This is a genomic window from Variovorax sp. Soil_C_39 (assembly GCF_057656815.1).
This window is the reverse complement of the sequence record NZ_JBDGJQ010000003.1, coordinates 1-56,303: the sequence shown is the minus strand read 5'-3', so window position 1 is coordinate 56,303 and position 56,303 is coordinate 1. Positions and strand designations below refer to the sequence as shown.

The window sequence follows — 56,303 nt, the reverse complement described above, 5'->3', positions numbered from 1 at the left end:
GACATCGATTCGGCCGTGCTGCGCACGCTGCAGACCCAGCCCCTTCCGTCTCCCGCCGCCAAAGCCGCCGAGATCGTGCGGCCTTCGGTGGTGCGCGTGGTCGGCTACGGCCCCGAAAAAGCTACGCCCGAAGCCAAGACGCAGAAGCGCGGCCGCAATCTCGCAAAGGGCAAGCCGCCCGAGGCCGACCCGCCTCCGGGCGAGGTCGAGCGCGGTGTGGGCACCGGCGTGGTGATCGTCGACAAGGGCGTGATCCTCACCAACCTGCATGTGGTCGCAGGCTCCGAGACGATCAAGGTCACCTTCGCCGATGGCTTCGAAGCCACGGCCACCATCACCGGCGTGCAGCCCGAGAACGACCTCGCTGTGCTGCAGGCGCAGAAGATTCCCGACGACCTGATTCCCGCCGTGATGCGCTCGACCGCCGACCTGCAGCCCGGCGATCAGGTGGCCGCGGTGGGCTTTCCGTTCGGCATCGGCCCCTCGGTATCGGCCGGCGTGGTCTCGGGCCTGAAGCGCTCGTTCCGCTCGCCCGAGGGCAAGCAGGAACTCGGCAACCTGATCCAGTTCGATGCCGCCGCCAACCCCGGCAACTCGGGCGGCCCGCTCGTCAACATGGAAGGCGAGGTGCTCGGCATCGTCACCGCCATCCTCAACCCGACACAGCAGCGCACCTTCATCGGCATCGGTTTTGCCGTGCCGATCGAGAACGCCGCTTCGGCCGCGGGCTCGCCGCCGTTCTAGCCGGCCCGAAGCCCATCCGCCCCTTCGAACTTTCGACCGTCCATCCAGCAAGAGGCCACCGCATGAGCACCGAGACCCCTTATTCCACGTCCACCGGCACGGCCGAGCTGATGGAGCAGATCCTCTACGAGGTCAAGCGCGTGGTGGTGGGCCAGGACCGCTTTCTCGAGCGCGTGATGGTCGCGATGCTTGCGGGCGGGCACCTGCTGGTCGAGGGCGTTCCGGGCCTCGCGAAGACACTCACCATCAAGACGCTGTCCGACACGGTGCGCGGCCAGTTCAAGCGCATCCAGTTCACGCCCGACCTCGTGCCGGCCGACCTCGTCGGCACCCGCATCTACAACCAGAAGACCGGCGAGTTCAGCACCTCGCTCGGCCCGGTGTTCGCCAACCTGCTGCTGGCCGACGAGATCAACCGCGCGCCCGCCAAGGTGCAGAGCGCGCTGCTCGAGGTGATGCAGGAGCGCCAGGTCACGATCGCGGGCGAGACGCACCGCGTGCCGCGCCCGTTCCTGGTCATGGCCACGCAGAATCCGATCGAGACCGAAGGCACCTATCCGCTGCCCGAAGCGCAGGTCGACCGCTTCATGATGAAGGTGCTGGTCGACTACCCCACCGACGAGGAAGAGTTCGTCATCGTCCAGCGCGTGATCGGCGCACCGCTCGAGGCCAACCCGGTCGCCACCACCGAGCAGCTCGCGGCGCTGCAGGCCGAGGCGCGGCGGGTCTACGTCGACCCTTCGCTCATCCAGTACGCGGTGAAGCTGGTCTCGGCCACGCGCACGCCCGACAAGCACGGCCTCAAGGACATGCGCCGCTTCATCACCTTCGGCGCCAGCCCGCGCGCGAGCATCAGCCTCACCGAAGGCGCCCGCGCGCTCGCGCTGCTGCGCGGCCGAAGCTATGCGCTGCCCGAGGACATGACCGCGCTGGTGCCCGACGTACTGCGCCACCGCGTGACGCTTTCCTACGAAGGATTGTCGGAAGGCCTCACACCCGACAGCCTGATCGAGAAGATCATGAAGGCCGTCCCTGCTCCCCCAAAGCCCCTCGAACATGAAAAGCTGGTGGCGTAAGGCCCCCGCGGCCGTCAACGACGAACGCCTCATCGCGCAGGCTGGCGGGGCGGAGCGGGTGCTGCGCCGGCTCGAATGGACGGTGATCCGCCGGCTCGACGGGCTGCTGCAGGGCGACTACCGCACGCTGATGCGCGGCGCCGGCCTCGACCTGGCCGACCTGCGCGAATACCAGCACCACGACGACGTGCGCCATATCGACTGGAACGTCACGGCGCGCCTGCAGACGCCCTACGTGCGCGTGTTCACCGAAGACCGAGAGATGGCGGCCTGGTTCGTGCTCGACCTGAGCCGCTCGGTCGATTTCGGTTCGGGCCTGAAGGCCAAGCGCGAGATCTCGGCCGGCTTCGTCAGCGTGCTCGCGCGCCTGCTCACGCGCCACGGCAACCGTGTCGGCGCGCTGGTCTACGGCAGCGACCTGGAGGCAGTGATCCCGCCACGCAGCGGCCGCCGCCATGTGCTGCACCTGCTGCACGCCATGGAGCGCCGCGCCGACAAGGCCGAGGCCGCGCCCACCCAGAAAGGCATGACACGGCTGGACGACCTGCTCAAGTCGGCCGCCATGCTGATGCCGCGCCGCTCCATGGTGTTCGTGGTGTCCGACTTCCTCAGCGAACCGGGCTGGGAGCGCCCGCTCGGCCAGCTGGTGCAGCGGCACGAGGTGGTGGCGGTGCGACTGTTCGACCCGCTCGAACTCGAGCTGCCCGACCTCGGACTGGTGCCGCTGCGCGACGCCGAGACCGGCGAGCAGCTCTGGGTCGACACGCACGACGCCGGTTTCCGCAAGCGCTTCGCGCGGCTCGCCGCCGAGCGCGAGAACGCACTGCGCGCGGCGCTCGCCAAGGCGGGCGTCGACGCGCTCGAGCTTTCGACCAGCGACGACCTGGTGGAAGCCATCGTTCGTTTCGCCGACCTGCGCAAGCGCCGCACGCGCATCGGCCCGGGCAGCATGAAGGCGGTGGCAGCATGACGTTTCTCTGGCCTCAATTCCTCTGGTTGCTGGCGGCGCTGCCGCTCTTGGTGCTGCTCTACATCTGGCTGATCCGGCGCAAGAAGAAGATGGCGGTGCGCTATGCGAGCCTGTCGATCGTGCGCGAGGCGATGGGCACGGGCCAGAGCCTGCGGCGGCACATCCCGCCCCTGCTCTTCCTGCTCGCCATGGCCGCCATGCTCGTGGCGGCGGCACGGCCCATGGCCGTGGTGATGCTGCCGTCGAACCAGCAGACGATCATCCTCGCGATGGACGTGTCGGGCAGCATGCGCGCCGCCGACGTGCAACCCAACCGGCTCGTGGCGGCGCAGGAGGCCGCCAAGAGCTTCATCAAGGACCTGCCGCGCCATGTGAAGGTCGGCATCGTGGCCTTCGCGGGCAGCGCGCAGGTGGCGCAGCTGCCCACCACGAGCCACGACGACCTGATGACCGCGATCGACAGTTTCCAGCTGCAGCGCGCCACGGCCACCGGCAATGCCATCGTGGTCTCGCTCGCCACGCTGTTCCCCGACGCGGGCATCGACGTGTCGCAGTTCAGCACGCCGAGCCGGCAGCGCGGCACGCCGATCGACCAGCCCGAGAAGCAGGCCAAGGAGTTCACGCCGGTGGCGCCGGGCTCGTACACCTCGGCCGCGATCATCATGCTCACCGATGGCCAGCGCACCACCGGCGTCGACCCGCTCGATGCCGCCAAGGCGGCGGCCGACCGCGGCGTTCGCATCTACACCGTGGGCGTGGGCACGGTCGACGGCGAGACCATCGGTTTCGAGGGCTGGTCGATGCGGGTGCGGCTCGACGAGGAAACGCTCAAGGCCGTGGCCAACAAGACCCAGGCCGACTACTTCTACGCCGGCACGGCCACCGACCTCAAGAAGGTCTACGAGACCCTGAGCTCGCGGCTCACGGTCGAGAAGAAGGAGACCGAGATCTCGGCGCTCTTCGCGCTCGGCGCGGCGATCCTCACGCTGCTGTCGGCCGGGCTGTCGCTGCTCTGGTTCAACCGGATTCTTTAGCTTCAGCCGCCGCCAGCGCGCGCGGCGGCGGCGCCTTCACCGCGCCGATGCCGCCGAGGAACAGGTCGGCCACGATCGGCGCGATCGATGCGTGGTCGAGCCGGCCATCGGGCTTCATCCAGGTGAACATCCAGTTGATCATGCCGAACAGCAGCATCGTGAGCGGCTTGGCAAGGTCGTCGCTCGGCGCGCCCGGGCGCAGCGCCGACACTGCCCGCGCGAAGGCGGCCACCACCTCGCGCTCCTGGTCGAGCACGCGCTCGCGGTCTTCTTGCTCGAGAAAGCGCACGTCGTCGGTCAGCACGCGGTGCGCGTTCTGCGCGCCCGCATATTCCTCGACGATGCGGTAGATGAAGCGGCGCAGCCGCTCCTCGTCGGTGTGCGTGGAGGCCTCTTCCTCGGCCACCAGCGCGGCCAGGCGCGAGACATGCGTCTCGGCGATGCTGATCAGCAGGCTGCTCTTGTCCTTGTAGTAGTGATAGAGCGTGGCCTTCGAGAGCTTGCAGGCTTCTGCCACCTGGTTCATCGAGGTCGCGGGATAGCCGCGGCGCGCGAACAGCTCGGCCGCGCGCGCGAGGATGAGTTCGCGCTGGTCGTCGTAGGTGGCGGATCTTCCACGCGGCATCGGGTCTTCTTTCTTCCTGGGGGCAAGTGGCTGCGGACAACCCGCGATCTTGCACGATCGAACGCGGCGCCCTAGCCGCGCCGCATCGCGATCAGCGATTGCACGTCGAAGTCGGGCAGCCGCGGCCGGTCAGCCTCGGGGCGCGCGAGCGGTGCCACTTCGCGCAGGCTCGCGAGGCTGCGATCGGTCAGCGCGTGGTAGGTGTGCGTGCCTTCCAGCTTCCAGGCGATCTCCTCGTCGCTGAGCACCTTCTTCACCTTGGCCGGAATGCCCGCCACCAGTGTGCGCGGGGGCACCTTCATGCCGGCCGGCACGAAGGCGCAGGCGGCCACGATCGCCTGCTCGCCGATCTCGGCCTCGTCCATCACTACCGCGTTCATGCCGACCAGCGCATCGCGGCGCACCACGCAGCTGTGCAGGATCGCGCCGTGGCCGATGTGGCCGTTGACCTCCACCACCGTGTCCTGGTCGGGAAAGCCGTGCACGCAGCAGTGGTCCTGCACGTTCGAGCCCTCCTCGAGCACGATGCGGCCGAAGTCGCCGCGCAGGCTCGCGCACGGGCCCACGTAGCAGCGCGGGCCGACGATCACATCGCCGATCAACACGGCGCTCGGATGCACGTAGGCGGTGGGGTCGACCACGGGAATCACGCCGTCGATGGAATAGCTGGGCATTCGGAACGTCTCCTCGGGGTGGAACGGCCGGCTCAGGGTTTGCCCGAGGCCCCGGCGCTTGTGCGGATACCGGGGACGATCCTAAAATCAACCGAACGGTCGGTCAATAGTGTTTGCGCTGCTGGCCGCCCTTCTTGAACAACGGGAGACAAAGCCCATGGCAGAACCTTTGGTTCTCATCGACGATGCCGGCGCCGTCCGCACGCTGCGCCTCAACCGGCCCGCGGCGCTCAACAGCTTCACGACCGAACTGCATGCCGCGCTGATGGCCGCACTCGAAGAGGCGGCCGAGGACACGACGGTGCGCTGCCTCGTGCTCACGGGCGCGGGCCGCGCCTTCTGCGCCGGCCAGGACCTCGCCGATTCCTCGGTGGCGCCCGACCCCGCCCCCGGTGCCGCGCCCAAGGACCTGGGCCATGTCATCGCCACCTTCTATGCCCCGCTGGTCTCGCGCCTCCGCTCGATGCCGGTGCCGGTGGTCGCCGCGGTCAACGGCGTGGCCGCGGGCGCGGGCGCGAACCTCGCGCTGTGCTGCGACCTCGTGGTGGCCGGCCGTTCGGCGAGCTTCATCCAGGCCTTCGCGAAGATCGGCCTCGTGCCCGACACGGGCGGCACCTGGCTGTTGCCGCGGCTCGTCGGTCCGGCGCGCGCGCTGGGCCTCGCGATGCTCGGCGACAAGCTCCCCGCGGAAGAAGCGGCGCGCATCGGGCTGATCTGGCAATGCGTGGACGACGCGGTGCTCGCCGAGACGGCCGCCGCCCTCGCCGCCCGGCTCGCGGCCATGCCGACGCGCGCGCTCGTCGCCACGCGCGAGGCCATGGCCGCCGCCGACGGCCTGCGCCTCGACGAAGCGCTCACCGAGGAAGCCCGCATCCAGCGCGACCTCGGCCATGCCGGCGACTACCGCGAAGGCGTCGAAGCCTTCCGTGCCAAGCGCCTCCCTGTCTTCAAGGACCGCTGAGCCATGAGTGAACCCACACGCACCCCGCAGCAGACCGCCGAGCATGTGCGCGACGGCATGTTCGCCAACGACAACGCGAGCAAGGGCCTGGGCATGCGCATCGTCGAGGTCGGCCCCGGCCAGGCCACGATCGAGATGCGCGTGCGCGCCGACATGCTCAACGGCCACGCCATCTGCCACGGCGGCTTCATGGCCACGCTGGCCGATTCGACCTTTGCCTTCGCCTGCAACTCGTACAACGAACTGACCGTCGCCTCGGGCTTCTCGATCGACTTCATCGCACCGGCACGCGAAGGCGACCTGCTGACCGCGCGCTGCTTCGAAGTCTCGAAGGCCGGCCGCACCGGCGTCTACGACACCGAGATCACCAACCAGCGCGGCGAGCGCATCGCGATGTTCCGCGGCCGTTCGTACACGGCCAAGGGCCGCCCCGCCGTGCCCGCCGCAGCCTGAGGAGAGACGCCCGCCATGACCGCCAGACACCCCGCCCCCGGCGAACTCGAACCGATCGAGACCGCGAGCCGCGACGAGATCACCGCGTTGCAGGTGCAGCGCCTGCGCGCCACGCTGCAGCGCGCCTACGACCACGTGCCGCACTACCGCCGCGCCTTCGATGCCAAGGGCGTGCACCCCGATGACCTGAAAACGCTCGCCGACCTGTCGAAGTTCCCGTTCACGGTGAAGAGCGACCTGCGCGACAACTACCCCTTCGGCATGTTCGCAGTGCCGCGCGAGCAGGTCGCGCGCATCCATGCCTCGTCGGGCACCACCGGCAAGCCGACGGTGGTCGGCTACACGAAGAACGACATCGAGACCTGGGCCGACCTGGTGGCGCGCTCGATCCGCGCCGCGGGCGGGCGGGCCGGCGACATGGTCCACGTGGCCTACGGCTACGGCCTCTTCACCGGCGGCCTCGGCGCGCACTACGGCGCCGAGCGCGCGGGCTGCACCGTCATCCCGATGTCGGGCGGCCAGACCGAGAAGCAGGTGCAGCTGATCCAGGACTTCAAACCCGACATCATCATGGTCACCCCGAGCTACATGCAGGTGATCATCGAGCAGTTCGAGCGCCAGGGCCTGGACGCGAAGGACAGTTCGCTGCGCATCGGCATCTTCGGTGCCGAGCCATGGACCGAGGCGATGCGCCGCGACATCGAGGCCAAGGCCGGCATCGACGCGGTCGACATCTACGGACTCTCGGAGGTGATGGGCCCCGGCGTGGCGAGCGAATGCGTCGAAAGCAAGGACGGCCCGGTGATCTGGGAAGACCACTTCTACCCCGAGATCATCGACCCCGACACCGGCGAACTCAAGGCCGACGGCGAGGAAGGCGAGCTGGTCTTCACCTCGCTCAGCAAGGAGGCGATGCCGATCGTGCGCTACCGCACGCGCGACCTCACGCGCCTTTTGCCGCCCACCTCGCGCGCCTTCCGCCGCATGGGCAAGATCGTCGGGCGCAGCGACGACATGATGATCATCCGCGGCGTCAACGTCTTTCCCACGCAGGTGGAGGAGATCGTGCTGGCGCAAGGCCGGCTCTCCGGCCTCTACCAGGTGCACGTGCGCCGCGAGGGGCTGCTCGACGAGGTCGAGGTGCACTGCGAGCTCGAGCACCGCAACGCGAGCGTGGCGCAAGCCGAACGCGACGCCATCGCCAGCTGGGTGCAGGACCGCGTGAAGACGCTGGTCGGCATCTCGACGACGGTGCGCGTCTTCGACCCCGATTCGATCGAACGCACGCAGACCGGCAAGGCCCGGCGGGTGGTCGACACCCGTCCCCGGGGCTGATTTCCACCACACCGTTTCAAAGGACACGCACATGTACACCCAGGCCATGGACACCATGGGCAAGGACGCGGCAGACGGCAAGAAGAAAGCCGTGCGTTCCGCCCAGGAGATGCAGCGCGAAGAAGGCTTCGAGGCGCGCATCGATGCCGGCGAATTCATCGAGGCGAAAGACTGGATGCCCGAGCATTACCGCAAGACGTTGGTGCGCCAGATCAGCCAGCATGCCCACTCCGAGATCGTCGGCATGCTGCCCGAAGGCAACTGGATCAGCCGCGCGCCCACGCTCAAGCGCAAGGCCATCCTGCTCGCCAAGGTGCAGGACGAAGGCGGTCATGGCCTTTACCTGTATGCCGCGGCCGAGACGCTCGGCACCTCGCGCGACCAGATGTTCGACGCGCTGCACAGCGGCCGCGCCAAGTACAGCTCGATCTTCAACTACCCCACGCTGAGCTGGGCCGACATGGGCACCATCGGCTGGCTGGTCGATGGCGCGGCCATCATGAACCAGGTGCCGATCTGCCGCTGCTCCTATGCGCCCTATGCGCGCGCCATGGTCCGCATCTGCCGAGAGGAGAGCTTCCACCAGCGCCAGGGCTTCGAGTCGCTGCTGACGATGATGACGCACGGCACCGACGCGCAGAAGGCGATGGTGCAGGACGCCGTCAACCGCTGGTGGTGGCCCTCGATCATGATGTTCGGTCCGCCCGACGACCAGTCGCCCAACAGCGCGCAGTCGATGCGCTGGGGCATCAAGCGCGTCAGCAACGACGAGCTGCGCCAGAAGTTCATCGACGCCGCGGTCGAGCAAGCGCGCATCCTCGGCGTGACGCTGCCCGACCCCGACCTGAAGTGGAACGAAGAACGCCAGGCGCACGACTTCGGCGCCATCGACTGGAGCGAGTTCTGGCGCGTGGTGGGCGGCGACGGCCCGTGCAACCGCGAGCGCCTGCAGGCCCGCGTCGACGCCTGGGAAGACGGCGCATGGGTGCGCGAAGCCGCGCTGGCCCACGCCGCCAAGCAACCGATGAAGGAAGCCGCATGAACGCCGACGCCAAGCAAGAGTGGCCGCTGTGGGAAGTCTTCGTGCGCAGCAAGGCCGGCCTCGACCACAAGCACTGCGGCAGCCTGCACGCCGCCGACCCGAAGATGGCGATCCAGATGGCGCGCGATGTCTACACGCGCCGCCAGGAAGGCAGCAGCATCTGGGTGGTGCGCTCCGACCAGATCGTGGCGAGCGATCCGGGCGAGAAGGACATGTACTTCGACCCCGCCGAAGACAAGGTGTACCGGCATCCGACCTTCTACGCGCTGCCCAAGTCGGTCGACCACATGTGAGCGCCGCCATGCAAGCATCGATCGAACTGAACCGGACACCCGCCGTGCAGTACCTGCTGCGCATCGGCGACACCTGCCTTGTGCTCGCGCAGCGGCTCGGCGAATGGTGCGGCCACGCGCCCGTGCTGGAGGAAGACATCGCGATGGCCAACATCGCGCTCGACCTCGTGGGCCAGGCGCGCGCGCTGCTCACGCACGCGGGCACCCTCGAGGCTTCCGGTGGAGAAGAGGGCCGCGCGCATGACGAGGACCAGCTCGCCTACCTTCGCGACGAGCGCGACTACTTCAACCTCACGCTCGTCGAGCTGCCGCGCGGCGACTTCGCCTTCACCGTGGTGCGCAACACCATGGTCGCCACCTTGCTCAAGCTGCTGTGGCAGCGCCTCGCAACATCGAACGATGCCGAGGTGGCCGCCATCGCCGGCAAGGCGCTGAAAGAGGCGCGCTACCACCAGCAGCACTCGGCCGACTGGGTGGTCCGCCTCGGCGGCGGCACCGACGAATCGCGCCGCCGCACCGAAAAGGCCTTGAAGCAGCTCTGGCTCTACATGCCCGAACTGTTCGAAAGCGACGAGGTCGATGCCGCAGCCAGCGCGAGCGGCCTCGGCCCCGCATGGAGCGAACTGCGCGCGCCCTGGCTCGCGGAGATGCAGCAGGTGCTCGACGGCGCAGGCCTCGCGATGCCGGCCGAAGCCGCCTTCCGCAGCACCGGCAAGCGGGGGGTGCACAGCGAGCACATGGGCTACCTTCTGGCCGAGATGCAGCACCTGCAGCGCGCCTATCCCGGAGGCGTGTGGTGACGGCGAACGCACTGGCCGCCTCGCGCGTGGACGCGGCCTGGGCCGTGCTGCACGGCGTGCCCGATCCGGAGGTGCCGGCGGTCTCGGTCTGCGACCTCGGCATCGTGCGCGAGGTCATCGAGCATGACGACGGCCTCGAGATCGTGCTGACGCCGACCTACTCCGGCTGCCCCGCCACCGAGGCCATCGAACACGACGTGCTGGCCGCCATCGCCGGGGCCGGGCTCGGCCCGGCGCGCGCCACATTGCGCCGCGCACCCGCATGGTCGAGCGACTGGATCAGCGACGAAGGGCGAACGAAGCTCAAGGCCTACGGCATCGCACCGCCTGCGCACCTCTCGGCCGAAGCCGCCGCCGGCACCGCGGTACCGATCCGCCTCTTCGGCCGCATCGCGGGCGAACGCATCGCCTGCCCACGCTGCGAGAGCGAGCGTACCGAACGTCTCTCGGCCTTCGGCTCGACCGCCTGCAAGGCGCTGTACCGCTGCCTCGCCTGCCAAGAACCCTTCGAACACTTCAAGCCGATCTAGATGAGCACCCTTTTCCACCCCTTGCGCGTGAAGGCGGTCGAACCCGACACCGCCGAGGCCGTGATCGTCTCGTTCGACGTGCCGCCCGCGCTGCGCGAGGTCTTCGGCTTCACGCAGGGGCAGTACCTCACGCTGCGCCGCGAGATCGACGGCCAGGACCTGCGTCGCTCGTACTCGATCTGTGCCGGCCTCGACGACGGCGAACTTCGCGTGGGCGTGCGCAAGGTGCGCGGCGGCGTGTTCTCGAACTGGATCAACGCGCACCTGCAGCCCGGCGACACGGTGCAGGTGATGGCGCCGCAGGGCCGCTTCTTCGTGCCGATCGAACCCGGCGCCGCACGGCACCACGTCGGCATCGCGGGCGGCAGCGGCATCACGCCGATCCTGTCGATCATGAAGACCGTGCTGGCGCGCGAGCCCCGAAGCCGCTTCACGCTGGTCTACGGCAACCGGCAGCTGCAGTCCACGATGTTCAAGGAAGAGATCGAGGACCTGAAGAACCGATGGATGACGCGGCTCGTGCTGCACCATGTGTTTTCCGACGAGCAGACCGATTCACCGCTCGGCAGCGGTGTGATGGACCGCGCGAAGATCGGCGACTTCCTGCGCACCGTGGTGCCGGCGCACGGCATCGACCATGCGTATGTCTGCGGCCCGTTCCAGATGAACGACGAGGCCGAGGCGGCGCTGCTGGCGGCCGGCGTGCCCGAGGACCGCATCCACATCGAGCGATTCGGCGTCGCGATGCCCTCGGCGGGCGCGGGCGCACAGGTCGGTGCCGTGGTGCACGAAGCGCTGCCGGGCGACGCGAGGCAGGCGCGCGTGACGATCGTGCGCGACGGCCTGCAACGCGAGATCACCTTCACCGAAGGACAACCGAGCATCCTCGATGCGGCATCGGCCGCCGGGCTCGAGGTGCCCTTCTCGTGCACCTCGGGCGTGTGCGGGACCTGCCGCGCCAAGTGCGTGGAGGGGGAAGTCCGCATGGAAAGGAACTTCGCGCTCGACAAGAATGAAGTCGCCGCAGGCTTCGTGCTGACCTGCCAGGCCCATCCGCTGACCGAGCGCGTCACGCTGTCGTTCGACGAACGATAAGAAAAACCATCACCCCTCACCCATCGACAACACCGGAGACAACCACCCATGAAATTCTTCTTCAAACCCCTGCTGATCGCCGCGCTCTGCGCCACCGCCGCTGCCGCCTGGGCCGACGTCAACGTCGGCGTCACGCTTTCGGCCACCGGCCCGGCCGCGTCCCTCGGCATTCCCGAGAAGAACACCATCGCACTGATGCCCAAGACCATCGGGGGCCAAAAGATCAACTACATCGTGCTCGACGATGCGTCGGACACCACGGCGGCCGTGGCCAACACCCGCAAGCTCATCGCCGAGAACAAGGTCGACATCGTGCTCGGCTCCACCACCACGCCCAACTCGCTCGCGATGATCGACGTGGTCGCCGAGGCGAAGACGCCGATGATCTCCATCGCCGCCTCGGCGCGCATCGTCGAGCCGATGGACGACAAGAAGAAGTGGGTCTTCAAGACGCCGCAGAACGACATCATGATGTCGCTTGCGATCGCCGAGCACATGGCGGCCAGCGGCGTGAAGACCGTGGCCTTCATCGGCTTCTCCGACGCCTACGGCGAAGGCTGGTCACAGGAGTTCGCGAAGGCCGCCGAGCTGAAGAAGCTCAAGGTCGTCGCCAACGAGCGCTACGCGCGCACCGACACCTCGGTCACCGGTCAGGCGCTGAAGATCATGGCGACGAAGGCCGATGCGGTGCTCGTCGCCGGCTCGGGCACGCCGGCCGCGCTGCCGCAGAAGACGCTCAAGGAGCGCGGCTACACCGGCAAGATGTACCAGACGCACGGCGTGGCCAACGCCGACTTCCTGCGCGTGGGCGGCAAGGACGTCGAAGGCACCTTCCTGCCCGCGGGCCCGGTGCTGGTGGCCGAGCAGCTGCCGGCCAGCCACCCGGTGAAGAAGTCGGCGCTCGCCTATGTGAGCGCCTACGAGGCCGCGAACGGCAAGAACTCGGTCTCGACCTTCGGCGCGCATGCCTGGGACGCGGGCCTCCTGATGACGGCAGCCGTGCCGGTCGCGCTCAAGAAGGCGCAACCCGGCACGCCGGAGTTCCGCGCGGCGCTGCGCGATGCGCTCGAGCAGGTCAAGGAAGTGTCGGGCGCGCATGGCGTGTTCAGCATGACCGAGAAGGACCACCTGGGCCTCGACCAGCGCGCGCGCGTGATGGTCAAGATCGAGAACGGCGCCTGGAAATTCCAGCCCTGATGATTTGCTCCCTCCCCCGCTGGGGGAGGGCTGGGGTGGGGGCACGGCGGCATTGAACGCCGCGCAACCGCAAGTGCCGCGCCTGCCCCCATCCCCGCCTTCCCCCAAAGGGGGAAGGAGCAACACACCGATTTCCGAAGGTTTTCTTCCATGGATTTTCAGATCGCCCTGCTGCTCGGGCAGGACGGCATCGTGAACGGCGCCGTCTACGGATTGATGGCGCTCGCGTTGGTGCTGGTGTTCTCGGTCACGCGCGTGATCTTCATCCCGCAGGGCGAGTTCGTCGCCTTCGGCGCCTTGTCGATGGCGATGCTGCAGGCGGGCAGTGTGCCGGCCACGCTGTGGCTGCTGGTCGCGCTCGCGGCCATGGTGCTGGTGGTGGAAGCCTGGCGCTGGAAGCGCGGCGCGCTGGTCGAGTGGGGCTCCACGCTGGCCTGGTGCGTGGTGCTGCCGGCCGCGGCCTGCGCGCTCGTGCTCGGGCTGCGCCCGACCTCGATGGCCGCACAGGCTCTGACCACGCTGGTGCTGATCGCGCCGCTCGGACCGCTGCTCTACCGGCTGGCCTACCGGCCGCTGGCCGACGCCAGCGTGCTGATGCTGCTGATCGTCTCGGTCGCGCTGCACGGGGTGCTGGTGGGCCTGGGCCTGCTGTTCTTCGGCGCCGAGGGCTACCGCACCACCGCCTTCTCTGACGCGCGCTTCGACATCGGCGGCATTCCGGTCAGCGGCCAGTCGCTTGTCGTGGTCGGCATCACGCTGCTGCTGGTGATCGCCATGTTCCTCTTCTTCGGCCGCTCGATGGTCGGCAAGGCACTGCGCGCGACCGCGATCAACCGCGTCGGCGCGCGCCTGTCGGGCATTCCCACGGGGCTCTCGGGTGACCTGAGCTTCGCGCTCGCAGCGCTCATCGGCGCGGTGTCGGGCCTCTTGATCGCGCCGCTCACCACGGTGTACTACGACACCGGCTTCCTGATCGGCCTGAAGGGCTTCGTCGCGGCCATCGTGGGCGGGCTTGCGAGCTATCCGCTGGCGCTTGCGGGCGCACTGCTGGTCGGCCAGCTCGAAGCCTTCGCCTCGTTCTGGGCCAGCCCGTACAAGGAGGTACTCGTCTTCACGCTGATCATCCCCGTGCTGTGGTGGCGCTCACTGCACAGCCACCATGTGGAGGACGAGGAATGAACCGCACCGCATCTTCCAACGCCACTGCCGACGCTGCGGCGGCACCCGTGCGCCCGCCGCTGGTCACGCCGCGCCAGCTCACGCTCGCCTTCGTGGTGGCGCTCGCGCTGGCCTGGGGCTTCCTGCCGGACTTCACGGTCTCGGTGCTCAGCAACATAGGGCTCTATGCGCTGGTCGCGACCGGCCTGGTGCTGCTGACCGGCGTGGGCGGCATGACCTCGTTCGGGCAGGCCGCCTTCGTCGGCATGGGCGCGTATGCCACCGCCTGGATCTGCACCTCGCCGATGGTCGCCGCATGGCTGGGCGGCTTCGCCGACTCCGCGCTGCTGCCCTGGGCCGGGCTGCTGCTGGGCCTGGTGCTGACCTTCGCGCTCGCCTGGGCGCTCGGCGCGGTCACGCTCAAGCTGCAGGGCCACTACCTGCCGCTCGGCACCATCGCCTGGGGCCTGAGCCTCTATTACCTGTTCGGCAACATGGGGTTCCTCGGTGGCCAGACCGGCATCACGGGCGTGCCGCCGCTGGTCGTCGCGGGCTTCTCGTTCGCCTCGCCGCGCGCGCTCGGCGTGGTGATCTGGGCCGTGCTGCTGCTCGCGCTCTGGGCCATGCACAACCTGCTCGATTCGCGCGAAGGGCGCGCCATCCGCGCGCTCAAGGGCGGGCGGCTGATGGCCGAGTCGATGGGCGTCGACACCGCGCGGCACCGCATCAAGCTCTTCGTGCTCGCGGCGCTGCTGGCCGCCGTGTCGGGCTGGCTCTATGCGCACCTGCAGCGCTTCGTCAACCCGACGCCGTTCAACCTCAACATCGGCATCGAGCTGCTGTTCATGGCGGTGGTGGGCGGCGCGGGCCACCTGTGGGGCGCGGTGCTCGGCGCCGCGCTCATCACGCTGCTGAAGGAGAAGCTGCAGGACGTTCTGCCTTCGCTGCTCGGCACCAGCGGCAACTTCGAGGTGATCGTGTTCGGCCTGCTGATGCTGTTCGTGCTGCAGCGCTTCGCCGACGGGCTCTGGCCCACGCTGGCGCGCCTGTCGCACCGCTGGGTGCGCGAGAAGCCCCGCAGGGGCGGCGCGCAGCCGACGGTGGTTGCCGCGCAGCAGCTCGCGCAACGCACGCTGCCCGCCGCCGGTACCGTGCTGCTGGAGGCCAACGAGGTCAGCAAGCGCTTCGGCGGCCTGGTGGCGAACGACGCGATCTCCATGACGCTGAAGGCCGGCGAGATCCATGCGCTCATCGGCCCGAACGGCGCCGGCAAGAGCACGTTCTTCAACATGGTCTCCGGCGTCGACGACCCGAGCGCGGGCGGCGTGCGGCTCGCGGGCCAGCCGATGACCGGGAAGCCTTCGCGCGCCTTTGCCGCGCTGGGCCTGGGCCGCACCTTCCAGCATGTGCGGCTGCTGGGGCAGCGCAGCGTGGTGGAGAACGTGGCGCTCGGCGCCCACTTGCGCGCGCGCCGCGGCTGGCTCTCCGCCATGGTGCGGCTGGACCGCACCGAAGAAGCTGCGCTGCTCGCCGAGGCCCGCCGCCAGATCGAACGCTGCGGCCTCGGCGGCCATGCGGATGCGCCGGCCGCCTCGCTCTCGCTGGGGCAGCAGCGCGTGGTCGAGATCGCGCGAGCGCTCGCGGGCCAGCCCTCGGTGCTGCTGCTCGACGAGCCAGCCGCGGGCCTGCGCCATCTCGAGAAGCGCGCGCTCTCCGACCTGCTCGGCCAATTGCGCGCTGAAGGCCTCGGCATCCTGGTGGTGGAACACGACATGGAATTCGTCATGAACCTGGCCGACCGCGTGACGGTGCTCGAATTCGGCACCGTGATCGCGACCGGCACGCCCGCCGAGGTGCAGGCCGATCCGCGCGTGCTCGAGGCCTACCTCGGCAGTGCCGACGACGACCTGCAGGAGGCCGTGCGATGAGCGCCCCGATTCTCCAACTCGACGGCTTCTGTGTCGCCTACCGCACCGTCGAGGCGGTGCACGGCGTGCGGCTGCAGGTCAACGAAGGCGAGATCGTCACCGTGATCGGGCCCAACGGCGCCGGCAAGACCACGCTGCTGTGCGCGGCCATGGGCATGCTGCCTTCCACCGGCACGCTGCGCCTGAGCGGCGAAACCATCGCACGCCCGAGCGTCGAGGCGATGGTGGCGCGCGGCGTCGCGCTGGTGCCCGAGAAGCGCGAGCTGTTCGGCGAGATGTCGGTCGAGGACAACCTGCTGCTCGGCGGCTTCTACCGCTGGCGCAAGGGCCAGCGCGACCAGCGCGCGCGCATGGAGGAAGTGTTCGAGATCTTCCCGCGCCTGCGCGAGCGGCGCCCGCAGATGGCCTCGACGCTGTCGGGCGGCGAGCGCCAGATGCTCGCCATCGGCCGCGCGCTGATGGCGCGGCCGCGGCTCCTGATGCTCGACGAGCCCTCGCTCGGCCTCGCGCCGCTGGTGGTGCGCGAGGTGCTGCGCGTGGTGTCGCAACTGCGCAGCCACGGCGTCTCGGTGCTGCTGGTGGAACAGAACGCACGTGCCGCGCTGCAGGTGGCCGACCGCGCCTACGTGCTCGAGATGGGCGCCGTGGCGCTCGAAGGCGATGCCCGCGAGCTGCTGCACGACCCGCGGATCATCGAGACGTACCTGGGCATCGGAAAGAAGCACTGACCGTTTTTTCTCCCTCCCCCGCTGGGGGAGGGTTGGGGTGGGGGCACGACGGCGTTCGACGAAGCGCTGAGTTCGGAACAAGCGCCGCCAGCCCCCATCCCAACCTTCCCCCGGAGGGGGAAGGAGCCAGACCTCGAAAGGACATCGACATGACCACACTCCAAAGCTACATCGCCGGCCGCTGGATCGGCAACCAGAGCGCGCAGTTGCTGCGCAGCGCCGTCAACGGCCGCCCCGTGGCGAGCACGCACGCCGAGGCGATCGACTTCGCCGAGGCGCTGCAGCACGCGCGGCGCACCGGCCTCCCCGCGCTCATGAAGCTCGACTTCCAACAGCGCGCCGAGCGCCTCAAGGCCCTGGCCAAGTACCTCGCCGCGAACAAGGAAACGCTCTACGCGATCTCGGCCCACACGGGTGCCACGCGCACCGACAGCTGGATCGACATCGAAGGCGGTGCCGGCACGCTGAGCGCGTACGCCGGCATCGGCACCAACGAGCTGCCCTCGGGCAACCTCGTGCACGAGGGCCCGGCGTTTCCGCTCGGCAAGAAGGGTGGCTTTGCCGGCACGCACATCCTGGTGCCGCGCGGCGGCGTCGCAGTGCACATCAACGCCTTCAACTTCCCGGTTTGGGGCCTGCTCGAGAAATTCGCGCCGAGCTTCCTCGCGGGCATGCCCTGCATCGGCAAGCCGGCCACCGCCACCAGCTTCGTCACCGAGGCGCTGATGCGGCTGATCGTGCAGTCGGGCATCCTGCCCGAGGGCAGCCTGCAGCTCGTGGTCGGCAGCACCGGCGACCTGCTCGACCGGCTGCTGGAGCCCGACGTGGTCACCTTCACCGGCTCGGCCGACACCGCCGCGAAGCTGCGCGTGCATCCGAACCTCGTCGCCCGTTCGATCCCCTTCACCGCCGAGGCCGATTCGCTCAACTGCGCGATCCTCGCGCCCGACGTGACGCCCGACGACGAGGAGTTCGATCTCTTCGTGAAGGAGGTGGCGCGCGAGATGACCATCAAGGCCGGCCAGAAGTGCACCGCGATCCGCCGCGCGATCGTGCCGCGCCAACACCTCGACGCGGTGGCCGAGCGCCTGCGCGCGCGGCTCGCCAAGACGGTCATCGGCGACCCCGCGCGTGAAGAGGTGCGCATGGGCGCGCTGGCCTCGCATGCGCAGCAGGCCGACGTGGCCGCGCGCGTGGCCATGCTGCTGGAAGGCGCCGAGCTGGTCTACGGCGAACGCGACGGCTTCGCGCCGCTCGGCGACGGCGTGGCCGAAGGCGCCTTCTTCGCGCCCACCCTGCTGCTGAGCCGCAAGCCGCTCGAACACGACGCGGCGCACGAGGTCGAGGCCTTCGGCCCGGTCAGCACACTGATGCCCTATGACGGCATCGACGAGGCACTGGCGCTGGCCGCGCGCGGACGCGGCAGCCTCGTGGGCACGCTGGTCACGCGCGACCCCGCCATGGCCGCCCGCGCGATTCCGGTGGCCGCCGCATGGCACGGCCGGCTGCTCGTGCTCGACCGCGAAGCCGCGGCAGAATCGACCGGCCACGGCTCGCCGCTGCCGCAGCTCAAGCATGGCGGACCGGGCCGCGCGGGCGGCGGCGAGGAGCTCGGCGGCCTGCGCGCCGTCAAGCACTACCTGCAGCGCGCCGCGGTGCAGGGCTCGCCCACCATGCTCTCGGCCGTGACCGGCGAGCATGTGCGCGGCGCCGCCGTGCGCGAGAGCGAGGTGCATCCGTTCCGGCGCCACTTCGAGGAACTGCAGATCGGCGACTCGCTGCTCACCCACCGCCGCACCGTGGGCGAAGCCGACATCGTGGCGTTCGGCGGCATCTCGGGCGACTACTTCTACATGCACTTCGACGAGGTCGCGGCGCGGCAGTCGCCGTTCGGCAAGCGCATCGCGCATGGCTACTTCGTGCTGTCGGCCGCGGCCGGGCTGTTCGTCTCTCCGTCGCCGGGCCCGGTGCTCGCCAACTACGGCCTCGACACGCTGCGCTTCGTCAAGCCGGTGGGCATCGGCGACACCATCCAGGCGCGCCTGACCTGCAAGCGCAAGATCGACCGCCGGAAGAAAGACGCCAGCGGCCAAGGCCATGGCGTGGTGGCGTGGGACGTGGAGGTGACCAACCAGGACGGCGAGCTGGTCGCGAGCTACGATATCCTGACCCTCGTCTCCAAGAAAGCGGAAGCCCCCTGATGTTCGATCTCACCGGAAAAACAGCGCTCGTCACCGGCGGCAACGGCGGCATCGGCCTCGGCATGGCCGAAGGCCTGGCCAAGGCCGGCGCGCGCGTCGTCGTCGCGGCGCGCAATGCCGCCAAGTCGGCCGCCGCGGTCGAAAGGCTGCGGGCACTCGGCAGCGACAGCTTCGCCCTCGAAGTCGACGTGCGCGACGAGGCCTCGGTGCAGCAGGCCATCGATGAAGCCGCGGCACGCTGCGGGCGGCTCGACATCCTGCTCAACAACGCGGGCACCACGGTGCGCAAGCCCGTCGACCAGCTCTCGCTGGCCGAATGGAACCAGGTGCTCGACACCAACCTCACGAGCGCGTTCCTCTGCAGCCGCGCCGCGCACCCGCACCTTCAGCGCGCCGGCGGCGGCAAGGTCATCAACATCGGCTCGATGATGTCGATCTTCGGCGCACCCTACGCGCCGGCCTATGCGGCCAGCAAGGCCGGCATCGTGCAGCTCACCAAGTCGACCGCGCTCTCGTGGGCAGCCGACAACATCCAGGTCAACGCCATCCTGCCGGGCTGGTTCGAGACCGAACTGACCGACGGTGCGCGAACGCTGATCCCCACGCTCTACGACCGCGTGGTGGCCCGCACCGCCGCCGGCCGCTGGGGCCAGCCGGCCGACATCGCCGGCACCGCCGTGTTCCTCGCGAGCCAAGCCTCCAACTACGTCACGGGCACGGCCATTCCGGTCGACGGCGGGTTCTCCATATCTGGCTGAAGGGCGGCGGTCCGTGTAGATTCGGCCGCCATGCTCTTCTGGTTCCAGATCCTTCTCTTCGTCGCCGGCTCCGCCGCGCTGGTGTACGTCTCGCGCGGGCCGCTGCGCCAGCCGGGCTCGCACGGGTTCTACCGCTTCTTCGCGTGGGAATGCATGCTGGTTCTCATCATCGTGAACCTGCCGGTCTGGCATGCCAACCCGTCATCGCCAGTGCAGATCGTGTCGAGCCTGATGTTCGTCGTGTCGATCTGGCTGCCGATCCACGCCGTCCGGCGGCTCAAGGCCGATGGCAAGCCGACCGAGGCGCGCGGCGACGACCCCGCCTTGTACGCCTTCGAGAAGACCTCGTCGATCGTCAGCACCGGCGCCTTCCGCTACATCCGCCACCCGATGTACACCGCGCTGATGCTGCTGGCCTGGGGCGCGTTCCTCAAGCAGTTCACCTGGCTCACGCTCGCGCTGGTGCTGGCCGCCACGGTGCTGCTGGTACTGACGGCGCTCAGCGACGAGAAGGAATGCCTCGCGCATTTCGGCGAGGCGTACCGCGACTACATGGGGCGCACGCGGCGGTTCATTCCGTTCGTGGTTTAGCGGCGCGCGTCAGCATGCGCCCCGCGCGCGCGATCACGCGCGCCTCGCCCGCATCGCCGCGGTAGGCAAGAACGCCGTTCACATACACCCGCTCGATCCCCAGGCTCACGCCGTGCGGCTTGTCGTAGGTCGCGGTGTCGGCGATGGTCTCGGGGTCGAACACCACCACGTCGGCCATCGCGCCCGCCCGCAGCAGGCCGCGGTCGGCGATGCGCAGGTTGCGCGCGGTCATGCCGGTCATCTTGTGCACCGCCTGCTCGAGCGTGAAGAGGCGCCGCTCGCGCCAGTAGCGCGCGAACACGCGCGGGAACGCGCCCCACAACCGCGGATGCGGATGGCGGTCGTGCGGCAGGCCGTCGCTGCCGATCATGGTGAGCGGATGCGCGATCACGCGCTCCACGTCTTCTTCCTGCATCTGGAAATAGCAGGCGCCACCGGGCTTCAGGCGCACGGCGGCTTCCTGCTCGCTCACGCCCCACTCGCGCGCGATGTCGGCCACGAGCCGGCCGGTCATCTCGGGGTGCGGGTCGGACCAGGTGAGCAGCACGTCGATGACGCCGTCGACGAGGTCCTCGCGCAGCACGGTGGAGCCCGCAACGTAGGGATAGGCGTCCATCGCGATCTGCTGCCGCTGGGCCAGCGCTTCGATCAGCGGCAGCGTTTCCTTGGTGCGGCCCCAGTTGGCGGGACCGGCGCACTTGTGGTGCGAGATGACCAGCGGCACGCCGGCGTCGAAGGCCGTGTCGCCAGCTTCGTGCAACGCCTCGATGATCTGCTGCATCTCGCTGCGCAGGTGCGTGGCGTACACGCCGCCGTGGCGTGCGACGACACGTGCGAGCGCGGTCACTTCCTCGGCCGGTGCGGCAAAGGCCTCTTCGTAGAAGAGCCCCGACGACATCCCGTGCGCCCCTTCGGCCATGCAGTCGTCGAGCAGCGCCGCCATGCGCGCGAGTTCGTCGTCCGTCGCGGCCCGGTCGAGCGCGGCCATGGCCGCGAAGCGCAAGGTCGTGTGACCCACGAGCGCCGCCACGTTGAGCGCGGGTTGCGCCGCATCGACCGCAGCGCGGTAGGCGGCCATGCTCGCATGCCGGAACGAGTCGGCGCCGAGCAGCGTGAGGGGCGGCAACGACTGCGGCGTGCGGTAGGGCGCGAGCGAGATGCCGCAATTGCCGGTGACCACCGTAGTGATGCCCTGCGAGAGCTTGGGCAGGCACAGCGGATCGCGCAGCACGATCGCATCGTCGTGCGTGTGCGCATCGATGAAGCCCGGCGCGATCACCCTGGCGCGGCAGTCGACCACGTCGAGGTCGCAGAGCGAAAGGCCCATCGGGAGCCGCTCGCGCAGGCCTTCGCCGAGTGCGACGATGCGGTCGGCCGAGAGCAGCACGTCGCCGGTCCATGCGGGGCCGCCCGCGCCGTCGACCACCAGGCCGGCCTCGAGCAGCACGGGCCTCTGCGCGGTGCCCGTCGTCATGCCGCGGCGTCCTTCGGATGGATGCCGCCGCCGTCCCAGCTCTGCAGCGGATGGGTGCTGGCATCGATGCCGTGGCGCTGGAAGGCCTCGCGCGCGCGCTGCAGCCGCTGCACGGCCGGCTCGCCGCGGCGCTGCGCCACCAGCACCGTGAGGATCTCGATCGCGGTGAGGTGCGTCAGGTAGGCGTCGATGCCGACGTGCATCACCGCGTCGTCGGGCACCGAGAGGCCGAGCAGGAAGTCGGCCCTGGCGGCGAGCGCGGTGCCCGGCCGCGTGAGCGCGACCACTTTGGCGCCCTGCCCGCGTGCGATGTCGACCGCGTCGAGCAGCGAGGGCATGCCGCCCACGTGCGAGATCGCGATCACCACGCCGCCGGGACGCTGCGCCGCGCCGGCCACCTGCTGCAGGTGGTAGTCGGCCCAGGCGTTGGCCGAGAGGCCGAGGCGGAACAGCCGCGCCTGCAGGTCGTTGGCCATGAACCACGAGGTGGCGCCCGCGCCATACAGGTCGACGTGCGGTGCGGCGGCGATGGCGGCCACGGCGCCGTCGAGCACCTGCATGTCGAGCTGGCTGCGCACGCCCGAGACCGAGGCCGCGGCGCTGCGCGCGATCTTGGAGACCACCTCGTCGGCCGCGTCCTCGATGTTCACGCGCCGATGCAGCGGCGAACCGCCGAGCGCGAGGTCCTGCGCCAGCGCGAGCTTGAATTCGCGCAGGCCGGCAAAGCCGAGGTCGCGGCAGGTGCGCATGATGGTCGGCACCGAGCTGCCCGAGCGCGCGGCCAGCGATTCGAAGCTTTCCTCGAGCACCCGATCGGGGTCCTCGAGGATCAGGTCGAGGATCGCGCGGCGCGTGGCCGGCGCGCCGGTGCGGGTCTGCGCGATCTTCTGGAGCAGCGAGGGCGTCATCGGTGCGCGCTTCAAAAGTGCATCGCCACCGCGTCGCTGACGCGGTAGTCGTTCTCGACGATGGGCATCCAGTGCCATTTATCGAAGGTGGTGCACGGGTGCGAGATGCCGAGGCCGACGCGGTCGCCGACGGCCGGCGCCAGCGCCTCCTCGGCGGCGTCCCAGCGCAGGTAGGCGTGCTGGTCGTTCAGGGCGGTGATCTTCCATCCGGTGGGCACCGGCTCGGCGACCCGCGCGCCGCGCGCCGCGCGCGCGATCGGCACCGGCATCGAGAGGTCGAAGGAAATGTCGCGCTTGCCGACGGCAAGAATCGCGAGGCCCGCCTCGGGCCGCGACTGCACCGTGGCCCAGACTTCCATCGCGGGCACCAGGCTCTCGTCGCAGCCGCAGCCCAGGCGCTCGTCGACCGCGCTCACCATGCGCTTGTAGAAGCCATGGTCGTGCGTCACGTAGCAGCCCGAGCGCAGCAGGCCGCGCACCGGTGCGCCGAGCGCCGGCTTGAGCCGCCCCGCCACGAGATCGAAGATGGCCGAGCCGCCGGCCGACACCAGCACCTCGTCGGCCTCGAACAGGCCCTGCGTGTCGCAGTGGCGCGCAATGGCTTCAACGCGGTCCATCAGCGCGTTGGCGTAGGCGGCATCGGGTTCGCTGGCACCGGTGGCGCCCTGCCCTTCGTAGGTCTCGATGCCCACGAGCTTGACGGCATCGCTGGCGCGCAGCCGCGTGGCGAGCGCGACCGCTTCGTCGTGCGTGCGGCAGCCGGTGCGCGCACCCTCGACGCCGATCTCGAGCATCACCTCGAACGGCACGCTCTCGGTGTGGCGCGTCGACCAGTCTTCGACGAGTGCCAGCTGCGCGAGCGAATCGACCAGGAACACCACGCGCAGGTCGGCGTGGGCGGCAAGCAGCAGCTGGATGCCGGCGAGGTCTTCGTCGCCGACCACCTGGTTCGCGATCAGCGTGCGGCGTGCGCCCGCGGCCACGCCCACGGCAAGCTGCGTGACGGTGGCGAAGGTCAGGCCCCAGGCGCCGGCATCGAGCTGGCGCCGGAACAGCTGCGGCGACATGGTGGTCTTGCCGTGCGGCGCGAGGTCGATGCCCCATTCGCGCACGCGGGCCTGCATCCATGCCAGGTTGTGTTCGAGCGCTTCGCGCCGCAGCACGGCCAGCGGCAGCGGCAGGTCGCCCGCGAGCACGTTCCATCCGGCCGCGCCGACTTCGCTGCGGCGGCGCGGCGGCTGGGTGCGCGGATAGCCCTTGAAGCCGCTGCCGAGCAGCGGATCGTCGAAATCGTCGGCAGGGGCGGCGGTGGCGGCGGAGGTCATGGTCATGCAGCGATGTTGGAAAGCAGCTCCCGGCGGATGCAGGCGCTGTAGTGTCCGTTGGAAACCTCTTCGAGCGGCGGCACGGTGCGGGCGCAGGCGTCGATCGCATGCGGGCAGCGGGTGCGGAACACGCAGCCCGACGGCGGTGCGATCGGGCTCGGGATGTCGCCCTTGAGCGCGACGTGCAGGGTCGGCGTGTCGGGGTCGGGCCGCGGGCTCGCGGCCAGCAGCGCCTGCGTGTAGGGATGTGCCGGCCGGGCGAAGAGCTCGTCGGTGGTGGCCACTTCCATCACCTTGCCGAGGTACAGCACCACCACGCGGTCGCACAGGTACTCGACCACGTCGAGGTCGTGCGAGATGAAGAGCATCGTGAGGCCGAGCCGTTCGCGCAGGTCGGCCAGCAGGTTGATCACCTGCGACTGGATCGACACGTCGAGCGCCGACAGCGGCTCGTCGGCCACGATGAACTCGGGCTCGACCGCGAGCGCGCGCGCCACGCCGATGCGCTGGCGCTGCCCGCCCGAGAACTCGTGCGGAAAGCGGCTCGCATGCTCGGCGCGCAGGCCCACGGTCTCGAGCAGTTCGGCAATGCGCCGCTCGCGGGCCTCTTTGCCCTTGTGCAGGCCGTGCGTGGCGAGCGCCTCGCCGAGGATGGCGCCGATGCGCATCTTCGGATTGAGGCTTGCATACGGGTCTTGAAAAATGATCTGCAGCTTGCTGCGCAGCCGGCGCATGCGCTCGCCCGAGAGCGTGCCGATGTCGTCGCCGCGGTAGAGAACCTGGCCCGCGGTGCGCTCGACCAGCCGCAGCACGGTGCGGCCGATGGTGCTCTTGCCCGATCCCGATTCGCCGACCAGGCCCAGCGTCTCACCGGGCTGGATCGCGAACGACACGTCGTCGACTGCGCGCACGGGGCGGTCGCCGCTGCCGAAGTACTTCTTGAGCCCGCGGACTTCGATGAGGGGGGAAGCGGAGAGTGCGGTGGTCATGCGAGCCTCGCGAGCCGTACGTCGGGCTGCACGCGAATGCAGCGTGCCTGGCGCGCCGGCCGGATGTCGATCAGCGGCGGCACGGCCGACCGGCAGGCCGCCTCCGCATGGTCGCAGCGCGGCTCGAAGGCGCAGCCCGGCGGCGGCGCGAGCGGGCTCGAAACCTGCCCGCGTATCGCGTACAGCCGCTTCGGCCGGGGCTGGCCCGCCGCGCGCGCCTTGCCCGGCAGGCAGGCGAGGAGCCCCTGCGTGTAGGGATGGCCCGGCTGCGCGAACAGCGGCCGCACGGGCGCGCTCTCGACCACGCGGCCCGCGTACATCACGGCCACGTCGTCGGCATGGTGCGCAACCACGCCGAGGTTGTGCGTGATGAACAGGATGCTCATGCCGGTCTCGGCCTGGAGCCGGCGCATGAGCGCGAGGATCTGCGCCTGGATCGTCACGTCGAGCGCGGTGGTGGGCTCGTCGGCGATCAGCAGCGTCGGGTCGCAGGCCATCGCGAGCGCGATCATCACGCGCTGGCGCATGCCGCCCGAGAGCTGGTGCGGGTACTCGTGCAGTCGCTGCGCCGCGGCCGGGATCTCCACCAGTTCGAGCATGCGCAGCGCATGCGCGAGCGCGGCCTTGCGGTCGAGCCCTTTGTGCAGCCGCACGCTCTCGGCGATCTGCTCGCCGATGGTGAACACCGGGTTGAGGCTGGTCATCGGCTCCTGGAAGATCATCGCCAGCTGGTTGCCGCGCAGCGAGCGCATCTCGCGCTCGTCGATCTGCAGCAGGTCGCGCGTCTGGCCTTCGCGCGTCACGAACGATGCGCTGCCGCTGACCTGCGCGTTGGCGGTCTTCGGCAGCAGGCGCATCAGCGTGAGGCTGGTGACCGACTTGCCCGAGCCCGATTCGCCGACCAGCGCGGTGGTCCGGCCGGGCCGGATCGAGAAGCTCACCTCGGCCACGGAACGCACCAGGCCGTCCTCGGTGGGAAAGCTGGTGCTCAGGTTGCTGACCGTGAGACGGGGGATGTCGTTCGCGTTCGTCATCACGAGGTTTTCTTGAGCTTGGGGTCGAGCAGGTCGCGCACGCCGTCGCCGAGCAGCTGCAGCGAGAGCGCCGTGAGGATGATCGCCAGCCCCGGGAACAGCACCACCCAGAAGGCCTGGTGCGCGTACTGCTGGCTGCCCGCGACCATGGTGCCCCAGGTCGGTATCTCGGGCGGCACGCCGACGCCGAGGAACGACAGCCCCGCCTCGGCCAGGATGGCGTAGGCGAAGATGAACGAGACCTGCACCAGGATCGGCGACATCAGGTTGGGCAGGATGTGGCGCCACAGGATGCGCGAGGTGCGCACGCCGAGCGCGCGCACCGCCTCGACGAACAGCAGCTCGCGCACCACCAGCGTCGAGGCGCGCACCACACGTGCCACGCGCGGCGTGTAGACCAGCACCAGCGCGAGCACGGTGTTGAGCAGCGAGGGCCCGAGGATCGCCACCAGCGCGATCGCCAGCAGGATGTCGGGGAAGGACATCATCGCGTCGACCACGCGCATCAGCGGCGCGTCGAGCCGGCGGAAGAAGCCGGCCGCGAGGCCCAGCGCCGTGCCCGCGACCACCGCGCCGATCGCCGTGAGCGCCGCGATGGCGAGCGAATAGCGCGCGCCGTGGAGGATGCGCGAATACATGTCGCGGCCGAGCTCGTCGGTGCCGAGCAGGTGTTCGGCGCCCGGCGCCTTCAGCCGCTGCAGCACGGCGGTGTCGTTGGGATCGATGGAAGCGAACAGCGGCGCGCCGACCGCGAGCACCGCGATCGCCAGCAGCACGAGCGCGGACAGCATCACGATGCGGCGGTGCATCAGCTGGCGGAGCATTCGGGGCATGCGCATCGTTCAGACCTTCACGCGCGGATCGACCACTGCATACAGCAGGTCGATCGAGAAATTGATGAGCACGTAGATCGCGGCAATCACGAGCAGCGCACCCTGGATCACCGGGTAGTCGCGCCGCAGCACGGCGTTCACCACCAGGTTGCCCACGCCCGGCAGGCCGAACACGGTTTCGGTGACGACGGCGCCGCCGATCATCAGCGCGACCGTGAGGCCGATCACCGTGACGATCGGCACCAGCGCGTTGCGCAGCGCATGCTTGAGCACGACCACGCTTTCGCTGAGCCCCTTGGAGCGCGCGGTGCGCACGTAGTCCTCGCCGAGCACGTCGAGCATCGAGGCGCGCGTGAAGCGGATGATGAGCGCCGAGTTCAGCAGGCCCAGCACCGCTGCCGGCAGCACCAGCGCATGCAGGCGTTCGGCGAGCGGCGCATCGGGCGCGCCGTAGCCCGAGACCGGGAACCAGCCGAACGAGACCGCGAACACCTGGATCATCACGATGCCGAGCCAGAAGCTCGGGATGCTCGCGCCGAGCATCGCGATGCCGGTGAAGAGCTGGTCGACCATGCGGCCGCGGAACACCGCCGAGACGATGCCGCAGGGCACGCCGATCGACGCCGCGATCGCCACCGCCATCAGCGCGAGCAGCGTGGTCGGCTCGGCCCGCTCCCAGAGCGCCTGTGCCACCGGGCGTTGCAGGAAGATCGAGGTGCCGAGGTTGCCCTGCAGCACTTCGCGCAGCCAGTAGCCGAACTGCACCGGCAGGGGCTTGTCGAGGCCGTAGTCCTTCTGCACGCGCGCGATGTCCGCCGCGGTGGCCTGGTCGCCCAGCAGCACCGAGACCGGGTCGCCCGAGGCGGCGCGCGTGAGCACGAAGACGAGCACCGCGACGATGGCAAGCACGACCAGCATGCCGGCGGCGCGGGAGGCGATGTAGCGGATCATTGGAGGGAGGGTCGCGTCGGATGCCGAGGGCGCCTACTTGATCCGGGCGTTCCAGAAGAACGGCCAGGTCGCGGGCTGGTAGTTGTCGAGCGCCGGGCTCTTCGCGGAGAGGCCGTTGAACTTGCCGACGTTGATGTACGGCACTTCTTCGTAGACCACCTGCTGCACCTTGCCCCACAGCGCGGCACGCTTGGCCGGGTCGCTCTCGGTGTTGAAGGCGGTGAGCGCGGCCTTCTTGGCGGGCGTGTCCCACCAGCCGGGTGCGCCGTCGCCGAGTTGCGGGGGCGAGAGCATTGGCTCGGGGAACTGGCCCGAATGCGTGACGTAGATGTCCCAGAGCTTGGGGTCGTTGCGGCGCTGCACCAGCGTGGCCCAGTCGACCACGTTGAGGTCGACCTTGAAGCCCGCGCGCTTGAGCTGCTCGGCCATCAGGAGCGACATGTTGTAGTGGAAGTCGTACTGGCGGCTCGTGAGCACGCGGATCGGCTCGCCCTTGTAGCCGGCCTTGGCCGCGGCCTCCTTGGCCTTGGGTGCGTTGCGCTCGTTGTAGCGTGCGGTGCCTTCCGTCGAATAGAACGGCGAGCCCTTCGGGAAGTGATTGCCTTCCGCCACGAAGAAGCGCGTGTCGCCGAAGCCGGCCGCGAGCATCTCGCCTTCGCCGAGCGCCGACTGGATCGCCTGGCGCACCGCCTGGTTGGCGGCCACGCCCTCCTTGGTGTTGAGCACCAGGTACGGAAAGCCGAACGCGGGCGTCATGATCGGCACGGTCTTGCCGCCCGACTTCTCGAGCCGCGGCAGCGCCTCGACCGGCAGCAGGTCGGCATAGTCGTACTGGCCCGCCAGCGCACCCTCGACGCGCGTGCTGGCATTGGGCACGGGCACGAAGCGCAGCTCCTCGATCGCGGCCTCGCGCTTGCCACCGTAGCCGCTCGCGGGCTCCTTGCGCGCGCTGTACTTGTCGAAGCGCGTGAGCAGCACGAACTGGTCGGGCCGGCGCTCCTTGAACCGGAAGGGGCCGGTGCCGACGAAGTCCTTGAGCGGCGAGGTGATCGAGTCCTTGGCCATGATCGCCGCCATGCCGCTCGGCAGCGCGAATTGCGACAGCAGCGGCGCATACGGCGCCTTGAGCACGATCTCGACATTGAGCGGGCCCTTGGCCTTGAGGCTCTCGATCTCCTTGCCGACGGCCTTGCCGCGCGGCGACTGGTCCATCCAGCGCTGCAGGCTCGCCACCACGTCGTCGGCGTTGAGCTCGCGGCCGCTGTGCAGCATCACCCCTTTGCGCAAGGTAATGGCGTAGGTCTTGCCGTCGGCCGAGATCTTCGGCATGGCCTCGGCGAGCATCGGCACCACGTTCCACTTGCCGTCGAAGGTGTAGAGCGTCTCGTAGACGTGCTGCATGATGGTTCCGACCAGGTCCGCGGTCGACGCCATCGGATCGAGCGTCTGCGGCTCGGCCACCATCGCCAGCGTGGCGTGGTTGCGCGGCCCTTGCGCGTTGGCCGGCGTGTGGGGCAGCGCGCAGAGCAGCGCAAGCAGCAGTGAAGCGCCGAGCAGGCTGCGCCGGGACGGCATCGGGCGCGGCAGGCGGGCTGCGGAAAGACCGGCGTGGGGCATGGAAACTCCTTCGTGGACGGACAGGTTTTGAAAGAAATTTTCTTTCTTTCCCGCACTTTGAAGCAGTGTTCATGCCTATTCATCCGTGAAAACCCTTTCTTTTCACGTTTGATGAAATAGATTTTCAGATTGGTTGGATACTGCGGCCTGCGATTTTTCTTTCCACCGACCCCTGCAGGAGTTCACGCATGCCCCTCGAATACCTCGGCGCCCCGCCCGTCGCCTCCGACCGCCAGGCCCGCCCTTTTTCCCCGGCCGTGCGCGCCGGCGACTTCATCTATGTCTCGGGCCAGGTGCCCGCCAACGCCGACGGCGAGATCGTCGCGGGCGGCATCGAGGCGCAGACGCGCCAGGTGATGGAAAACCTCAAGAAGGTGCTGGCGCTGGCCGGCGCCACGCTCGACGACGTGTGCAAGAGCACCGTCTGGCTGCACGACGCGCGCGACTTCGGTGCCTTCAACCGCGTCTACATGAGCTACTTCGGCGAGAACAAGCCCGCGCGCTCGACCACCGAGGCGCGGCTGATGATCGATGCGAAGGTCGAGATCGACGTGGTGGCGTACAAGCCGAAGGGCTGAAGAAGACCGCCGGCTTCTTTCAGCCGTGCAGCTCGGTCTTGCGCTGGATGATGCGCGACACCAGCCCGTACTCGACCGCTTCCTCGGCCGACAGCCAGCGGTCGCGTTCGATGTCGGTCATCACGACCTCGATCGGCTTGCCGGTCTCGCGCGCGATCTCGTGCGCGATGCGATGCCGGGCCTTGATGATCTCCTGCGCCTGGATCGCGATGTCGGTCGCCTGCCCGCCCGCGCCGCCGCTCGGCTGGTGGATCAGGAAGCGGGTGTTGGGCAGGCACACGCGGCGCTCGCGTGGGGCGGCAAGGAACAGGTGCGTGGCGGCGCTGCCGACCCAGCCGGTGCCGATCATGTTCACCGGCGCACTGATGAAGCGCACGATGTCGTGGATCGCATCGCCCGATTCGAGGTGCCCGCCGGGCGAGCTCACGAGGATGTCGATGGGCTTGTCGGTGCTGTCGGCATCGAGCGCGATGAGCCTGCGCGTGACGTCGGCGGCCACCGAATCGGTGATGCCGCCGAAGATCAGCAGCGTGCGCGATTTGAAGGCTTTTTCCTCGAGGTAGGAATTGCGCGGCTCGGCCGTGGCCGCAGGCGTGGTGTCGTCGTCGGTGTCCAGTGAAAACATGGCTTTCGCTCCGGTGAGATGAATGGCGTCGGCCTTAGATTACGCCCTGCGCCAGCATCGCGTCGGCCACGCGCACAAAGCCCGCAACATTGGCGCCGTCGACATAGCTCACACGGCCGTCGGCGCGCTCGCCGTACTGCAGGCACGACGCATGGATGCCCTGCATGATCTGCAGCAGCCGTGCATCGACCTCGTCGCGCGTCCACGCCAGGCGCGAGGCGTTCTGGCTCATCTCCAGGCCCGAGGTGGCCACGCCGCCCGCATTGCTCGCCTTGCCGGGTGCATAGAGCACGTCGTTGGCCTCGAACACCTTCACCGCCGCCATGGTCGAGGGCATGTTGGCACCCTCGGCCACGCAGACCACTCCGTTCTTCACCAGCAGCGCCGCATCGTCGGCGTTGAGCTCGTTCTGGGTCGCGCTCGGCAGCGCCACGTCGACCGGCACATGCCACGGCGTCGCACCAGCGATGAAGCGGGTGCCGGTGCGTTCGGCGTAGTCGCTGACGCGGCCGTAGAGGTGGTTCTTCACCTCCATCAGCACGGCGAGCTTCTCGGGTGTGAAGCCGTCCTCGTCGACCACGGTGCCGCTCGAGTCGGACACGGTGACGACCTTGGCGCCGAGCGCCATGGCCTTCTCGATGGTGTACTGGGCCACGTTGCCCGCGCCCGAGACGCTGACGCGCAGGCCGTCGAACGAACGGCCCTTGCGCTTGAGCATCTCCTGGGCGAAGTAGACGTTGCCGTAGCCGGTGGCTTCGGGCCGGACCAGCGATCCGCCGTAGCTCAGGCCCTTGCCGGTGAAGACGCAGTCGGCGCGGTTGGTCAGCTTCTTGACCATGCCGGCCATGAAGCCGATCTCGCGGCCGCCCACGCCCACGTCGCCGGCCGGCACGTCGGTGTCGGCGCCGACGTGGCGGAACAGTTCGGCGGCAAAGGCCTGGCAGAAGCGCATCACCTCGCCCTGGCTCTTGCCCTTGGGGTCGAAGTCGGCGCCACCCTTGCCGCCGCCCATGGGCAGCGTCGTGAGCGCGTTCTTCAAGGTCTGCTCGAAAGCGAGAAACTTGAGGATCGACAGGTTGACCGACGGATGGAAGCGCAAGCCCCCCTTGTAGGGGCCGATCGCGAGGCTGTGCTGGATGCGAAAGCCCCGGTTCACGCGGACCTCGCCATGGTCATCGACCCAGCACACGCGGAACACGATCACGCGCTCGGGCTCGACCAGCCGCTCGAGCAGGCCGTGCGCCGTGTACTTCGGGTGCTGCGCGATGTAGGGCCAGAGGCTCTCCATGACCTCGGTCACGGCCTGCAGGTACTCGGGCTCCCCGGGGTTGCGCTGGGCGACGTGGGCGAGAAAGTCCTCGACGGATGCGTGCTTCATTCCAATCAATCCAATTCCAAAACGGTGCACAACCCTGTGCGGACCGTGCATTTTGCCGGATCGATGAGCCCATCCTGGTGCGCGGCGCATTGATGACGTGCATCAGCGCCGCCGATGTCCCTGCACGAAAGAATCAGCCGGCCAGGCGCCCCGCCACGAGTTGCAGCACGCGGTCGCAGCGGCGCGCGAGATCCTGGTCGTGCGTGACCATGACGAAGGCGGTCCGGTGCTTGTGCGCGAGCTCGAGCATCAGCGCGAACACCGTGTCGGCGGTGCTGCGGTCGAGGTTGCCGGTGGGCTCGTCGGCCAGCACGCAGGCGGGCTGCGTGACCAGTGCGCGCGCGATCGCGACGCGCTGGCGCTCGCCGCCCGACAGCTCGGCCGGACGGTGGTGCAGGCGCTGGCCCAGGCCCACGCTGTCGAGGATCTTCGCGGCCGCAGCGGCGGCCTCCGACGATTCGGCGCGCCGGATCTTGAGCGGCATCGCCACGTTGTCGAGCGCGCTGAACTCGGGCAGCAGATGATGGAACTGATAGACGAAGCCCAGGTGCCGGTTGCGCAGGCGCCCCTGCTCGGCCGCATCGGCATGGGCGATGTCCTTGCCGAGCAGCTCGACCTTGCCGCTGGTGGGTTCGTCCAGGCCGCCCATCAGGTGCAGCAGCGTGCTCTTGCCCGATCCGGAAGCGCCGACGATCGCGAGCGTCTCGCCCGCGTGCACGTCGAGGTCGACGCCGTGCAGCACGGTCAGGTCGATGCGGCCTTCGTGGAAGCGCTTGGTGAGGCCGCGGGCCTTGAGCACCACGTCATTGCCGGCGGCGGTAGGGGCGAGTTCACTCATAGCGCAGGGCCTCGGCGGGATTCACGCGGCTCGCGCGGTAGCTGGGGTACAGCGTGGCAAGAAACGCCAGCACCAGCGAGATGATGGCGATCGGCATGATGTCGCTGCGCTGCGGATCGCTCGGCATCTTGCTGATCAGGTAGATGTCCTTCGGCAGGAAGCTGGCCTGGAACAACTGTTCGAGAAAGGGCACGATCACGTCGATGTTGTAGGCAATGCCGAGGCCAAGCGCGAGCCCGGCCACGGTGCCGATCACGCCGACCATGGCCCCCTGCACCACGAAGATGCCCATGATGCTGCGCGGCGAGCTGCCGAGCGTGCGCAGGATCGCGATGTCGGCGCGCTTGTCGGTCACCGTCATCACCAGCGTGGAGACCAGGTTGAACGCGGCCACTGCCACGATCAGCGTGAGGATGATGAACATCATGCGTTTCTCGACCTGCACGGCCGCGAACCAGGTCTTGTTCTGCCGCGTCCAGTCGCGGATGAGGAACTGGCCCGGCAGCGTGACTGCCATCTGGTCGGCCACGTCGCGCGCTTCGTTCAGGTCCTTGAGCTTGATGCGGATGCCGCTCGGGCCCTCGAGCCGGAACACGCGCTGCGCGTCCTCCGCGTGGATCATGGCGAGCGCCGAGTCGTATTCGTAGTGACCCGAATCGAAGGTACCGACCACGGTGAACTGCTTGAGCCGCGGCACCACGCCGGCCGGCGTGACCTGCCCGCCCGGTGCCACCAGCGTGACCTGGTCGCCGGGTTGCACGAACAGCGCGCGTGCGAGCTCGCCGCCGAGCACGATGCCGAACTCGCCCGGCACCAGTTTGTCGAGCGTGCCCTTCTGCGCGGTGGTGGCGATGTCGGTCACCTCGGGCTCGAGCGCCGGCACGATGCCGCGCACCAGCGTGCCCTTCATGTCCTCGCCGCGCGCGATGAGCGCCTGCGTGGCGATGAAGGGCGCGGCACCGATCACCTCGGGGTTCTGGCGCGCCGCGGCCATGATCGCGTCGAGGTCGGGCAGGGCCTGGCCGTCGCGCGACAGGATCTCGATGTGCGAGACCACGCCGAGCATGCGGTCGCGCACCTCTTTCTGGAAGCCGTTCATCACGCTGAGCACGATGATCAGCGCCGCCACGCCGAGCGCAATGCCGAGCATCGACACGCCCGAGATGAAGGAGATGAAGCCGTTGCGCCGCGTGGCCCGGCCTGCGCGCGTGTAGCGCCAGCCGAGCTGCAGTTCATAGGGAAGTCGCATAAGTTCAGTGGTCCAAGGCGCGTTGCGCGCGCCGAGATTGTGGCATCCCGGACAATAGCCGGATGGCCGAAGCCCCCCCACGACACCTGTTGATCCCCTTCGCCGGCCGCGGTTCCCCCGCATGCCGCGCGGCCCTGCCCGCGCTGAGGCTGCCGAACCTCGAATCGCTGCTGTCACGCCTCACGCTGGTCGACACCGACCCGCAGGACGAAAGCACGCGCTCCCCGCCCCACGAAAGGGCGCTGGCGCGGGCGCTGGGCATCGCGTCCGACGACGGCTGCATTCCCTGGGCGGCGCTCGAAGCGCGGCAGGCCGGCATTGCCGAGCCGCACGACCGCGAAGCCTGGGCGCGGCTGTCGCTGTGCCATTGGCAAGTCGGCATCGACGACGTGGTGCTCGGCGACCCGGCCGCCATCGAGATCGACGCGGCCGAGTCGGCGGCGCTGCTCGAGGCCGCCCGCCCCTTCTTCGAGGAGGACGGCATTGCGCTGCATGCGTCGCACACGCCGGGCCGCTGGCTGGCGCGCGGGCGCATCTTCGACGAGCTGCCCACGGCCTCGATCGACCGCGCGGTGGGCCATCCGATCTCTCAATGGTCGCCGCTCGCCGACGCGGCCCGGCCGCTGCGCCGGCTGCAGAACGAAATGCAGATGCTGCTCTACACCCAACGCGTGAACGACGAGCGCGCCGCGCGCGGCGTGCCCGCGATCAACTCCTTCTGGCTCAGCGGCACCGGGGCGCTGCCGCCGGACACCACGGTCGCCTCGCCGCCGCCCGAGGTCAGCGAGGCGCTGCGCGTGCCCGCGTTGCGCGACGACGGGCCCGGCTGGGCCGAGGCCTGGCAGGCGCTCGACGCCGGCGCCGTGGCCGACCTGCTGACGGCGTACACCGCGGGCACGAACGTCACGCTCACGCTGTGCGGCGACCGCGCAGCGCAGCGCTACGGCGTGCAGCAGCAGCGCGGCCTGCTCGGCTGGGCCCGGCGCCTGTTCGAACGTGCCCAGGCCGCCACGGTGCTCGAGGCCCTATGAAGATCATCGCCAGGGACATTCCACCGCGCAGCGCCTGGGCGCTCGAACAGGCCGGCGTGCACCCGCTGCTGGCGCGCCTCTTTGCCGCGCGCGGCGTGCTGGCGGGCGACGAGCTCGACGACGGCCTGGCGCGCCTTCTGCCGCCCGACACGCTGCACGGCACGCGAGAGGCGGCGGTGCTGCTCGCCGATGCGATGAACCAGGGCAAGCGCCTTTGCATCGTGGCCGATTACGACTGCGACGGCGCCACCGCCTGCGCCGTGGCGGTGCGCGGCCTGCGACTGCTCGGCGCGCAGCACGTGGGCTACCTCGTTCCCGACCGCGTGGTCGACGGCTACGGCCTCACGCCTCCCATCGCCGAACGCGTGGCCGCGAGCGGCGCCGACGTGCTCATCACGGTCGACAACGGCATCGCGAGCGTCGAAGGCGTGGCCGCGGCCAAGGCGCGCGGCCTGCAGGTGCTGGTGACCGACCACCACCTGCCCGGCCCCGAACTGCCGGCGGCCGACGTGCTGGTGAACCCGAACCAACCCGCCTGCGCCTTCGAGAGCAAGAGCATCGCCGGTGTCGGCGTGATGTTCTACGTGCTGCTCGCGCTGCGCTCCGAGCTGCGCGCGCGCGGCATCTTCACGGCGGCCACGCAGCCCAAGCTCGACGTGCTGCTGCCGCTGGTCGCGCTCGGCACCGTGGCCGACGTGGTCAAGCTCGATGCCAACAACCGGCGCCTGGTGGCGCAGGGGCTGCGGCGCATCCGGGCCGGCGCGATGCCCGCGGGCATCGCGGCGCTGTTCAGGGCGGCGGGGCGCAACGCGCCGGCGGCCACCACCTTCGACTTCGGCTTCGCGCTGGGCCCGCGCATCAACGCGGCCGGACGGCTCGCGGACATGACGCTCGGCATCGAATGCCTGCTGACCGACGATGCAGCCCGCGCCGACGAGCTCGCGCGGCTGCTCGACGGCATCAACCGCGAGCGCCGCGACATCGAGGGCGGCATGCGCGAGCAGGCGCTGCTGCTCGCCGAATCGCTGTTCGGTGCCGACGTCGAAGGCGCCGAGACCACGCCCGCCGCGATCAGCGTGTTCGGCGCCGACTTCCACGAGGGCGTGGTCGGCATCGTGGCTTCACGCATCAAGGACCGCTTCCACCGGCCGACCTTCGTCTTCGCGGCGAGCGGCGCGCCCGGCAAGGAACACGAGCTCAAGGGCTCGGGGCGCTCGATCCCGGGCTTTCACCTGCGCGATGCGCTCGACCTCGTGGCCAAGCGCCACCCGGGCGTGCTGCTGCGGTTCGGCGGGCATGCGATGGCGGCCGGCTGCACGGTGGCGCGCGACCGGTTCGAGGTGTTCGAGCGCGCGCTGGCCGAAGTGGCGCACGAATGGCTCGATGCCGCCACGCTGACCCGCCGCATCGACACCGACGGCCCGCTGGCGCGCGAGTACATGCGCATCGACCTCGTCGACACGCTGCACCGCGAGGTGTGGGGCCAGGGCTTTGCGCCGCCCACGTTCAGCGAAGAGGTCGAGGTGGTGTCGCAGCGGCTCGTCGGCGAGAAGCACCTCGCGCTCAAGCTGCGCCACCAGGGCCAGCCCGTCGACGGCATCTGGTTCGGCCGCACCGAGCCGCTGCCGCCGCGCGTGACGCTCGCGTTCCGGCTCGATGCCGACGAATGGCAGGGCGTGCGTCGCGTGCGATTTCTCGTCGAAGCTGCCGAACTCCCTTGAGCCGCGCTCAACCGCGGTTGCGATGAATTGATTCGGCTTCGACGATCTGGTGCAGCACCTTGCCGGGGTCGATGCGCTCCGTCAGCGCTCGGACCTCGCCGTGGCTTTCGGGTGGCAGTTCCATCTTCTCGGCCATGCGGGTGACGAGGCGCAGCAGCGCGGTCATCTCGCGCTCGTTCAGCAGGTCGATCTGCAGGTCGAGGTGGTGCCGCCGCTCGCTTTCTTCGGCCGACATGTTCTGGCTGATGAGGATCAGGATCGCAAGCACGATCGCCTCGATCGAAACCATGAAAAGCAGGAAGGTGAACGGATACGGGTCGACAGGCCAGACCCATTGGTTGAGCGCGATCCAGACGGCGAAGAATGCCAGGTTCCACCACAGGAAGGCCACCGTGCCGCAGAAGCGCGCCACGCGGGAGACCAGCCGGTAGAGCGGCGGCTTGGACCGGCGGCTGTCTTCTTCGAGCGCCAGGATCGCCTCGATGTTGCGATGCGTCAGGTCCTGGATCGTTGGATGCCCGTGGCGACCGTTCTTGCGGTGTGCGGTGGTGTGCGGGTTCGTGTCGTTCTTGTCAGGCGCCATCGCCCGTGCTCCGGAGTCGAGAGCTTGCAAGATGCGCAAACCGCGCGTCCACCGGCGTAGGCGCGCGTCGTCGTTCGATGCAGGCGAAGTGCAGTCGCGCGACACGACGGGCGCGCATTCGAGACGCATTCCTACGCGGGCGCCCCGCCGCGGCACTAGCGTGGCATCTCCGAAGCAGGAGTTCCCGCACCATGAAGACGACCACCGCCCCCGCCAGGAGATCCGCCGCGAAATCTGCCGGCTCCACCGCCGCCCGGCAACGTGCGGTCCAGCAGGCACAAGACGCCAAGGACAAGGCCAAGCCCACGGCCAAGAAGCCGAGTCGGCCGGCCCAGATGGGCGAACGCGCCCAGCCGGCCAACCCGATGCCGGCGCAGCACCTGAAGAAGCCCGGCAACGAGGCGGACCTTGCGCTGCAGCCGCGCTTCGAGGCGCCCGACTACAAGGGCAGCGGCAAGCTCGAGGGCATGGCCGCGCTGATCACCGGCGGCGACTCGGGCATCGGGCGGGCGGTTGCGGTGCTCTATGCCCGCGAGGGTGCCGACGTGGCGATCGCCTACCTCGACGAGGACGAGGACGCCGAGGAAACGCGGCGCCATGTCGAAGCCGAAGGCACGCGCTGCACCCTCATTCGGGGCGATGTCTGCGACCCGGCGTTCTGCCGCGAGGCGGTCGCGCAGACGGTCGATGCCTTCGGCAAGCTCGACATCCTGGTGAACAACGCGGCCTTCCAGCTGCATGCCGAGTCGATCGAGGACATCACCGACGAGCGCTTCGAGATGACGCTGCGCACCAACGTCTTCGGCTACTTCCAGATGGTGCGCGCCGCAGTGCCGCACCTCGGCCAGGGCGCATCGATCATCAACACCGGCTCGGTCACGGGCCTCGAGGGCAGCGCCCACCTGCTCGACTATTCGACCACCAAGGGCGCGATCCACGCCTTCACCAAGTCGCTCGCGAGCAACCTGCTGCCCAAGGGCATCCGCGTGAACGCGGTGGCGCCGGGGCCGGTGTGGACACCGCTGAACCCGGCCGACAGCCCGCCCGAAAAAATCAAGGACTTCGGCAAGGCCACCGACATGCAACGCCCGGCGCAGCCCGAGGAACTCTCGCCGGCCTACGTGTTCCTGGCCGCGCCGAGCTGCGCGGGCTACATCACCGGCATCGTGCTGCCGGTGACGGGCAGCGTCGGCGCGGTGTGAGCCGGCGGTCGCGGCGGCCGGCGCAGAGTGTGCGACGTCATGGCGTCGAGCACGCTCAACGCCGTGACCAGAGCGTCGACCATCGGCACCTTGATCCCGGTAATCGACGCGCTGCGGATCGGCCACCCACCGATCTTTCATTGGACCTTCTTGTTGTTGAGGGTGAACGCTCCGGACTGCAATTGCGCAAAGGCTTGGATGTTCTTTATTCATCCAATGCCATATCGATGGACTGATCCGCCATTTGCTCTTCCGGACGGTCGCTATTTCCACGCTCTCAAATAGCGGCAAAGCGGGTGACGATTCCCATTTGCCGTCACTAGGCCGCATGATGGTTCTGCACACGCGCAGGACGCGACCGCCGTTTCTTTCCGAATTCGTGACCTAAACCACGCAGAGCCACGGGCTACGGCCGCGATGCCTCATGATCGTTACCTGGCGGTCATGCCTTGCGCCGCATCGGGCAACGCGACGCGGCGGCAACGGGCAGCTTTTTCAGATGCGAAACGGCAGCGAGCGGATGGCCTGTTTTTGTGGATGGGCATCAGCGCAACAAGAAAAAGCCCGAGGCGCCTTGTGGGGCGCTACCGGGCTTTGAAGATGGTGCCGCTTGTCGGAATCGAACTGACGACCTTCCGCTTACAAGCCACCTAGACGATCGCGCTGCAGGCCGCATGAATCCTAGCACTCGTATTCTTCTTTGATTTCTTGGGACAGTTTTGGGACAATTCCACCCAGCACAGATCATGAACAACGGAAATAGGCATGGCGATCATCGAGAAGCGCGGCGAACTTCAGTGGCGCGCGAGAGTTCGGAAGAAGGGCTACCCCGGCCAGTCGAAGACCTTCATGCTCAAGGCGGATGCCGAACGATGGGCACGCGAGGTCGAAGTCGGAATGGAGCGCGGCACCTGGCGAGACGCCAAACTCGCCGATGAATCTTTCGCTCACTACGCCGGGAAATACCTGAAGGAAGTCACTCCTACCAAGCGATCGGGCGTGAACGAGTCATATCGCATCGCCACACTCCTAGCCGCGCCCGAACTGCGCAAGCCAGTCGGTCAGATTCGGTCTGTCGATATTGCGGCGTTTCGCGATCGCCGGCTGAAAGAGCCGGCAAAGGTGCCGGGCAGAACCGCTGCCGCACCAAAGGCGCGAGACAACGAGGGAGATGGAGACAAGGCTCGCCTCAAGCGTCGGCATACTGACGGCGCTGCGCCCGTCCGGACTGTCACACAACAAACCGTGCTTCACGAGCTCAATACGCTGAGCGCGATCCTTGCGCACTGCATGAAGGAGTGGTCCGTTCCCTTAGATGTGAATCCCGTGCGCAATGTCCGCATGCCGTCACGTTCAAAGCCGCTAGAGCGCAGAGTGAGTGACCTAGAGCTCGACTGGCTGCTGCGCGCTTCGGCCGCAAGCTACGGCGTGCCGCAGATCATCACCTTGGCCGTGGAAACCTCAATGCGCCTTGGCGAGTTGCTGGGCCTGGAGTGGAAAAACATCGATCTGCAGCAGCGCACCGCGCACCTGGTCGAAACAAAGAACGGATACAGCCGCACCGTTGCCTTATCCTCGAAAGCCGTCGAGGCTCTGCAGGAGTTGAAACCGAAGAAGAAGGCGAATGCCGCCCATTTAGCCGTGGTGACAACACAGGCAGATGATGCCGTTGCCGAGGCTGATCCGGCCAGCGGTAGCTACGCTCTACGCCAAGCGCTCAAGGAACGCGACAAGCTGGGACGCGTATTTCATTGGGCAAGGTCGGACAGCTTCGAGAAGACATGGGCGCGTTGCCGCGCGAAGGCGCGCGACCTCTATCTGCGCGAGTGCGAAGAGCGCAAGGTCGAGCCTGACGCCAGTTTCCTTGTCGGGGTCCGCTTTCACACGTTCCGCCACGAAGCCACCTCACGGCTCTTCAACATGGGTCTCAATCCATTTGAGGTGGCGTCAATGACGGGCCACCGCTCGATGCAAATGCTCAAGCGATATACGCACGTTGAAGCCTCAAAGCTGGCGCAAAAGCTAGCGTAGCGCTGACGAGCTCGGGGAAGGTGTGCCCGAGCGATCGCCCCCCGCATACGAGTACGCGTCAAATTGCAGTTCGAAGCGCCAACGTTTGCGTGTTTCAGTGGCACATTTTTTTTGGGCATCGCCCAGACTCAGAGTCGACCGCCTTCAGGCTCAGCCGACTCATCTACTCGGCGCAACACAACCTCCTTTCGGGCCTGCGGGCGGTCACCAACTCGAAAGGAACCTCTAGATGAAGATGAATTCATGGGCCGGCGGCGCATTGGCCGTCACCCTCGCTCTCAGCGCGCAAGCGCAGACCTTTGACGTCGCAAGTTCGGTTGGCGGCCAACAGATCGCGGCCGCCCCGATCAATCAAGCCGACATTTACAACCGCATCGCCACCGCGCAAGGCACGGCCCACGCCGCCCAGGGCACAGCTAACGATGCACAGTGGCGCGCAACAAACGCGCGGCAGGCGGCGGACAACGCCCAAAGCTCAGCGAACTGGGCAGGCCAAGTTGCCCAAAACGCCCAGAACACCGCCAACCAAGGGGTCAGCTGGGCTGATTCCGCCTGGGGCTACGCGCGTGCGGCCAACATCTCAAGTTGCACCATGAGCAACGGCGGAACTCCCGCTGCCTTGATGAACTGCACCATCATTGCCGACAGTCTATTTCCCCATCCTCAGTAAACCGCTATCCCGAGAGGAATGCCGGCGGGCCTTCGAAAGCGCATTCTGTCGCCTCTGGCGCTTCTCATCCGATCATCAGGGCCCTCGATGAACGGCGCCTAGGGCCTGTTAACACTAATTGCGCGCATCGCGTGTTCAGGCGACATTGGCGGCATGGAGATCACACGAGCTCAGTTTGAGCAGATCGAGGACTGCTTGCCGACTCAGCGAGGCAATGTCAGCTTGTCGAACTTGCAGGTACTCAATGCCATCTTGTACGTCGCCGAGCATGGGTGCAAGTGGCGAGGCCTGCCCAAGCGGTTCGGCAACTGGCACACCATCTACACGCGCATGAATCGCTGGGCCAAGTCTGGCGTCTTGGACAGAGCCTTCGCGCAGCTACAGCTCGCGCAGGTGGTGCAGATCAAGATCGAAGCCGTGTCGTTGGACAGCACCAGCGTCAAGGTGCATCCCGATGGCACAGGCGCTCTAAAAAAAACGGTCCGCAAGCTATCGGCAAGTCCCGCGGCGGATGGAACACCAAGATCCACCTTCTCGCCGCGGACGCGCGCACGGCCGTAACGTTCTCGTTGTCGCCGGGTCAAGCGCACGATGCACCCGAAGGTCGCGAGTTGCTCAGGCGCTTGGGCGCGCCGAATCGGCCGCTGCATCTGCTCATGGATCGCGCCTATGAGGGCAACGAGACTCGGCAGCTTGCGCTCGACTTGGGCTTTATTCCGGTCGTCCCGCCATTGCGCACTCGCGTCGAGCCGTGGGAATACGACCGCGCCATGTACAAGCGCCGCAATGAAGTCGAGCGCTTGTTCCGTCGGCTCAAGGGCTATCGGCGCATCTTCTCCCGATTCGAGAAGCTCGACGTCATGTTCACCGCCTTCATCAGCTTCGCTCTCATCGCTGATGGCTTGCGTTTGTGTTAACAGGCCCTAGCCTACGGATCTCTGGTGTAAAGGCGAACTGGACCTTGAGGAGACCAGTTGGGGGCCCAGAGTCGGTGTGGCGGCATTGCGGATCGGCTCTGCGAACTCTGCTGTGATGGGCATGCCCAGCAGCCACCTTCCATCCAATTTCTGGTAGCACCCAGGGAACCGAGCGATCTGACCGACAGCGCCGTTCTTGTCCGCTTTGGGCTCAAAGCGCCATACGCGCTGCACATGCGCGTGAGCACCAAGCTGCCGAAGTCCGGCGGCTGCCCCCAGACTCACAAGTCGGGCGAGCAGCTGTTCGCCGCAGTGGACCGATCGCCCTGACGAGCGAACTCAGCTCCGGGCACTGCGCTTCTTTTAAATGCGCAGGCTCGTAGCGGGCAGAGTTTTGCCGCCAGCGCGAGACTGGGGTGGTATGACATGGCGCAATCGCAACGCCGTCGTGCGGATTCGTGTGCATCTGCCGCGAAGAAAAATCCGCTCCCTGCGAAATATATCGTCGTGGGACTGCTACATATCCCTCTCCAATCCGTACGAATGCCATACATTCTGATACATTTTGAATGTATGCGCTCACCGCGAGGCGCCGCACGCCGATCGGCGCCAAGGGTGATAACGCAGAGCGCCGAGGAGACGCATCGAAGTGATGGCGCGGAGGAGTGACACCCTTGTCGATCTGAACCTGCTCGCACGGATGCCGAAACAAGGAGAAGTTTTGCGAATCACCAACGCGCCGAATGCGGCTTCGCTGATGACGACGGCGCGCAGCTTCGGCAACTACGACCTCGCGGCCGCGCTCGCGGATATCGTGGACAACAGTATCCAAGCGGGCGCCGCGAACGTGTGGGTCGGCTTCGACCCAGTCGACGACGACGTTACGGTCCGAATACGGGACGACGGACGTGGGATGTCATACACGGATCTCGTTGCGGCGCTCCGCCCTGCGAGCAGGAACCCAGACGAACAGCGCGACGTTGGCGACCTGGGCCGCTTCGGCTGGGGTCTGAAATCGGCATCGCTTTCCCAGGCTCGCGTCCTGAGCGTCGTGTCATGGCAGGGCGACGAAGTTAACGCGGGCCGGTGGGATATTGACGACCTGGATGGCTGGAGCATGCACGTTTTCCAAGGTCCGGAGGCCGAGGCGCTCTTGGGAAGCCATCGTGCTTCCAACAGCGGCGCCGAGGTGATATGGACACGCTGCGACAGGCTCTACGACATCGGGCTCAATGCCACTGTCGACGAGAGGCTGAACGACAAGATCTCACAGGCGAGGAAGCAACTGGCTCTGGTCTTTCACCGCTTCCTCGCGGGCGACGGAGGCAGCAGGCTTGCAATCACGGTCCAGGGCATTCCCCTAGAGCCTGCCGATCCCTTCCTCAGCTCTCATCCCGCGACACAGTCTCTCGACGAGGAAGTCCTGCCGGTCAGGGGCAGCGAGAGCATCCGGGTGAGACCGTACGTGATTCCCCACTTTTCCAAGTTGACCATCGAACAGCGCAACCTGCTAGGCGGCCCGGAAGGTCTGGTGCGCAACCAGGGGTTCTACGTGTACCGGAACAGAAGACTGATCATCTACGGTACTTGGTTCAGGCTGGTCCCGCACGGGGAACTGTCGCAGCTCACGCGCATTCGGGTGGACCTTCCGAACACCCTCGATACCGACTGGAAGATCACGCTGGACAAGTCCGATGCCCAGTTGCCGGTCAACCTGCGCAGGCGCCTGCGGGAGGTCGTCCAGAGGTTTTCCAAGCGGTCTGTTGGCGTCCACCGGCACAGGGGCGTCGATCTGGAGCACGGCGAGAAGGCACAGGTCTGGAAGCGCAACGTTCACTCGGGACGCATCAGATACCAGATCAACAAGCAGCATCCCGTCATCCGCCAGATGCTCTCGCAGGCAAGCGATCCGTTTGTCGCGATCGAAGCGCTCAAGGTGATCGAAGCATGCGTGCCGGTGAACAACATTGCGCAGGACGCGCATCAGGTCGATGCCGGCTTGGTCCAGACCATCACAGACCCGGCCGAGTTCGATTCTCTGATTCTGGCGTGCTGGATTGCCTACCTAGGCCAGAAGAGCGGCTCGCCGTCCGCGAAGGATTTCCTTGCATTTGCCAAGCGCACCGAGCCAATCTCGGGACACTGGAAGTACGCGGAGAGTTACATCAAAGAGAAGGTGGAAAAGGAATGGAGTCTGAATCGTGAGTGAAGATCGTTTCAAGGCGATGCTCGTCTACCTGCAGATGACGATCGAATCCGAACTGCAGGGAAGGACCACCGTGGCCCCGGGCCAGCTGGACAAGGCGGTGTCCGAGCACGGCGGCATGTTCAAACTGTCGACGCTCGAGCACGAACGTGCTGTCAAGCACCTCGAGACGATATTTGGTACTCGACAGGACGATGGCCATCTTCTGCGTGCGGACTTCGCGGAGTGGTATCCCAAGGAGAAGGCGTCCATCGAGTTCCATTACTGGCGTCGGCTCGAGAAGTACTGGAAGGATCGCTCGATCCTTCCGGTTGACGTCATCCGATCGGTCGACCTAGTGACCGACGAGATCATGGGGTTCTTGGGAAATCCCAAGGATCGCACCGGCTGGAACCGCCGGCGGGGCCTTGTGATGGGGCATGTCCAGATGGGCAAGACGACCAATTATTCGGCGCTGGTCTCCAAGGCAGCAGATGCAGGCTACAGGATCATCATCATCCTCGCCGGCATTACGAACTCCCTGCGATACCAGACCCAGGTGAGGCTCGACCAGACATTCGTGGGCAAATCGTCGATCAGCGACGCCGCGCACTCGAAGATCTACGACGTTGCACGGTCGTTCGCCGGGCAGGAAGGCTACGTGGCGCGCCACCCTTACTGCGGCACCTCGCAGCTGTCCGACTTCAACGCTTCCACGGCCAACACGACGGGTGCACACGAGGGGAATTTCGCCGACCCGATCCTTTTCGTGACCAAGAAGAATCCCAAGGTCCTCGAGCGGCTGGCGGACTGGCTCAAGGGCCTGCGGCATGACGAGAAGCTGGATGGACCGATGCTGCTGATCGATGACGAGGCGGACAACGCGAGCGTCAACACCAGCACCAACCCGGACCGGGCCACCATCATCAACCAGCGAATCCGTTCGCTGCTGCACACATGCAAGCAGTCGACCTACGTCGGATACACGGCAACACCGTTCGCCAACATCTTCATCGACCCCGACACGACCGACGATTGGGACCGCGAAGATCTCTTTCCCGCCGATTTCATCAAGTCTCTGGATCCACCGGACAACTACGTGGGCTCGCAACGTCTCTTCGGCGACGACGGCGACCTTGCATCCTCGTGCGTCCGCGAAATCCCTGCCGACTATGTCGACCTGCTGCCCGTCGCGCACAAGGCCGGATGGAAGGTGTCCGCGCTCCCGGCGAGCCTGATCGACGCAATCCGTGAATATGTTTTGGCACGGGCGCTGCGCATCGCCAAGGGTGACGGCGCCCGACATTCGGCCATGCTGGTCAACGTGAGCCGCTTCAACGCGGTGCAGTCGCAAGTTCGTGATCTCGTCGAGAGCGAACTGACCGACCTGCGCTCGGGCATCGAGACATGGGCCATGGCCAGCTGGGAGAAGTCCCCGACGCTCCTGCAGCTCAAAAGGGTATGGGACACCGAATACGCGGACGTCGCAGGCATGACTTGGGACGAGATCCGGCCTCATTTGAACCACTCGATCTCTTCAATCTCAAGCCTCTTGGTGAACATGCGCGGCGGGACCATCGAGTATGAACGGTCGCCTTCGACCGGGCTTCACGTGATCGGCATCGGTGGCCTTGCACTCGCCCGCGGGCTCACGCTCGAAGGCCTTCTCGTCTCTTACGTGCTTCGGAACGTCGGTGCCGCCGACACCCTCCTGCAAATGGGCCGGTGGTTCGGATACCGCCCGGGCTTCGAGAATCTCTGCCGTATCCATGTCACCCCCGGACTGGTCGGCGACTTCCGAGAGGTCAGCGAGTCCGTCGAAGAACTGCGTGCAGACTTCCGGCGCATGGCGCTGCTTGGCAAGAAGCCTTTCGAGTTCGGACTCAAGGTCCGCCAGAGCCCGACCGGCATCGCCATCACGGCCAAGAACAAGATGCGCAGCGCCGCACCGCTCTCGCTTGCCGAGGATTTCAGCACCCGACACCTTCAGGCTTACGCGATCTATCCGACCGACGCGGTCAACCGAGCCAACCGAGCGGCCATCGACACCTTCGTTGCTGGCCTTCCGGCTATCGCTGCCGTGCCGCCGGCAAAGGATCGAAACGCCCTAGTCTGGAGCGGCGTACCCGTCGCGACCATCCTGGGCCTTCTGCGAACGATGGAGTTGCCGCAGACGGAATTCAACGCGCTCGAAATCGACGGAGCCAGCAGCCTTGTTGGCGCCTACATCGAAGACCGCGCGGCCGGCGAGCTGAAGAATTGGGATGTCGCGATTCCCTTCGTCCGACGCAAGGCCGGATCCGACAGTCACGTGGTTGCGTTCCCCTATTCCGCGTCCGCTGGGGAAGGAGACCTGCTATGCAGGTCGCGCGCAAGTGCGGTAGAGGATGGAGCCCTCGTCAAGATCTCGGCCAAGAACGCCGTCGCGTTCGGCGTGGACGACCTCAAGCTGGGCGAAGCGGACCGCCAAGCGCTGGAGGATCGCGCGGAAGCGATCCGGATCGAGGCGGAAGCAGCCGGCGACAAAGCGCCCTCGGAGGGCAGTCGGCTTGCAATGTCGCGCACGCGGCCGCTTCTGTTGGTGCACTTCCTGCAGCTGTCCGCGGCTTCGGGTTCCAGCCTTAGCCTTTCGTCTGACCGGGCGCAACCAGTCGTGACCATCAGCATCGTCTTTCCCGAGACCTCCATAGCCTGCAGGGCCCGCAAGTACTATGCGTCCCCACGGCTGATCCAGCTCCTTGCGGAGATCCGCGAGCAGGCCGAAGCAGACGAGGATGCCGACGATGAATGAATTCGAGTCCCGCTGGTTGTCAATCGCCGCCGCCGGCCACGCGGCCGGCCGATACCGCGTGAGCCCGGACCACGTCCTGGACTTCTATGTGCAGTACTCGATCAGCGGCGAGCGCGAGCTGGCGATCGAGATTCGAGGTTTCGAAGCTGACGAGTTCGAACTGCCTGCTTTCAGGAACATCACGATCGTGAAGGTCCCGTTGTCCGGCGGAATGCGTGTCGGTCTCACGCTCACGAGAGAAGGCTTGGCGCGCAACTTCTCCGTCATGTGCCACGACCTTGCCGAGCGCACCAAGGCGGCGCCGACACCGCGCGCAGCAACCGGCATGCTCCTAGCCGCCCTAGACAGCTGGGCGGAACTTTTCAGACGCCGAGAAGGTGACGGACTCACGGAAAACGAGGCGCTGGGGCTGATGGGCGAGCTCGTCGTCGTGGAATCGCTGCTGTTGGAGAGCCCGGCAGGTGCCGCCGCGATTGTTGGTGGCTGGCGCGGACCAGAAGGCGATGCACGGGACATCGGAATCGGGACCACCCGAATCGAAGTGAAGGCCCAGCGCGCGACCAGTGCCAACCGGCTGCGGATCTCGTCGCTCGCGCAGCTCGACGATCGTGGACAGAACGTGTTTCTTGTTGCCGTGCGGCTCTCGCCGGCAGCGTCAGGGCGATCGCTTGCTCAAGTCTGCGGCGCCGTGCGGGAAATGCTCGCGGGTCTGCCGGTTGCCCTGCACGCATTCGAACGAACCATTACCCTTTCCTGCATGGATCCGGATGCTGCCGTTTCACGTCAGCCGTGGGTCGTTGACGAAACACTGACGTACGCCGTGAACGATGCGTTCCCGCGGCTCACGCCCGCAAAGGTGGATTCAGGGGTCCTCGCAGTGCAGTACGAGGTCGGAGGCCCCCCAGTTGACCGCTGCCAGGTCGATTGGTCGGACCTGCTGGAGGCGATCGATGGCTGACCCCGCACAGACGTACGCCGATCTTGCCGGCGAGATAGCCATTGCGAGTACCGCGTCCGGCGAACTGAAGGTTACCGAATTCTTCAACATCTATGCGCTGCTTGCCGCGGAGAACGCGGATTCGCCGGATTTGGACTATTCCCCGGCGCTCAGCGAGAGCGGTCTGGGCTACAGGATTGACGGTTTTGCTCTCGACATTCCGGAAGGTGCGGAGGACCGCGCCGGCGACCTCCATCTCGCGGTCTGTCTCTTCCGTCAGGACCCCGAATTGCCGGTGATCATCGCCCGTGACGTCGACGCTGCAGTAGCGCAGGCGATACGCTTCCTGCGCGCAGCTCTTTCGAGTAGTGCGGTGGAGCTGATGGAGCAATCGAGTCACGACTACAGGGTGGCGATGCAGATACGCCACGTCTTTCCCAGATTGGCACGCGTGCGCCTGCTGATCTTCACCAACGCCCAGCTGCGAACGAAGCGCAAGGCATTCGAATCGCGTGCATTCGGGGACCTTGCCGTACACATCAACGTGTTCGACATCGAAAGGTATGCCCGCATCTCCAGCAGCGGAGCAGATCCGGTCGAGATCGATTTTGCGGAGGATTTCGGCGGAGCGATCCGATGCCTTCCCGCATCCATGGGCGACACAGGCTTCAGCAGCTACCTGCTCGCGATCCACGCGCCCGTGCTTGCACAAGTCTTCGCGCGACATGGCAATCGTTTACTTGAACAGAACGTCAGGACCTACCTGCAGGCCAAGACGAGCGTCAATCGCGGCATCCTCAAGACCATTGCCGAGGAGCCGTCGATGTTCTTCGCCTACAACAACGGCCTGACCGTCACCGCCTCGTCGGTCAAAACCGATCAGCTTCCCGACGGATCACTCGGGATCGCCCGGATCACGGACCTGCAGATCGTCAACGGCGGCCAGACGACGGCATCGATCCTCTATGCGCGCGATGGACAACGGTCAGACCTCGCGAACGTCCATATCCAGGTCAAGCTGTCGGTCGTGGGAGAGGAAAAGCTCGGCGAGGTCGTTCCGAAGATTTCGGCGTATGCAAACACGCAAAACAAGGTCTCACTGGCCGATCTCGCTTCCAACAGTCCCATGCAGGTGCAGATTCAGCGGCTTTCACGCGAGATACCCGCGCCTCAACTCGAAGGGGCCCTGTACGCGACGAAATGGTTCTACGAGCGCGCCAGAGGCCAATTCACGAATCTGTTCTCCTACCAGTCGGCCGCTCAGCGCAAGCGGCTCGAGGCCGAGTATCCGAAGAACCAGGTGATCACGAAGACCGATCTTGCCAAATACGAGTTGGCCTTCGAATCACGACCGCATCATGTGTCCGAAGGGGAGCAGAAGTGCTTCCAGCGTTTCATCGCAACCACCACTGAGACCTTTGGCGACGGGTTGGCAATCAACGAGTTCTGGTTCAAGTGTGCGGTGGCCAAGGCCATCATTTTCCGCAAAGTGGACACGGAAATCGCTCGGTCCGCCTGGTACCGCGATGCGAAGGGTCTGAAGGCCCAGACCATCGCCTATACGCTGGCAGCGGCGGCCCATGCATTCAGATCGGCCGGCATGCAGCTCGATCTGATGCGCGTCTGGCGGGATCAGTCGGTGCCATCGAGACTGCTCGACTGGATGATGGCACTCGCTGAGCGCATCCACCCCATCCTCAGCAACCCGCCCGGGGCGGTACGCAACCCTTCAGAGTTCTGCAAGAAGGAGTTCTGCTGGACCTTGCACGTCCAGCCGAAGATGGATGGCCTAAAGCCGGACATCCGGGAGTTTGGCGTGCCGCTGCAGGAGTTCGCGGCAGAGGCGGCGTCGGGAAAGAAGGAGTCCAAAAAAAATCGGGAACTCGACTTTGACATCGCGCTTGTCAACCTGATACCTCGGATCGTCTCCATCCGCGATCTGGCGCGGGGCAAGCAGCTGCTCTCCGAAAACAGCTCACGCGCCTTAGACAAGCTGGCTGGGGGACGACTGAATCTTCAGAAGGCAGAGAAGAACGCGCTAAAGCTACTTCTCGACCGGCTAGAGATCAGCTACTGAGCCTCCGAGCGGCACGCGGGTAGCCCAGGGTTTTCCCAGCGGCGACTCAGCGCGAGCCTGCGGTCATTACGCCATGCAGCCCGAATCTGAACCTTTGGCCATGCCGCGCCTGGTAACATCGCAGCCACTCACCCCTCTCCAGAATGTCGATTCCCATCATTGATCTCTTTGCCGGGCCCGGCGGTCTCGGCGAAGGATTCGCCGCGCTGCGCGACGAACGCGGCCGCGCCGTATTCCGCCTTGGCATCTCCATCGAGAAGGAATCCAGCGCTCACCGAACTCTGCTGCTGCGCGCCGTCTATCGGCTGCTGGACGGAACGCCCGACGAGCGCCACTACTACGACTACGTCCGCGGCTCCCTCTCTCGCGACCAGTTTCTCGCTGTTCCCGCGGTTGCACGCGCATTCCGAGAGGCCGAAACCGAGGCGCGCCAGTTCGAGCTCGGAAAGACAAAGGAGGCGCAAATTGACCAAGAGATCCGACGCGCGCTCGGAGGCAGCACTTCCTGGGTTCTGATAGGCGGGCCTCCCTGTCAGGCCTACTCGCTGGCAGGAAGAGCGCGCCGAACCAACGATGCCTCCTTTTCAGAGGACGTGAAGCACTTCCTTTATCGGGAGTACCTGCGGATCATTCGCGCGCACCGACCGGCAATCTTCGTCATGGAGAACGTCAAAGGCCTGCTCTCTTCCAAGCATTCAGGCGCCTCGATGTTCTCCCGGATCATCGACGACCTTGCGCGGCCGCATGACGGAGTCGAGTACGAGATCCGCTCAGTCGTGTGCGACGACCAGGGCCAGGGCCTCGCACCCGGGGACTATCTGATCGAGGCAGAAAAGTACGGAATCCCGCAGGCTCGCCACCGCGTGATCCTGCTCGGCGTGCGCAAGTCCGGCAACCCCGTTCCGTATGAGCTGCTCCAGCCAATGCGCTCGATCGGCGTGCGAGAGGCCATTTGGGACCTCCCGGCGCTACGCAGCCGCATCTCCCGCGGCGGGGACTCGCCGGCCGACTGGCATCGGGCCGTATCCAAGGCAAGCAAGCTCGTAAAGGGCTGGTCGGGCGGCTCGGTGACCAAGATCTCGGAGCGGATGCGGGCGTCAGCGGCGTCCTCCGCGTCCCTGTATGGGACCGGACAGGCCTTCCTCGCAGCCCCTCTGATCGAGGCTGGAGGCAATCTCACAGCCGAAGCGGCCGCATACAGGTCGTGGGTGCTACGGCCTAAGGTCGGTGGCATCCTGCAGCACGAGGCGCGATCGCACATGGAGGCGGACCTTGCGAGATACCTCTTCGCCGCGACCTTCGCACGGGAATACCATCGCTCTCCCAAGCTGCCCGAATTTCCGCCTCTGTTGCTTCCCGAGCACCGCAACGCGTCGAGCAGCGATGGCGCAGCGATCCCGTTTCCGGACCGCTTCCGCGTCCAGTGCGGACACGAGCCCTCGTCCACCATCGTCTCGCACATCGCGAAGGACGGCCACTATTACATCCACTACGACCCGGTCCAGTGCCGCAGTCTCACCGTGCGAGAGGCCGCGCGCCTGCAGACCTTTCCCGACGACTACTTCTTCGAAGGTACCCGGACGGAGCAATACACGCAGGTCGGCAACGCCGTCCCGCCGCTGCTTGCCAACCGCATCGCGGCGATCGTGTCGAAGATGCTCGTTCCTCGATCAGCTCAAGGCACTACCAGCCGATTTCGCCGCGCGTCAGCACCTGCCTGATCGGGCGTCTGACCAATCCACCCGCATAGCAGGGAGAAGTGCGGTGAATCAAGGCCATTAGCACCAAGGGCACACTCCCAGACAACTGCAACGCGCCAACCGAGCGCGATGAGCCGATCGATCGCAGCCTCGTCGCGCCGCACGTTGGAAGCGAACTTCGTCGCCCAGAAGGTCGCATTGCTGGACGGGGTCGTCGATTTCGAACATCCCTCATGGCGATGCCAGAAGCACCCATGTACGAATACGACCGTCCGATGCTTGGACAGGACGATGTCTGGCGAACCGGGCAGGTCTCGGCGATGGAGCCTGAAACGGTATCCGGCAGCGAACAGCTGCCTGCGCAGAGCGAGTTCGGGGCGGCTGTTCTTGCCCCGAATGCGGGACATCATTGAACTGCGCACTGCGGGGCTGACAATGTCGGCACACATCGGATGACCCGGCTTCAGGCGCGAGGCAAGCGCGAATCGTGCACCGGGGGAGACGGTTCGTTCGCTGAGCCTTGGGAAGGATTCGTCACGGACGCTCTCGACAACAGAAACTATAGCGGGCGACTTAAGTATGCCGGACAGGCAGACCGAACCGGCTCCCCAGACGCCCGCTCGCCGCCTCCGAGCGACTTTCTAGAGCACATCAACCGGATGGCAACGATGTGTGGCTGCTCGAGTTCGGGCCGCGGCTGCAACAGAACATGCTTGTTGCATGCCTCTGGTCGAGTGATCGGCCACCGGCGAGCCCGACCTCTCGTTCGCTGCCATTGCCGGCGAACCGCCGGAGGAGATCGCGGCAGTGCATCACGACCGCTGCATCATTCCGATCGAGCGGGAGAACGTCGACCCTTGGGCTGAAAGCCTGACGGTGCGAACCTAAAGGTCTCGTACGCGATCCTTGATGACCGCGAGCGGTCGTACTACGAGCAGCACAGGCTGGCGGCATAGCCGGCATCCGGAGCCGCCAATTGCCGGCCGCCGCACGGATTCGCGCAACTTTACACACCCCAGCCAATGAAGGGTTGTCAACTGTGATGTAAAGTGTCAACTTGCCTGTCAAGCACATAGTCGAGGAAAAGTAATATGGGGAAGAAGCTGACCAGCGCGCCGGTCTACTACACCGTTGCCCAAGTCCGGTTCAACCCGGTGCTGGATTTGGATGGGTACATTCCCGCCATCCAGTCCAAGATGCGGGAGGCGCAGTTTCCCGACTACAAGAAGGAAGTCTTTCAGCAACTTGTGCTGCCCTTCGGCGGAGGGGAACAAGGGCAGATGGCCGCACCGACCGTTACGCCGCAGGCGCGCTATCAATTCGGCGACATTGCTGGGCGCACGCTGTTCTTGCTGGAGACGAATGCCCTGTCGTTTCAGACCACGAACTACGAGACCTTCGAAATCTTTTCCGAGATCCTTCTAAAGGGACTCAGCATGCTGCACGACGCCCTGCGTCTCGATTTCGTGGAGCGCATCGGGCTGCGGTACTTGGACGCTGTTCAACCGTCGAAAGACGGCGAAACGCTGCGGGACTTCCTCGTGCCGGAAGTGCTGGGTCTTGCGCTGCGAGGCGAAGGTCAGCTTGAGCAATCGGTCAGCGAGACCATCGTTTCGACTGCCGCTGGGCAACTTGTGTCGCGTGTCCTCATCCGCCATGGACACATTGGCCTGCCCCTGGAACTGAGCGGCTTTGCCCCAACCATCGATCCTCGTTTTACCCAACGCGAAAGCCTGCACGCCATTGTTGATACAGATGCATCCATCGGCCAGCGAGAAGTGTTCGACCTGTCCAAGGTGGGGGCACGACTGACGGCGCTCCATGATGAAATCGTCAAGTCCTTCAATGCTACGGTTACCGACCATGCCCGGGCCTCTTGGGCCTAGAGGAGGGAACATCATGAGCACAGCAATGACCTATGGCGGCTGGGTTACCGACCGACCAGCCGCAACAGGCGTCACTTCCACCCTTGTTCGCTGGGCAGGGTGGATGACTGCTGCAGGTGCCGCATTGACCGGCATTGGCACTGGAGGCGAGCTTTCTCTGGAACACCTGCAACGGAGCGCTCAGCCGGCACAGCACAGAGTGTCCGCGTTCGAAATTGCGGAGGTCGATCAGTTTCGCACGCCTAGCGAAGACCTGTCGCGCATCCGCGCGGTGCTGAACCCGGCCATCTCCGACCTCGCGACCACGTTCGGCGTGTCGCGGCAATCTGTCTACAACTGGCTCAATGGCGCGCCCGTTGCAAACGAGAACGCTGCGAAGTTGCAGGACCTTGCCCGAGCCGCTGACGTGCTGGCGCATGAAGGCGTGAGCATCGATTCGGCCCTCCTGAAGCGCAAGTTCGCCAATGGTCGGACGCTGATGCAGGTTGCTCAGGCAGGTGAGTCCGCCAGGGAAGCTGCCCTGATGCTGATCCAGATTCATAGACGCGAGGCGGCGCAACGCGAACGCATGGATGCTCGGTTCGCGAATCGGGCGAAGACGCCCGCCAGCGCCGACTTCGACCTTCCTGCCCCCAACGACTACTCGTGAAGGTAGGACGTGGCGGAGTGGAATCGTGACACCCCATGGCGCCAAGGGCATCTACTGGGCAAAGACGCAATTGAAGCGTTAGGGCTTCCTCACGCGGCGGCACTCGACCAGACGCTCGCCATCGTCGCCAGCCACGACTGCGACCTCGCACAAGCGCCCGAAGGGGAGCCTGTCGTCGAGGTGGTCGTTGGCCGTCTGGTGGCAGACAGAGATGGCAACTGCACCCATGCCAAGAACGCCCGCAAGCTCCATGTCGAGTTTGCGGGCGCTGCCGTTTTCTGGACCGAGTTCGAGGCGACCGCCAAGATCTATGTCGACAAGCTCGCACTGAACGCATTTCTCCCTCGCGCCGATGCGAACCTGTCCCAGGAAAACCATGCAATCTTTCAGATGTGGCTGGCCAGTCGCTATCGCCGCTCGGCATTTCCCGACGAATTCGAGCGCCGCCTGGTTGCGAAGGAATTCAAGCTGCACGAGAAAATTGCCAAGGCCGTGAAGCCTCATGGGGAGTTGATTGTTGGCGTCTTCTTCGATGTGGACGAAGGTGCCGAAGTCACTCGCGAAGGCTCCGACGACACCTACACCCTCGACATCCTCATCCTGCACTCGGCTGACCCTGACTTCGAAGCGGCCGAGAAGGGGGCACAAACGGTGGCCAAGGCGATCGAGAAGGCATTCAGGGAAAAGCTGTTCGATCCCACCAAGACGTGGCAGCACATCGAACTGCGCTTCTGTGAGGTGGTGTCGGAATCGGTCCTGACCTACCAGCAATTCAAGCAACTGAAGCGCTGGAGGCTGGAGCACATCAGCCTAGCCGCAGAGCCGCCGCAGTCTGTGCTGGCCGAATAGCCGCCGCCAGATCGGCATCGCGGCCAACCCAACGTCGGCTGGTCCGTAGAATTGGTCGTGAGCGATGAAGCGAGCGGTTATCCCAAGTTGATCAACGATTGTGATGACAGCGACATCCGAAGCGCTGTTCGACGGTCGAACAGCGCCCAGGTCTTCGAGGGGTGAGACCGTCGCACAGTACCCGAGATCTGCCGTGTCCAAGGGCTTCGACCGTCGAGTGCGGCCCCGAGATCGCCCTTTACGAAGGGCGAGCGACAGTCGCACAGCCCCGGGGATCGACCAGATCGAAGGGGGTGTTTGACCGTCGAACAGTGCCCGAGATGCCTCTCTGCCAAGGTGTGCGACGGTCGCCAGAGGCTGAAATGAGCCTATTCCTCGATTTCGACGGCGTGCTGCACCTGAAAGGCGAAGGCTACCTTCCCAGCGACGGCACGGACTTCTGTTTCCTGCCGAATCTCGAAGCGCTGCTACGCGAGTTTCCGCATGTGCGCATCATCATCAGCTCCTGGCACGAGCGGCTGACCTTCAAGGCGCTGATCGCGCCGTTCTATGAAGATGGGTATTCCGGAGCATCGTGACCGTCAATTCCGGACGAACGTGACCGAGCATTCCGCACGAACGTGACCGGTGATTCCGGGCTCAACGTGACCGATTTCTGGCTGGTCCGGAATCACCGGTCACGATGGCGGAATCACCGGTCACGGCAGCGGAACGCTGCCGTACGTCAGCGTGTTGGTGTTGCGCATTTCATCCACCCCATGCGGGTAGCCTGCCCGGCTTTTGCCGGAGACAGGCTTGCCCGCACCAAGGATCAACATGCGCAAGATCAGAGACGTCCTTCGTCTCAAACTCGAAGCCCGCCTCTCCCATGAACGGATCGCGGCTTCACTCGGCATCTCCAAGGGCGTCGTGGCCAAGTACGTCGGCCTTGCCAGCGTCGCGGGCCTGGACTGGCCCACCATTCAAACGCTGAGCGACACGGCACTGGAGCGTCGCGTCGTGCAAGCCGGCTGGACCGCCCCTCGCACTACGTGCTGCCCGACTATGGCCGCGTGCACCAGGAGTTGAGGCGCAAGGGCATG

52 protein-coding genes and 3 pseudogenes (1 of these 55 running past the window's edge) are annotated in these 56,303 nt (G+C 66.8%); 38 read left to right on the top strand and 17 right to left on the bottom strand.

Going from position 1 to position 56,303, the window contains the following annotated elements; all coding sequences use genetic code 11:
- From AC3A6J_RS08085 to AC3A6J_RS08070, 4 genes are all read left to right on the top strand, one after another.
- A protein-coding gene (locus AC3A6J_RS08085; protein WP_487859409.1) for a S1C family serine protease crosses the window boundary here: on the top strand, nt 1-744 show its 3' portion. It extends 249 nt beyond the left edge of the window; 744 of the gene's 993 nt are visible here — the last part of the coding sequence; its start codon lies off the left edge, out of view; its stop codon occupies nt 742-744.
- 62 nt (nt 745-806) lie between these two features.
- Entirely contained in the window at nt 807-1,820 is a 1,014-nt protein-coding gene (locus tag AC3A6J_RS08080) for an AAA family ATPase (RefSeq protein WP_487859408.1), read from the top strand.
- Nucleotides 1,801-2,790, top strand: coding sequence for a DUF58 domain-containing protein (locus tag AC3A6J_RS08075; RefSeq protein WP_487859407.1), 990 nt, complete (start codon nt 1,801-1,803; stop codon nt 2,788-2,790). Before AC3A6J_RS08080 ends, AC3A6J_RS08075 begins: the two co-directional genes overlap by 20 nt.
- A complete protein-coding gene (locus AC3A6J_RS08070) occupies nt 2,787-3,824 on the top strand; it encodes a VWA domain-containing protein (protein WP_487859406.1) in 1,038 nt (345 codons plus the stop codon). The genes AC3A6J_RS08075 and AC3A6J_RS08070 overlap by 4 nt, the downstream gene beginning before the upstream one ends.
- On the opposite strand, the gene AC3A6J_RS08065 is transcribed toward AC3A6J_RS08070, so the two are convergent.
- Together AC3A6J_RS08065 and AC3A6J_RS08060 are read right to left on the bottom strand one after the other, a co-directional pair.
- Nucleotides 3,808-4,449 (bottom strand): TetR/AcrR family transcriptional regulator, encoded by a 642-nt coding sequence (locus AC3A6J_RS08065; RefSeq protein ID WP_487859405.1) that lies wholly within the window; start codon nt 4,447-4,449, stop codon nt 3,808-3,810. The two genes, AC3A6J_RS08070 and AC3A6J_RS08065, sit on opposite strands and share 17 nt — an antisense overlap.
- Before the next feature lie 71 nt (nt 4,450-4,520).
- Entirely contained in the window at nt 4,521-5,123 is a 603-nt protein-coding gene (locus AC3A6J_RS08060) for a phenylacetic acid degradation protein PaaY (RefSeq protein WP_487859404.1), read from the bottom strand.
- Between the two features lie 157 nt (nt 5,124-5,280).
- On the opposite strand from AC3A6J_RS08060, the gene AC3A6J_RS08055 reads away from it, so the two are divergent.
- From AC3A6J_RS08055 to AC3A6J_RS07985, 15 genes are all read left to right on the top strand, one after another.
- Nucleotides 5,281-6,084 carry an enoyl-CoA hydratase-related protein gene (locus AC3A6J_RS08055; RefSeq protein ID WP_487859403.1) on the top strand — a complete coding sequence of 268 codons (804 nt, stop codon included), beginning with the start codon at nt 5,281-5,283 and terminating at the stop codon, nt 6,082-6,084.
- 3 nt (nt 6,085-6,087) lie between these two features.
- Nucleotides 6,088-6,537 (top strand): hydroxyphenylacetyl-CoA thioesterase PaaI, encoded by a 450-nt coding sequence (paaI, locus tag AC3A6J_RS08050; RefSeq protein WP_487859402.1) that lies wholly within the window; start codon nt 6,088-6,090, stop codon nt 6,535-6,537.
- 15 nt (nt 6,538-6,552) lie between these two features.
- Nucleotides 6,553-7,872, top strand: coding sequence for a phenylacetate--CoA ligase PaaK (paaK, locus tag AC3A6J_RS08045; protein ID WP_487859401.1), 1,320 nt, complete (start codon nt 6,553-6,555; stop codon nt 7,870-7,872).
- 31 nt (nt 7,873-7,903) lie between these two features.
- Nucleotides 7,904-8,914, top strand: a complete 1,011-nt coding sequence (paaA, locus tag AC3A6J_RS08040) for a 1,2-phenylacetyl-CoA epoxidase subunit PaaA (protein WP_487859400.1) — start codon at nt 7,904-7,906, stop codon at nt 8,912-8,914.
- Complete coding sequence (paaB, locus tag AC3A6J_RS08035; RefSeq protein WP_487859399.1) at nt 8,911-9,207, top strand: 1,2-phenylacetyl-CoA epoxidase subunit PaaB; 297 nt, start codon at nt 8,911-8,913, stop codon at nt 9,205-9,207. The genes paaA and paaB overlap by 4 nt, the downstream gene beginning before the upstream one ends.
- Nucleotides 9,208-9,215: 8 nt before the next feature.
- Nucleotides 9,216-10,007, top strand: coding sequence for a 1,2-phenylacetyl-CoA epoxidase subunit PaaC (gene paaC, locus AC3A6J_RS08030; protein WP_487859398.1), 792 nt, complete (start codon nt 9,216-9,218; stop codon nt 10,005-10,007).
- Nucleotides 10,001-10,537 (top strand): 1,2-phenylacetyl-CoA epoxidase subunit PaaD, encoded by a 537-nt coding sequence (gene paaD, locus AC3A6J_RS08025; protein ID WP_487859397.1) that lies wholly within the window; start codon nt 10,001-10,003, stop codon nt 10,535-10,537. The genes paaC and paaD overlap by 7 nt, the downstream gene beginning before the upstream one ends.
- On the top strand, nt 10,538-11,632 hold the full coding sequence (paaE, locus tag AC3A6J_RS08020) for a 1,2-phenylacetyl-CoA epoxidase subunit PaaE (protein ID WP_487859396.1): 1,095 nt from the start codon (nt 10,538-10,540) through the stop codon (nt 11,630-11,632).
- 48 nt (nt 11,633-11,680) lie between these two features.
- Nucleotides 11,681-12,829, top strand: coding sequence for an ABC transporter substrate-binding protein (locus tag AC3A6J_RS08015; protein WP_487859395.1), 1,149 nt, complete (start codon nt 11,681-11,683; stop codon nt 12,827-12,829).
- A 150-nt stretch (nt 12,830-12,979) separates the two neighbouring features.
- Complete coding sequence (locus AC3A6J_RS08010) at nt 12,980-14,008, top strand: branched-chain amino acid ABC transporter permease (RefSeq protein WP_487859394.1); 1,029 nt, start codon at nt 12,980-12,982, stop codon at nt 14,006-14,008.
- Nucleotides 14,005-15,915, top strand: coding sequence for a branched-chain amino acid ABC transporter ATP-binding protein/permease (locus AC3A6J_RS08005; protein ID WP_487859393.1), 1,911 nt, complete (start codon nt 14,005-14,007; stop codon nt 15,913-15,915). Before AC3A6J_RS08010 ends, AC3A6J_RS08005 begins: the two co-directional genes overlap by 4 nt.
- The gene (locus AC3A6J_RS08000; RefSeq protein WP_487859392.1) at nt 15,912-16,643 is read left to right on the top strand and encodes an ABC transporter ATP-binding protein; all 732 of its coding nucleotides are present in this window, start codon (nt 15,912-15,914) and stop codon (nt 16,641-16,643) included. Before AC3A6J_RS08005 ends, AC3A6J_RS08000 begins: the two co-directional genes overlap by 4 nt.
- A 149-nt stretch (nt 16,644-16,792) precedes the next feature.
- Complete coding sequence (gene paaZ / locus AC3A6J_RS07995; RefSeq protein ID WP_487859391.1) at nt 16,793-18,844, top strand: phenylacetic acid degradation bifunctional protein PaaZ; 2,052 nt, start codon at nt 16,793-16,795, stop codon at nt 18,842-18,844.
- Complete coding sequence (locus AC3A6J_RS07990) at nt 18,844-19,602, top strand: SDR family NAD(P)-dependent oxidoreductase (protein WP_487859390.1); 759 nt, start codon at nt 18,844-18,846, stop codon at nt 19,600-19,602. Before paaZ ends, AC3A6J_RS07990 begins: the two co-directional genes overlap by 1 nt.
- A gap of 30 nt (nt 19,603-19,632) precedes the next feature.
- Complete coding sequence (locus tag AC3A6J_RS07985; protein WP_487859389.1) at nt 19,633-20,193, top strand: methyltransferase family protein; 561 nt, start codon at nt 19,633-19,635, stop codon at nt 20,191-20,193.
- Here AC3A6J_RS07985 and AC3A6J_RS07980 read toward each other — a convergent pair.
- From AC3A6J_RS07980 to AC3A6J_RS07945, 8 genes are read right to left on the bottom strand one after another with little or no spacing between them, the layout of a single operon-like run.
- Entirely contained in the window at nt 20,174-21,667 is a 1,494-nt protein-coding gene (locus AC3A6J_RS07980) for an N-acyl-D-amino-acid deacylase family protein (protein ID WP_487859388.1), read from the bottom strand. The two genes, AC3A6J_RS07985 and AC3A6J_RS07980, sit on opposite strands and share 20 nt — an antisense overlap.
- A complete protein-coding gene (locus AC3A6J_RS07975; protein ID WP_487859387.1) occupies nt 21,664-22,575 on the bottom strand; it encodes a MurR/RpiR family transcriptional regulator in 912 nt (303 codons plus the stop codon). Before AC3A6J_RS07975 ends, AC3A6J_RS07980 begins: the two co-directional genes overlap by 4 nt.
- An 11-nt stretch (nt 22,576-22,586) precedes the next feature.
- Nucleotides 22,587-23,906, bottom strand: coding sequence for an alanine racemase (locus tag AC3A6J_RS07970; RefSeq protein ID WP_487859386.1), 1,320 nt, complete (start codon nt 23,904-23,906; stop codon nt 22,587-22,589).
- Entirely contained in the window at nt 23,903-24,889 is a 987-nt protein-coding gene (locus AC3A6J_RS07965; protein WP_487859385.1) for an ABC transporter ATP-binding protein, read from the bottom strand. The genes AC3A6J_RS07970 and AC3A6J_RS07965 overlap by 4 nt, the downstream gene beginning before the upstream one ends.
- A complete protein-coding gene (locus AC3A6J_RS07960) occupies nt 24,886-25,923 on the bottom strand; it encodes an ABC transporter ATP-binding protein (RefSeq protein ID WP_487859384.1) in 1,038 nt (345 codons plus the stop codon). Before AC3A6J_RS07960 ends, AC3A6J_RS07965 begins: the two co-directional genes overlap by 4 nt.
- Nucleotides 25,923-26,762: an ABC transporter permease gene (locus tag AC3A6J_RS07955; RefSeq protein ID WP_487859383.1), complete on the bottom strand. Its 840-nt coding sequence runs from the start codon at nt 26,760-26,762 to the stop codon at nt 25,923-25,925. Before AC3A6J_RS07955 ends, AC3A6J_RS07960 begins: the two co-directional genes overlap by 1 nt.
- Nucleotides 26,763-26,765: 3 nt before the next feature.
- Nucleotides 26,766-27,707 carry an ABC transporter permease gene (locus AC3A6J_RS07950; protein WP_487859382.1) on the bottom strand — a complete coding sequence of 314 codons (942 nt, stop codon included), beginning with the start codon at nt 27,705-27,707 and terminating at the stop codon, nt 26,766-26,768.
- 33 nt (nt 27,708-27,740) lie between these two features.
- Nucleotides 27,741-29,324, bottom strand: coding sequence for an ABC transporter substrate-binding protein (locus tag AC3A6J_RS07945; protein WP_487859381.1), 1,584 nt, complete (start codon nt 29,322-29,324; stop codon nt 27,741-27,743).
- 188 nt (nt 29,325-29,512) lie between these two features.
- Between AC3A6J_RS07945 and AC3A6J_RS07940 the strand changes: the two genes are divergently transcribed.
- The gene (locus AC3A6J_RS07940; RefSeq protein ID WP_487859380.1) at nt 29,513-29,902 is read left to right on the top strand and encodes a RidA family protein; all 390 of its coding nucleotides are present in this window, start codon (nt 29,513-29,515) and stop codon (nt 29,900-29,902) included.
- Between the two features lie 19 nt (nt 29,903-29,921).
- On the opposite strand, the gene AC3A6J_RS07935 is transcribed toward AC3A6J_RS07940, so the two are convergent.
- From AC3A6J_RS07935 to AC3A6J_RS07920, 4 genes are all read right to left on the bottom strand, one after another.
- Nucleotides 29,922-30,527, bottom strand: coding sequence for an ATP-dependent Clp protease proteolytic subunit (locus tag AC3A6J_RS07935; RefSeq protein ID WP_487859379.1), 606 nt, complete (start codon nt 30,525-30,527; stop codon nt 29,922-29,924).
- Nucleotides 30,528-30,561: 34 nt separating this feature from the next.
- Complete coding sequence (gdhA, locus tag AC3A6J_RS07930) at nt 30,562-31,905, bottom strand: NADP-specific glutamate dehydrogenase (RefSeq protein WP_487859378.1); 1,344 nt, start codon at nt 31,903-31,905, stop codon at nt 30,562-30,564.
- 133 nt (nt 31,906-32,038) lie between these two features.
- Complete coding sequence (gene lolD / locus AC3A6J_RS07925) at nt 32,039-32,743, bottom strand: lipoprotein-releasing ABC transporter ATP-binding protein LolD (RefSeq protein WP_487859377.1); 705 nt, start codon at nt 32,741-32,743, stop codon at nt 32,039-32,041.
- On the bottom strand, nt 32,736-33,992 hold the full coding sequence (locus AC3A6J_RS07920) for a lipoprotein-releasing ABC transporter permease subunit (RefSeq protein WP_487859376.1): 1,257 nt from the start codon (nt 33,990-33,992) through the stop codon (nt 32,736-32,738). The genes lolD and AC3A6J_RS07920 overlap by 8 nt, the downstream gene beginning before the upstream one ends.
- 62 nt (nt 33,993-34,054) lie before the next feature.
- Between AC3A6J_RS07920 and AC3A6J_RS07915 the strand changes: the two genes are divergently transcribed.
- A complete protein-coding gene (locus AC3A6J_RS07915) occupies nt 34,055-35,023 on the top strand; it encodes a hypothetical protein (RefSeq protein ID WP_487859375.1) in 969 nt (322 codons plus the stop codon).
- Nucleotides 35,020-36,744, top strand: a complete 1,725-nt coding sequence (gene recJ, locus AC3A6J_RS07910) for a single-stranded-DNA-specific exonuclease RecJ (protein WP_487859374.1) — start codon at nt 35,020-35,022, stop codon at nt 36,742-36,744. The genes AC3A6J_RS07915 and recJ overlap by 4 nt, the downstream gene beginning before the upstream one ends.
- 7 nt (nt 36,745-36,751) lie before the next feature.
- On the opposite strand, the gene AC3A6J_RS07905 is transcribed toward recJ, so the two are convergent.
- Nucleotides 36,752-37,327 carry a DUF1003 domain-containing protein gene (locus tag AC3A6J_RS07905; RefSeq protein WP_487859373.1) on the bottom strand — a complete coding sequence of 192 codons (576 nt, stop codon included), beginning with the start codon at nt 37,325-37,327 and terminating at the stop codon, nt 36,752-36,754.
- Between the two features lie 191 nt (nt 37,328-37,518).
- On the opposite strand from AC3A6J_RS07905, the gene AC3A6J_RS07900 reads away from it, so the two are divergent.
- From AC3A6J_RS07900 to AC3A6J_RS07855, 10 genes and pseudogenes are all read left to right on the top strand, one after another.
- The gene (locus tag AC3A6J_RS07900) at nt 37,519-38,529 is read left to right on the top strand and encodes an SDR family oxidoreductase (RefSeq protein ID WP_487859372.1); all 1,011 of its coding nucleotides are present in this window, start codon (nt 37,519-37,521) and stop codon (nt 38,527-38,529) included.
- Between the two features lie 765 nt (nt 38,530-39,294).
- Nucleotides 39,295-40,560 carry a site-specific integrase gene (locus AC3A6J_RS07895; protein ID WP_487859371.1) on the top strand — a complete coding sequence of 422 codons (1,266 nt, stop codon included), beginning with the start codon at nt 39,295-39,297 and terminating at the stop codon, nt 40,558-40,560.
- Nucleotides 40,561-40,789: 229 nt separating this feature from the next.
- Nucleotides 40,790-41,230 (top strand): hypothetical protein, encoded by a 441-nt coding sequence (locus AC3A6J_RS07890; RefSeq protein ID WP_487859370.1) that lies wholly within the window; start codon nt 40,790-40,792, stop codon nt 41,228-41,230.
- Nucleotides 41,231-41,383: 153 nt separating this feature from the next.
- Nucleotides 41,384-41,539, top strand: a pseudogene (locus AC3A6J_RS07885) (transposase); the annotation flags it as partial.
- Nucleotides 41,503-42,147 carry an IS5 family transposase gene (locus AC3A6J_RS07880; protein ID WP_487859369.1) on the top strand — a complete coding sequence of 215 codons (645 nt, stop codon included), beginning with the start codon at nt 41,503-41,505 and terminating at the stop codon, nt 42,145-42,147. The pseudogene AC3A6J_RS07885 and the gene AC3A6J_RS07880, both read left to right, overlap by 37 nt.
- Nucleotides 42,148-42,868: 721 nt before the next feature.
- Nucleotides 42,869-44,356, top strand: a complete 1,488-nt coding sequence (locus AC3A6J_RS07875; RefSeq protein WP_487859368.1) for an ATP-binding protein — start codon at nt 42,869-42,871, stop codon at nt 44,354-44,356.
- A complete protein-coding gene (locus AC3A6J_RS07870; RefSeq protein ID WP_487859367.1) occupies nt 44,349-47,123 on the top strand; it encodes a Z1 domain-containing protein in 2,775 nt (924 codons plus the stop codon). The genes AC3A6J_RS07875 and AC3A6J_RS07870 overlap by 8 nt, the downstream gene beginning before the upstream one ends.
- On the top strand, nt 47,116-48,081 hold the full coding sequence (locus AC3A6J_RS07865; protein ID WP_487859366.1) for a PD-(D/E)XK motif protein: 966 nt from the start codon (nt 47,116-47,118) through the stop codon (nt 48,079-48,081). The genes AC3A6J_RS07870 and AC3A6J_RS07865 overlap by 8 nt, the downstream gene beginning before the upstream one ends.
- Nucleotides 48,074-50,137, top strand: coding sequence for an AIPR family protein (locus AC3A6J_RS07860; protein WP_487859365.1), 2,064 nt, complete (start codon nt 48,074-48,076; stop codon nt 50,135-50,137). The genes AC3A6J_RS07865 and AC3A6J_RS07860 overlap by 8 nt, the downstream gene beginning before the upstream one ends.
- A 143-nt stretch (nt 50,138-50,280) precedes the next feature.
- Nucleotides 50,281-51,858: a DNA cytosine methyltransferase gene (locus AC3A6J_RS07855; protein ID WP_487859364.1), complete on the top strand. Its 1,578-nt coding sequence runs from the start codon at nt 50,281-50,283 to the stop codon at nt 51,856-51,858.
- Here the strand turns inward: AC3A6J_RS07855 and AC3A6J_RS07850 are convergent.
- Nucleotides 51,813-52,244 (bottom strand): very short patch repair endonuclease, encoded by a 432-nt coding sequence (locus AC3A6J_RS07850; RefSeq protein ID WP_487860041.1) that lies wholly within the window; start codon nt 52,242-52,244, stop codon nt 51,813-51,815. The two genes, AC3A6J_RS07855 and AC3A6J_RS07850, sit on opposite strands and share 46 nt — an antisense overlap.
- Before the next feature lie 269 nt (nt 52,245-52,513).
- Between AC3A6J_RS07850 and AC3A6J_RS07845 the strand changes: the two are divergent.
- The 5 genes and pseudogenes from AC3A6J_RS07845 to AC3A6J_RS07825 form a co-directional block, all read left to right on the top strand.
- Nucleotides 52,514-52,793, top strand: a pseudogene (locus AC3A6J_RS07845) (SOS response-associated peptidase family protein); the annotation flags it as partial.
- Between the two features lie 135 nt (nt 52,794-52,928).
- Entirely contained in the window at nt 52,929-53,723 is a 795-nt protein-coding gene (locus tag AC3A6J_RS07840; RefSeq protein WP_487859363.1) for a TIGR04255 family protein, read from the top strand.
- Between the two features lie 13 nt (nt 53,724-53,736).
- Nucleotides 53,737-54,372 carry a hypothetical protein gene (locus tag AC3A6J_RS07835; RefSeq protein ID WP_487859362.1) on the top strand — a complete coding sequence of 212 codons (636 nt, stop codon included), beginning with the start codon at nt 53,737-53,739 and terminating at the stop codon, nt 54,370-54,372.
- A 9-nt stretch (nt 54,373-54,381) separates the two neighbouring features.
- The gene (locus AC3A6J_RS07830) at nt 54,382-55,221 is read left to right on the top strand and encodes a hypothetical protein (RefSeq protein ID WP_487859361.1); all 840 of its coding nucleotides are present in this window, start codon (nt 54,382-54,384) and stop codon (nt 55,219-55,221) included.
- A 362-nt stretch (nt 55,222-55,583) separates the two neighbouring features.
- The gene (locus tag AC3A6J_RS07825) at nt 55,584-55,799 is read left to right on the top strand and encodes an HAD domain-containing protein (protein WP_487859360.1); all 216 of its coding nucleotides are present in this window, start codon (nt 55,584-55,586) and stop codon (nt 55,797-55,799) included.
- A gap of 120 nt (nt 55,800-55,919) precedes the next feature.
- Here the strand turns inward: AC3A6J_RS07825 and AC3A6J_RS07820 are convergent, their stop codons facing one another.
- Nucleotides 55,920-56,045, bottom strand: a complete 126-nt coding sequence (locus AC3A6J_RS07820) for a hypothetical protein (RefSeq protein WP_268810531.1) — start codon at nt 56,043-56,045, stop codon at nt 55,920-55,922.
- Between AC3A6J_RS07820 and AC3A6J_RS07815 the strand changes: the two are divergent.
- Nucleotides 56,017-56,303, top strand: a pseudogene (locus AC3A6J_RS07815) (IS21 family transposase); the annotation flags it as partial. The gene AC3A6J_RS07820 and the pseudogene AC3A6J_RS07815 overlap by 29 nt on opposite strands.

Coding starts and splice junctions, on each gene's coding strand:
- AC3A6J_RS08080 (WP_487859408.1), top strand. CDS start 807: ATGAGCACCGAGACCCCTTATTCCACGTCCACCGGCACGGCCGAGCTG.
- AC3A6J_RS08075 (WP_487859407.1), top strand. CDS start 1,801: ATGAAAAGCTGGTGGCGTAAGGCCCCCGCGGCCGTCAACGACGAACGC.
- AC3A6J_RS08070 (WP_487859406.1), top strand. CDS start 2,787: ATGACGTTTCTCTGGCCTCAATTCCTCTGGTTGCTGGCGGCGCTGCCG.
- AC3A6J_RS08065 (WP_487859405.1), bottom strand. CDS start 4,449: ATGCCGCGTGGAAGATCCGCCACCTACGACGACCAGCGCGAACTCATC.
- AC3A6J_RS08060 (WP_487859404.1), bottom strand. CDS start 5,123: ATGCCCAGCTATTCCATCGACGGCGTGATTCCCGTGGTCGACCCCACC.
- AC3A6J_RS08055 (WP_487859403.1), top strand. CDS start 5,281: ATGGCAGAACCTTTGGTTCTCATCGACGATGCCGGCGCCGTCCGCACG.
- paaI (WP_487859402.1), top strand. CDS start 6,088: ATGAGTGAACCCACACGCACCCCGCAGCAGACCGCCGAGCATGTGCGC.
- paaK (WP_487859401.1), top strand. CDS start 6,553: ATGACCGCCAGACACCCCGCCCCCGGCGAACTCGAACCGATCGAGACC.
- paaA (WP_487859400.1), top strand. CDS start 7,904: ATGTACACCCAGGCCATGGACACCATGGGCAAGGACGCGGCAGACGGC.
- paaB (WP_487859399.1), top strand. CDS start 8,911: ATGAACGCCGACGCCAAGCAAGAGTGGCCGCTGTGGGAAGTCTTCGTG.
- paaC (WP_487859398.1), top strand. CDS start 9,216: ATGCAAGCATCGATCGAACTGAACCGGACACCCGCCGTGCAGTACCTG.
- paaE (WP_487859396.1), top strand. CDS start 10,538: ATGAGCACCCTTTTCCACCCCTTGCGCGTGAAGGCGGTCGAACCCGAC.
- AC3A6J_RS08015 (WP_487859395.1), top strand. CDS start 11,681: ATGAAATTCTTCTTCAAACCCCTGCTGATCGCCGCGCTCTGCGCCACC.
- AC3A6J_RS08010 (WP_487859394.1), top strand. CDS start 12,980: ATGGATTTTCAGATCGCCCTGCTGCTCGGGCAGGACGGCATCGTGAAC.
- AC3A6J_RS08005 (WP_487859393.1), top strand. CDS start 14,005: ATGAACCGCACCGCATCTTCCAACGCCACTGCCGACGCTGCGGCGGCA.
- AC3A6J_RS08000 (WP_487859392.1), top strand. CDS start 15,912: ATGAGCGCCCCGATTCTCCAACTCGACGGCTTCTGTGTCGCCTACCGC.
- paaZ (WP_487859391.1), top strand. CDS start 16,793: ATGACCACACTCCAAAGCTACATCGCCGGCCGCTGGATCGGCAACCAG.
- AC3A6J_RS07990 (WP_487859390.1), top strand. CDS start 18,844: ATGTTCGATCTCACCGGAAAAACAGCGCTCGTCACCGGCGGCAACGGC.
- AC3A6J_RS07985 (WP_487859389.1), top strand. CDS start 19,633: ATGCTCTTCTGGTTCCAGATCCTTCTCTTCGTCGCCGGCTCCGCCGCG.
- AC3A6J_RS07980 (WP_487859388.1), bottom strand. CDS start 21,667: ATGACGACGGGCACCGCGCAGAGGCCCGTGCTGCTCGAGGCCGGCCTG.
- AC3A6J_RS07975 (WP_487859387.1), bottom strand. CDS start 22,575: ATGACGCCCTCGCTGCTCCAGAAGATCGCGCAGACCCGCACCGGCGCG.
- AC3A6J_RS07970 (WP_487859386.1), bottom strand. CDS start 23,906: ATGACCATGACCTCCGCCGCCACCGCCGCCCCTGCCGACGATTTCGAC.
- AC3A6J_RS07965 (WP_487859385.1), bottom strand. CDS start 24,889: ATGACCACCGCACTCTCCGCTTCCCCCCTCATCGAAGTCCGCGGGCTC.
- AC3A6J_RS07960 (WP_487859384.1), bottom strand. CDS start 25,923: ATGACGAACGCGAACGACATCCCCCGTCTCACGGTCAGCAACCTGAGC.
- AC3A6J_RS07955 (WP_487859383.1), bottom strand. CDS start 26,762: ATGCGCATGCCCCGAATGCTCCGCCAGCTGATGCACCGCCGCATCGTG.
- AC3A6J_RS07950 (WP_487859382.1), bottom strand. CDS start 27,707: ATGATCCGCTACATCGCCTCCCGCGCCGCCGGCATGCTGGTCGTGCTT.
- AC3A6J_RS07945 (WP_487859381.1), bottom strand. CDS start 29,324: ATGCCCCACGCCGGTCTTTCCGCAGCCCGCCTGCCGCGCCCGATGCCG.
- AC3A6J_RS07940 (WP_487859380.1), top strand. CDS start 29,513: ATGCCCCTCGAATACCTCGGCGCCCCGCCCGTCGCCTCCGACCGCCAG.
- AC3A6J_RS07935 (WP_487859379.1), bottom strand. CDS start 30,527: ATGTTTTCACTGGACACCGACGACGACACCACGCCTGCGGCCACGGCC.
- gdhA (WP_487859378.1), bottom strand. CDS start 31,905: ATGAAGCACGCATCCGTCGAGGACTTTCTCGCCCACGTCGCCCAGCGC.
- lolD (WP_487859377.1), bottom strand. CDS start 32,743: ATGAGTGAACTCGCCCCTACCGCCGCCGGCAATGACGTGGTGCTCAAG.
- AC3A6J_RS07920 (WP_487859376.1), bottom strand. CDS start 33,992: ATGCGACTTCCCTATGAACTGCAGCTCGGCTGGCGCTACACGCGCGCA.
- AC3A6J_RS07915 (WP_487859375.1), top strand. CDS start 34,055: ATGGCCGAAGCCCCCCCACGACACCTGTTGATCCCCTTCGCCGGCCGC.
- recJ (WP_487859374.1), top strand. CDS start 35,020: ATGAAGATCATCGCCAGGGACATTCCACCGCGCAGCGCCTGGGCGCTC.
- AC3A6J_RS07905 (WP_487859373.1), bottom strand. CDS start 37,327: ATGGCGCCTGACAAGAACGACACGAACCCGCACACCACCGCACACCGC.
- AC3A6J_RS07900 (WP_487859372.1), top strand. CDS start 37,519: ATGAAGACGACCACCGCCCCCGCCAGGAGATCCGCCGCGAAATCTGCC.
- AC3A6J_RS07895 (WP_487859371.1), top strand. CDS start 39,295: ATGGCGATCATCGAGAAGCGCGGCGAACTTCAGTGGCGCGCGAGAGTT.
- AC3A6J_RS07890 (WP_487859370.1), top strand. CDS start 40,790: ATGAAGATGAATTCATGGGCCGGCGGCGCATTGGCCGTCACCCTCGCT.
- AC3A6J_RS07865 (WP_487859366.1), top strand. CDS start 47,116: ATGAATGAATTCGAGTCCCGCTGGTTGTCAATCGCCGCCGCCGGCCAC.
- AC3A6J_RS07860 (WP_487859365.1), top strand. CDS start 48,074: ATGGCTGACCCCGCACAGACGTACGCCGATCTTGCCGGCGAGATAGCC.
- AC3A6J_RS07855 (WP_487859364.1), top strand. CDS start 50,281: ATGTCGATTCCCATCATTGATCTCTTTGCCGGGCCCGGCGGTCTCGGC.
- AC3A6J_RS07850 (WP_487860041.1), bottom strand. CDS start 52,244: ATGTCCCGCATTCGGGGCAAGAACAGCCGCCCCGAACTCGCTCTGCGC.
- AC3A6J_RS07840 (WP_487859363.1), top strand. CDS start 52,929: ATGGGGAAGAAGCTGACCAGCGCGCCGGTCTACTACACCGTTGCCCAA.
- AC3A6J_RS07835 (WP_487859362.1), top strand. CDS start 53,737: ATGAGCACAGCAATGACCTATGGCGGCTGGGTTACCGACCGACCAGCC.
- AC3A6J_RS07825 (WP_487859360.1), top strand. CDS start 55,584: ATGAGCCTATTCCTCGATTTCGACGGCGTGCTGCACCTGAAAGGCGAA.